This window comes from Bradyrhizobium sp. 76, assembly GCF_023073025.1.
In the GTDB taxonomy this organism is placed as follows: Bacteria; Pseudomonadota; Alphaproteobacteria; order Rhizobiales; family Xanthobacteraceae; genus Bradyrhizobium.
This window is the reverse complement of record NZ_JADPIS010000090.1, coordinates 1,076,137-1,131,211: the sequence shown is the minus strand read 5'-3', so window position 1 is coordinate 1,131,211 and position 55,075 is coordinate 1,076,137. Positions and strand designations below refer to the sequence as shown.

At 64.2% G+C, this 55,075-nt stretch carries 58 protein-coding genes and 2 pseudogenes (2 of these 60 running past the window's edge); 33 read left to right on the top strand and 27 right to left on the bottom strand.

Going from position 1 to position 55,075, the window contains the following annotated elements; genetic code table 11:
* The 5 genes in view from IVB48_RS22045 to IVB48_RS22025 are tightly spaced (at most 13 nt apart) and all read left to right on the top strand, a layout consistent with a single transcriptional unit that may run on beyond the window.
* Positions 1–890: the 3' portion of an ABC transporter permease gene (locus IVB48_RS22045; protein ID WP_247402836.1), read on the top strand. The gene continues 223 nt to the left of window position 1, outside the view; the window shows 890 of its 1,113 coding nt (coding positions 224–1,113); its start codon lies off the left edge, out of view; the stop codon is at positions 888–890.
* Position 891: 1 nt separating this feature from the next.
* Entirely contained in the window at positions 892–1,818 is a 927-nt protein-coding gene (locus IVB48_RS22040) for an ABC transporter permease (RefSeq protein ID WP_007612833.1), read from the top strand.
* Positions 1,819–1,829: 11 nt separating this feature from the next.
* Positions 1,830–2,513, top strand: a complete 684-nt coding sequence (locus IVB48_RS22035) for an isochorismatase family cysteine hydrolase (RefSeq protein ID WP_247290531.1) — start codon at positions 1,830–1,832, stop codon at positions 2,511–2,513.
* The gene (locus IVB48_RS22030) at positions 2,510–4,042 is read left to right on the top strand and encodes an ABC transporter ATP-binding protein (RefSeq protein ID WP_247402833.1); all 1,533 of its coding nucleotides are present in this window, start codon (positions 2,510–2,512) and stop codon (positions 4,040–4,042) included. The genes IVB48_RS22035 and IVB48_RS22030 overlap by 4 nt, the downstream gene beginning before the upstream one ends.
* A 13-nt stretch (positions 4,043–4,055) precedes the next feature.
* The gene (locus IVB48_RS22025) at positions 4,056–4,541 is read left to right on the top strand and encodes a nucleoside deaminase (RefSeq protein ID WP_247402830.1); all 486 of its coding nucleotides are present in this window, start codon (positions 4,056–4,058) and stop codon (positions 4,539–4,541) included.
* 134 nt (positions 4,542–4,675) lie between these two features.
* Here the strand turns inward: IVB48_RS22025 and IVB48_RS22020 are convergent, their stop codons facing one another.
* On the bottom strand, positions 4,676–5,785 hold the full coding sequence (locus tag IVB48_RS22020; protein ID WP_027566591.1) for a hypothetical protein: 1,110 nt from the start codon (positions 5,783–5,785) through the stop codon (positions 4,676–4,678).
* Between the two features lie 571 nt (positions 5,786–6,356).
* On the opposite strand from IVB48_RS22020, the gene IVB48_RS22015 reads away from it, so the two are divergent.
* From IVB48_RS22015 to IVB48_RS22000, 4 genes are all read left to right on the top strand, one after another.
* Complete coding sequence (locus IVB48_RS22015; protein ID WP_247402827.1) at positions 6,357–7,928, top strand: ABC transporter ATP-binding protein; 1,572 nt, start codon at positions 6,357–6,359, stop codon at positions 7,926–7,928.
* Positions 7,912–9,003, top strand: coding sequence for an ABC transporter permease (locus IVB48_RS22010; RefSeq protein WP_247402824.1), 1,092 nt, complete (start codon positions 7,912–7,914; stop codon positions 9,001–9,003). Before IVB48_RS22015 ends, IVB48_RS22010 begins: the two co-directional genes overlap by 17 nt.
* Positions 8,990–9,907, top strand: coding sequence for an ABC transporter permease (locus tag IVB48_RS22005; protein ID WP_247402821.1), 918 nt, complete (start codon positions 8,990–8,992; stop codon positions 9,905–9,907). The genes IVB48_RS22010 and IVB48_RS22005 overlap by 14 nt, the downstream gene beginning before the upstream one ends.
* Before the next feature lie 77 nt (positions 9,908–9,984).
* Entirely contained in the window at positions 9,985–11,061 is a 1,077-nt protein-coding gene (locus tag IVB48_RS22000; protein WP_247402818.1) for a BMP family ABC transporter substrate-binding protein, read from the top strand.
* 112 nt (positions 11,062–11,173) lie between these two features.
* Here IVB48_RS22000 and IVB48_RS21995 read toward each other — a convergent pair whose 3' ends face one another.
* Complete coding sequence (locus tag IVB48_RS21995; RefSeq protein WP_247402815.1) at positions 11,174–12,523, bottom strand: 8-oxoguanine deaminase; 1,350 nt, start codon at positions 12,521–12,523, stop codon at positions 11,174–11,176.
* 152 nt (positions 12,524–12,675) lie between these two features.
* Here IVB48_RS21995 and IVB48_RS21990 point away from each other — a divergent pair, with 152 nt between their 5' ends.
* The 3 genes and pseudogenes from IVB48_RS21990 (at position 12,676) to IVB48_RS21980 (ending at position 17,233) form a co-directional block, all read left to right on the top strand.
* Entirely contained in the window at positions 12,676–13,503 is an 828-nt protein-coding gene (locus IVB48_RS21990) for an FAD binding domain-containing protein (protein WP_247402811.1), read from the top strand.
* A complete protein-coding gene (locus IVB48_RS21985) occupies positions 13,500–16,223 on the top strand; it encodes a molybdopterin-dependent oxidoreductase (protein ID WP_247402808.1) in 2,724 nt (907 codons plus the stop codon). Before IVB48_RS21990 ends, IVB48_RS21985 begins: the two co-directional genes overlap by 4 nt.
* A gap of 22 nt (positions 16,224–16,245) precedes the next feature.
* Positions 16,246–17,233: pseudogene (locus IVB48_RS21980) on the top strand (solute carrier family 23 protein).
* Here the strand turns inward: IVB48_RS21980 and uraD are convergent.
* The 4 genes from uraD to IVB48_RS21960 all read right to left on the bottom strand — a co-directional run bounded on the left by uraD (position 17,230) and on the right by IVB48_RS21960 (position 19,851).
* Positions 17,230–18,117, bottom strand: coding sequence for a 2-oxo-4-hydroxy-4-carboxy-5-ureidoimidazoline decarboxylase (uraD, locus tag IVB48_RS21975; protein ID WP_247402805.1), 888 nt, complete (start codon positions 18,115–18,117; stop codon positions 17,230–17,232). The pseudogene IVB48_RS21980 and the gene uraD overlap by 4 nt on opposite strands.
* A gap of 5 nt (positions 18,118–18,122) precedes the next feature.
* The gene (gene puuE, locus IVB48_RS21970) at positions 18,123–19,058 is read right to left on the bottom strand and encodes an allantoinase PuuE (protein ID WP_247402802.1); all 936 of its coding nucleotides are present in this window, start codon (positions 19,056–19,058) and stop codon (positions 18,123–18,125) included.
* Positions 19,059–19,472, bottom strand: a complete 414-nt coding sequence (locus tag IVB48_RS21965) for a DUF3830 family protein (protein WP_027566580.1) — start codon at positions 19,470–19,472, stop codon at positions 19,059–19,061.
* A gap of 100 nt (positions 19,473–19,572) precedes the next feature.
* Positions 19,573–19,851: a hypothetical protein gene (locus tag IVB48_RS21960; protein WP_035961174.1), complete on the bottom strand. Its 279-nt coding sequence runs from the start codon at positions 19,849–19,851 to the stop codon at positions 19,573–19,575.
* Positions 19,852–20,079: 228 nt separating this feature from the next.
* On the opposite strand from IVB48_RS21960, the gene IVB48_RS21955 reads away from it, so the two are divergent.
* On the top strand, positions 20,080–20,298 hold the full coding sequence (locus tag IVB48_RS21955) for a hypothetical protein (RefSeq protein ID WP_027566578.1): 219 nt from the start codon (positions 20,080–20,082) through the stop codon (positions 20,296–20,298).
* A 925-nt stretch (positions 20,299–21,223) separates the two neighbouring features.
* Here IVB48_RS21955 and IVB48_RS21950 read toward each other — a convergent pair.
* Positions 21,224–21,613 (bottom strand): hypothetical protein, encoded by a 390-nt coding sequence (locus IVB48_RS21950; protein WP_247402800.1) that lies wholly within the window; start codon positions 21,611–21,613, stop codon positions 21,224–21,226.
* Positions 21,614–21,901: 288 nt separating this feature from the next.
* On the opposite strand from IVB48_RS21950, the gene IVB48_RS21945 reads away from it, so the two are divergent.
* Positions 21,902–22,156, top strand: coding sequence for a DUF2798 domain-containing protein (locus IVB48_RS21945; RefSeq protein WP_247402798.1), 255 nt, complete (start codon positions 21,902–21,904; stop codon positions 22,154–22,156).
* Between the two features lie 53 nt (positions 22,157–22,209).
* On the opposite strand, the gene IVB48_RS21940 is transcribed toward IVB48_RS21945, so the two are convergent.
* The 3 genes and pseudogenes from IVB48_RS21940 to IVB48_RS21930 form a co-directional block, all read right to left on the bottom strand.
* Complete coding sequence (locus tag IVB48_RS21940; protein WP_247290556.1) at positions 22,210–23,997, bottom strand: chloride channel protein; 1,788 nt, start codon at positions 23,995–23,997, stop codon at positions 22,210–22,212.
* A 12-nt stretch (positions 23,998–24,009) separates the two neighbouring features.
* On the bottom strand, positions 24,010–24,663 hold the full coding sequence (locus tag IVB48_RS21935) for an L-fuculose-phosphate aldolase (protein ID WP_247290558.1): 654 nt from the start codon (positions 24,661–24,663) through the stop codon (positions 24,010–24,012).
* 158 nt (positions 24,664–24,821) lie between these two features.
* A pseudogene (locus IVB48_RS21930) lies at positions 24,822–25,448 on the bottom strand (MarC family protein).
* An 89-nt stretch (positions 25,449–25,537) separates the two neighbouring features.
* On the opposite strand from IVB48_RS21930, the gene IVB48_RS21925 reads away from it, so the two are divergent.
* From IVB48_RS21925 to IVB48_RS21905, 5 genes are all read left to right on the top strand, one after another.
* Positions 25,538–25,744, top strand: coding sequence for a hypothetical protein (locus IVB48_RS21925; RefSeq protein WP_247402795.1), 207 nt, complete (start codon positions 25,538–25,540; stop codon positions 25,742–25,744).
* A 100-nt stretch (positions 25,745–25,844) separates the two neighbouring features.
* Entirely contained in the window at positions 25,845–26,411 is a 567-nt protein-coding gene (locus tag IVB48_RS21920; RefSeq protein WP_027566571.1) for a ferritin-like domain-containing protein, read from the top strand.
* Between the two features lie 156 nt (positions 26,412–26,567).
* Complete coding sequence (locus IVB48_RS21915) at positions 26,568–26,951, top strand: Hsp20/alpha crystallin family protein (RefSeq protein WP_007601432.1); 384 nt, start codon at positions 26,568–26,570, stop codon at positions 26,949–26,951.
* An 8-nt stretch (positions 26,952–26,959) separates the two neighbouring features.
* Complete coding sequence (gene lon / locus IVB48_RS21910) at positions 26,960–29,365, top strand: endopeptidase La (RefSeq protein WP_247402793.1); 2,406 nt, start codon at positions 26,960–26,962, stop codon at positions 29,363–29,365.
* 5 nt (positions 29,366–29,370) lie between these two features.
* Positions 29,371–29,526 (top strand): hypothetical protein, encoded by a 156-nt coding sequence (locus IVB48_RS21905; protein ID WP_167552295.1) that lies wholly within the window; start codon positions 29,371–29,373, stop codon positions 29,524–29,526.
* A 70-nt stretch (positions 29,527–29,596) separates the two neighbouring features.
* On the opposite strand, the gene IVB48_RS21900 is transcribed toward IVB48_RS21905, so the two are convergent.
* The 9 genes from IVB48_RS21900 to IVB48_RS21860 all read right to left on the bottom strand — a co-directional run bounded on the left by IVB48_RS21900 (position 29,597) and on the right by IVB48_RS21860 (position 39,305).
* The gene (locus tag IVB48_RS21900) at positions 29,597–29,899 is read right to left on the bottom strand and encodes an HU family DNA-binding protein (RefSeq protein ID WP_007601427.1); all 303 of its coding nucleotides are present in this window, start codon (positions 29,897–29,899) and stop codon (positions 29,597–29,599) included.
* Between the two features lie 356 nt (positions 29,900–30,255).
* Positions 30,256–31,488 carry an acetyl-CoA C-acetyltransferase gene (locus tag IVB48_RS21895; RefSeq protein WP_027566569.1) on the bottom strand — a complete coding sequence of 411 codons (1,233 nt, stop codon included), beginning with the start codon at positions 31,486–31,488 and terminating at the stop codon, positions 30,256–30,258.
* Between the two features lie 148 nt (positions 31,489–31,636).
* Complete coding sequence (locus IVB48_RS21890; protein WP_247402791.1) at positions 31,637–33,100, bottom strand: GH1 family beta-glucosidase; 1,464 nt, start codon at positions 33,098–33,100, stop codon at positions 31,637–31,639.
* Between the two features lie 702 nt (positions 33,101–33,802).
* Positions 33,803–34,210, bottom strand: a complete 408-nt coding sequence (locus IVB48_RS21885; RefSeq protein ID WP_027566567.1) for a hypothetical protein — start codon at positions 34,208–34,210, stop codon at positions 33,803–33,805.
* 59 nt (positions 34,211–34,269) lie between these two features.
* Positions 34,270–34,437: a hypothetical protein gene (locus IVB48_RS21880; protein ID WP_197031110.1), complete on the bottom strand. Its 168-nt coding sequence runs from the start codon at positions 34,435–34,437 to the stop codon at positions 34,270–34,272.
* 164 nt (positions 34,438–34,601) lie between these two features.
* A complete protein-coding gene (locus IVB48_RS21875) occupies positions 34,602–34,835 on the bottom strand; it encodes a hypothetical protein (RefSeq protein ID WP_027566566.1) in 234 nt (77 codons plus the stop codon).
* On the bottom strand, positions 34,832–35,131 hold the full coding sequence (locus tag IVB48_RS21870; protein ID WP_247359139.1) for a hypothetical protein: 300 nt from the start codon (positions 35,129–35,131) through the stop codon (positions 34,832–34,834). Before IVB48_RS21870 ends, IVB48_RS21875 begins: the two co-directional genes overlap by 4 nt.
* Positions 35,132–35,282: 151 nt before the next feature.
* Complete coding sequence (locus tag IVB48_RS21865) at positions 35,283–37,793, bottom strand: TonB-dependent receptor (RefSeq protein WP_247402789.1); 2,511 nt, start codon at positions 37,791–37,793, stop codon at positions 35,283–35,285.
* 153 nt (positions 37,794–37,946) lie between these two features.
* On the bottom strand, positions 37,947–39,305 hold the full coding sequence (locus IVB48_RS21860; protein WP_247290576.1) for a histidine kinase: 1,359 nt from the start codon (positions 39,303–39,305) through the stop codon (positions 37,947–37,949).
* Between the two features lie 145 nt (positions 39,306–39,450).
* Here IVB48_RS21860 and IVB48_RS21855 point away from each other — a divergent pair, with 145 nt between their 5' ends.
* On the top strand, positions 39,451–40,071 hold the full coding sequence (locus IVB48_RS21855) for a response regulator transcription factor (protein WP_007612921.1): 621 nt from the start codon (positions 39,451–39,453) through the stop codon (positions 40,069–40,071).
* 70 nt (positions 40,072–40,141) lie between these two features.
* Positions 40,142–40,987, top strand: coding sequence for an S-formylglutathione hydrolase (fghA, locus tag IVB48_RS21850; RefSeq protein WP_247402787.1), 846 nt, complete (start codon positions 40,142–40,144; stop codon positions 40,985–40,987).
* A gap of 24 nt (positions 40,988–41,011) precedes the next feature.
* On the opposite strand, the gene IVB48_RS21845 is transcribed toward fghA, so the two are convergent.
* Positions 41,012–41,584 (bottom strand): DUF3280 domain-containing protein, encoded by a 573-nt coding sequence (locus IVB48_RS21845; RefSeq protein ID WP_247402784.1) that lies wholly within the window; start codon positions 41,582–41,584, stop codon positions 41,012–41,014.
* Between the two features lie 58 nt (positions 41,585–41,642).
* Between IVB48_RS21845 and IVB48_RS21840 the strand changes: the two genes are divergently transcribed.
* From IVB48_RS21840 to IVB48_RS21815, 6 genes are all read left to right on the top strand, one after another.
* Complete coding sequence (locus IVB48_RS21840) at positions 41,643–42,824, top strand: ABC transporter substrate-binding protein (RefSeq protein ID WP_247402781.1); 1,182 nt, start codon at positions 41,643–41,645, stop codon at positions 42,822–42,824.
* Positions 42,825–42,834: 10 nt separating this feature from the next.
* Complete coding sequence (locus IVB48_RS21835; RefSeq protein ID WP_247402778.1) at positions 42,835–43,815, top strand: YVTN family beta-propeller repeat protein; 981 nt, start codon at positions 42,835–42,837, stop codon at positions 43,813–43,815.
* Entirely contained in the window at positions 43,812–44,618 is an 807-nt protein-coding gene (locus IVB48_RS21830) for an ABC transporter ATP-binding protein (RefSeq protein ID WP_027566558.1), read from the top strand. Before IVB48_RS21835 ends, IVB48_RS21830 begins: the two co-directional genes overlap by 4 nt.
* The gene (locus tag IVB48_RS21825) at positions 44,615–45,463 is read left to right on the top strand and encodes an ABC transporter permease (protein WP_247402775.1); all 849 of its coding nucleotides are present in this window, start codon (positions 44,615–44,617) and stop codon (positions 45,461–45,463) included. Before IVB48_RS21830 ends, IVB48_RS21825 begins: the two co-directional genes overlap by 4 nt.
* A complete protein-coding gene (locus tag IVB48_RS21820) occupies positions 45,460–46,074 on the top strand; it encodes a hypothetical protein (protein ID WP_247402773.1) in 615 nt (204 codons plus the stop codon). The genes IVB48_RS21825 and IVB48_RS21820 overlap by 4 nt, the downstream gene beginning before the upstream one ends.
* Before the next feature lie 137 nt (positions 46,075–46,211).
* Positions 46,212–46,511 (top strand): copper-binding protein, encoded by a 300-nt coding sequence (locus tag IVB48_RS21815; protein ID WP_247402771.1) that lies wholly within the window; start codon positions 46,212–46,214, stop codon positions 46,509–46,511.
* Positions 46,512–46,637: 126 nt separating this feature from the next.
* Here IVB48_RS21815 and IVB48_RS21810 read toward each other — a convergent pair whose 3' ends face one another.
* Together IVB48_RS21810 and IVB48_RS21805 are read right to left on the bottom strand one after the other, a co-directional pair.
* Entirely contained in the window at positions 46,638–47,195 is a 558-nt protein-coding gene (locus tag IVB48_RS21810; RefSeq protein WP_247402770.1) for a PQQ-dependent catabolism-associated CXXCW motif protein, read from the bottom strand.
* Positions 47,196–47,205: 10 nt separating this feature from the next.
* Entirely contained in the window at positions 47,206–48,087 is an 882-nt protein-coding gene (locus IVB48_RS21805; RefSeq protein ID WP_247290591.1) for a substrate-binding domain-containing protein, read from the bottom strand.
* A gap of 129 nt (positions 48,088–48,216) precedes the next feature.
* Between IVB48_RS21805 and IVB48_RS21800 the strand changes: the two genes are divergently transcribed.
* Positions 48,217–49,143 (top strand): quinoprotein relay system zinc metallohydrolase 2, encoded by a 927-nt coding sequence (locus tag IVB48_RS21800; RefSeq protein ID WP_247402768.1) that lies wholly within the window; start codon positions 48,217–48,219, stop codon positions 49,141–49,143.
* 50 nt (positions 49,144–49,193) lie between these two features.
* On the top strand, positions 49,194–50,012 hold the full coding sequence (locus tag IVB48_RS21795; RefSeq protein ID WP_247402766.1) for a quinoprotein dehydrogenase-associated SoxYZ-like carrier: 819 nt from the start codon (positions 49,194–49,196) through the stop codon (positions 50,010–50,012).
* Between the two features lie 67 nt (positions 50,013–50,079).
* On the opposite strand, the gene IVB48_RS21790 is transcribed toward IVB48_RS21795, so the two are convergent.
* Complete coding sequence (locus IVB48_RS21790; RefSeq protein WP_027566550.1) at positions 50,080–50,439, bottom strand: hypothetical protein; 360 nt, start codon at positions 50,437–50,439, stop codon at positions 50,080–50,082.
* An 87-nt stretch (positions 50,440–50,526) separates the two neighbouring features.
* Here IVB48_RS21790 and IVB48_RS21785 point away from each other — a divergent pair, with 87 nt between their 5' ends.
* From IVB48_RS21785 to IVB48_RS21770, 4 genes are read left to right on the top strand one after another with little or no spacing between them, the layout of a single operon-like run.
* Positions 50,527–51,507 (top strand): ABC transporter substrate-binding protein, encoded by a 981-nt coding sequence (locus IVB48_RS21785; protein ID WP_247290847.1) that lies wholly within the window; start codon positions 50,527–50,529, stop codon positions 51,505–51,507.
* 1 nt (position 51,508) lies between these two features.
* A complete protein-coding gene (locus IVB48_RS21780) occupies positions 51,509–52,246 on the top strand; it encodes an ABC transporter permease subunit (protein WP_027566548.1) in 738 nt (245 codons plus the stop codon).
* Positions 52,236–52,946 (top strand): ABC transporter ATP-binding protein, encoded by a 711-nt coding sequence (locus IVB48_RS21775; RefSeq protein ID WP_247290606.1) that lies wholly within the window; start codon positions 52,236–52,238, stop codon positions 52,944–52,946. The genes IVB48_RS21780 and IVB48_RS21775 overlap by 11 nt, the downstream gene beginning before the upstream one ends.
* A 46-nt stretch (positions 52,947–52,992) precedes the next feature.
* Positions 52,993–53,346, top strand: coding sequence for a hypothetical protein (locus IVB48_RS21770; protein WP_007601387.1), 354 nt, complete (start codon positions 52,993–52,995; stop codon positions 53,344–53,346).
* 169 nt (positions 53,347–53,515) lie between these two features.
* Here IVB48_RS21770 and IVB48_RS21765 read toward each other — a convergent pair whose 3' ends face one another.
* The 4 genes from IVB48_RS21765 to IVB48_RS21750 form a co-directional block, all read right to left on the bottom strand.
* Entirely contained in the window at positions 53,516–53,725 is a 210-nt protein-coding gene (locus IVB48_RS21765; protein WP_027566545.1) for a hypothetical protein, read from the bottom strand.
* A 132-nt stretch (positions 53,726–53,857) separates the two neighbouring features.
* Positions 53,858–54,763, bottom strand: coding sequence for a hypothetical protein (locus tag IVB48_RS21760; protein WP_247402764.1), 906 nt, complete (start codon positions 54,761–54,763; stop codon positions 53,858–53,860).
* 36 nt (positions 54,764–54,799) lie between these two features.
* Positions 54,800–54,880: a pyrroloquinoline quinone precursor peptide PqqA gene (pqqA, locus tag IVB48_RS21755; RefSeq protein ID WP_018460299.1), complete on the bottom strand. Its 81-nt coding sequence runs from the start codon at positions 54,878–54,880 to the stop codon at positions 54,800–54,802.
* Positions 54,881–55,051: 171 nt separating this feature from the next.
* Positions 55,052–55,075: the final stretch of an EF-hand domain-containing protein gene (locus tag IVB48_RS21750; protein ID WP_247402763.1), read on the bottom strand. 369 nt of this gene lie beyond the right edge of the window; the window shows 24 of its 393 coding nt (coding positions 370–393); its start codon lies beyond the right edge, outside the window; the stop codon is at positions 55,052–55,054.

Genomic DNA, 55,075 nt, shown 5'->3' with positions numbered 1-55,075 from the left:
TCTCGTGGCAGAACACGTTGACGCGCGCGGCGCCGCTGATCCTTACCGCACTCTGCACGGCGCTGCCCGCCCAACTCGGCATGGTCATCATCGGCGGCGAAGGCGCACTCCTGATCGGCGCGCTGTCGGCAACCAGCGCGGCACTGGTGCTTCAGGGCATGCCGCCGCTCGTCGTGCAGACCGCCATGGTCATCGCCGGCGTGATCGGCGGCGGCCTCTGGGTCATGCTCTCGGGCGCGCTGCGGCAATATCGCGGCGTCAACGAGACGATCTCGAGCCTGCTGCTCGTTTACATCGCGCTCGCGGTCCTCAACCATCTCGTCGAAGGCGTGATGCGCGACCCCGCGAGCCTCAACAAGCCGTCAACCCGCGAGATCGGCGCGGCCAACATGATCGGATCGATCCCCGGCACCGACGTGCATTGGGGTCTCGTGTTCGGCCTGATCGCCGCGATCGCCGCCTATATCCTGATCTATCACACCGTGTTCGGCTTCGCCGCGCGTGTTGCCGGCGGCAACATCCGCGCTGCGAAGATCGTCGGCCTCAATGTCAGCAAGCTGATCCTGACCATCTGCTTCCTCGCCGGCGGCGCCGCGGGCCTTGCCGGCATGGTCGAGGTCGCCGCCGTGCAGGGGCGCACCAACGCCAACCTCGCCGCGGGCTACGGCTTTACAGGGATTCTCGTCGCCTTCCTGGCGCGACAAAATCCGCTCGCCATTATCCCCGTCGCGATCCTGCTCGGTGGTATCAGCGCCAGCGGCGGGCTGTTGCAGCGCCGCCTCGGATTACCGGATGCATCCGTGCTGGTGCTGCAAGGCATCATCTTCGTCTTCGTGCTGGCCAGCGATGCGCTTTACGGCCGCATCGGGTTTCTGAAGGGAAAGTCCTGAGATGGCAGACGGCTCGATCGGACTCTGGACCGTCCCGCTCGCCGTGCTCGGCGGCGCCATTCGCGTCTCGACCCCGTTCCTGTTCGTGAGCCTGGGCGAATGCATCACCGAGCGCTCAGGCCGCATCAATCTCGGCCTCGAAGGCACGCTGGTGATGGGCGCGATGAGCGCATATGGCATTTCCTATCTCACGGGATCGCCGTGGCTGGGCGTGCTCGCCGCTGGCATCACCGGTGCGCTTCTGGGCGCGCTGCATGCCGGCATCTGCTCGCTGCCGCGCGTCAACGACGTCGCGGTCGGCATCGCGCTGATGTTGTTCGGCACCGGACTAGCTTTCTACCTCGGCAAGCCGTTGATCGAGCCGACGGCACCTCGACTGCCCGCAATCGATTTCGGCTGGTGGAGCGATATTCCGCAGGTGCGCGCGGCCCTACGGGTCAACGTGCTGTTCCTGATCGGCGTCGCGCTCGCCCCAATTCTCTACTGGGCCTTCCGGACTACGCGCTGGGGCCTCCTGATCCGCACCGCCGGCGAGAGTTCGGACGCCGCGCGTGCGATGGGCCACTCCGTGCTGCTGATCCGCCTGCGCGCAACCATGGTCGGCGGCTTCCTTGCCGGAATCGGCGGTTCCTTCCTGTCGCTGTTCTATCCCGGAAGCTGGAACGAGGGCCTGTCCTCGGGCCAGGGCATTACGGCGGTTGCACTCGTGATCTTCGCGCGCTGGGATCCCTTGCTCTGTCTGTGGGCCTCGCTCGCCTTTGGCGGTGCTGCAGCACTGGGCCCGGCGCTGCAATCGGTCGGCGTCACCTCCGGCTACCACCTCTTCAACGCCGCCCCCTACATCCTGACGCTGGCGATCATGATCATCACCTGCTCGCCGAAACGCACGCTGACCGGAGCCCCGGCCGAATTGTCGATCACCCGCTAGAGAGCCAAATTATGCCCGAGCGCACCATCAAGTCCGAGCCCTATGCCTGGCCCTATAGCGGCGATCTCCGTTCCGAGAATACCGCGCTCATCATCATCGACATGCAGACCGATTTCTGCGGCGTCGGCGGCTATGTCGACAAGATGGGCTACGACCTCTCACTGACGCGGGCGCCAATCGAGCCGATCAAGAGACTGCTGACGGCCATGCGGGGCCAAGGCTTTCACATCATCCACACCCGCGAAGGCCACCGTCCCGATCTCTCGGATTTGCCCGCCAACAAGCGCTGGCGGTCCCGGCAGATCGGCGCCGGCATTGGCGATCCCGGTCCCTGCGGCCGCATCCTGGTGCGCGGCGAGCCCGGCTGGGACATCATCCCGGAGCTCGCGCCGCTGCCCGGCGAACCCATCATCGACAAGCCTGGCAAGGGCTCGTTCTGCGCCACCGATCTGGAGCTGATCCTGCGCGTGCGCGGCATCGAGAACATCGTGCTCACTGGCATCACCACCGACGTTTGTGTTCACACCACCATGCGTGAGGCCAACGACCGCGGCTTCGAATGCGTGCTGCTGCACGATTGCTGCGGTGCCACCGACAAGAGCAACCACGACCACGCGCTGAAGATGATCAAGATGCAGGGCGGCGTGTTCGGCGCGGTCTCGACGTCCGACGCTTTCATCGGAGCGATTTCGTGATCGTCGGCGAAACGCCGCCGCCATCGGGCGCCTTCGGCGTCGATGCCATCGCCATGACCATGCGCTTCGGTGATTTCCTGGCGCTGAACAATGTCGCGCTGAAAGTGCGGCCGGGTTCGTTCCATGCGCTGCTCGGCGAGAACGGCGCCGGCAAGTCGACCCTGGTCAAATGCATCATGGGCTACTATCACGCCACCGAGGGCGACATTTTGGTCGGCGGGCGCGAGCACGCGATCGGCAATCCTAAGGACGCCCACGCCCTCGGCCTCGGCATGGTCTACCAGCATTTCACGCTGGTGCCGGCGATGACGGTCGCCGAAAATCTGGTGCTGGCGCGCGATGACGTGCCGGCTGTCGTGAACTGGCCGAAAGAGATGAAGGAGCTCGAGGCCTTTCTTGCGCGCATGCCATTCAAGGTCCCGCTCAGCTCAAAAGTCGCAGACATCTCCGCGGGCGAGCGGCAGAAATGCGAGATCCTCAAGCAGCTCTACCTGAAGCGCCGCTTCCTGATCCTGGACGAGCCGACTTCGGTGCTGACCCCGGCGGAAGCCGACGAGGTGCTCGGCATGCTCCGCGACATGGTCCTCAAGGGCGAGCTGACCATCCTGATGATCACGCACAAGTTCCGCGAGGTCATGGCCTTCGCCGACGACGTCACGATCCTGCGCCGCGGCAAGCTCGCCGGTGCCGGCAAGGTGTCCGAACTGACGCCGGATGCGATGGCGCGCACCATGATCGGCGCCGAGGAGCTGACGGTGCAGCCGCCCCGCACCGGAGAGGCCGGCAAGGCGAGGCTGGAGCTGGCGAAGATGCGCGCGCGCGACGACGCCGGCGCCATCGCCGTTCATGATGTCTCCCTCACGGTCCGCGCCGGCGAGATCGTCGGCATCGCCGGCGTCTCCGGCAACGGCCAACGCCAGCTCGTCGAGGTGCTGGCCGGCCAGCGCGAAGCCGAGAGTGGCGAGATCCGTGTCGCCGGCGATCCCTATCACGCCAGCCGCGAGGAGATGCGGCGGCACAACATGTCACTCCTGCCGGAGGAGCCGTTGAAGAACGCATGTGTCGGCGGCATGAGCGTCGCCGACAACATCGCCTTTCGCGAGTTCGACCGCGCGCCTTTCGCTAGCTTCGGCTGGTGGCTCAACCGCGGTGCCTTCCGCGTCGACGCCAGGAAGAAGATCGCCCAGTACAAGATCAAGACCCGCACGCCCGACACGCCGATCTCGGCACTGTCGGGCGGCAACGTCCAGCGCGCCGTGCTGGCGCGCGAACTCGGCGGCGACGTCGAGGTGCTGATCGCGGCCAATCCCTGCTTCGGGCTCGATTTCGCGGCGGTGGCGCAAATCCATGCGGAGATCATGGCCGCGCGCAACCGCGGCGCCGCGGTGCTGCTGGTCAGCGAGGACCTCGACGAACTCCTTGAACTCTCCGATCGGCTGGTGGTGATGTTCCACGGCGAATTCGTGTATGAAGCACGGACCAGCGAAGCCGATCTCACCGTGGTCGGCCGGCATATGGCGGGGCATTGACCAGGGAAGAGCGATGAGCGGCGGGTCCGAGCGCGACGAGCACTTCCTGCGCCTTTCCTTTGCGGTCGCCCGCCGTTCCCTCACCCACGGCAACCATCCCTTCGGTTGCATCGTCGTCGATGCCGAAGGCAAGGTCCTGATCGAAGCCGAGAACGGCTACATGCCCGATCACGACGGCACCGCGCATGCCGAGCGTCTCGCCGCGACGCAGGCCTGCCGCACGCTCGGCCGCGAGGTGTTGGCGAGGGCCACGCTCTATTCGTCCGCTGAGCCCTGCGCGATGTGCGCCGGCGCGATCTACTGGGCCGGCATCGGCCGTGTCGTCTATGGGCTCAGCGAGCACCGCCTGCGCGGCATCACCGGCGATCATCCGGAGAACCCGACCCTCGACCTGCCCTGCCGCGAAGTCTTTGCCAGCGGCCAGCGGCCGACAGAGGTTGTGGGGCCGTTGCTCGAAGACGAGGCCGAAGCGCTGCACGATGGCGTGTGGACGAAGTAGACGGCGCCGAGCGGGCCTTGCCCCGCGCTCATTGAAGGGCTGCCTGACGGTACCCAGCCCATCCCCCGAACGAAGATGACGCCGCGGAGGTTTGACGCGGCGTCATCGTCATTCACCTGAAGAGTGTCAGGTGGTTAGAACTTCACAGTGATACCGGAGTAGAGCGAGGACTCGGTGCAGGATCCGGTGCTCACCTTCGTACCACCGACGAAGGTGGTGCAAGCAAAGGCATTGTTGTGATCGAGGCCGAACTTGTTCTGCCAGTAGCGATAGGCGACCCAGACGTCGACGAAGTGCGAGTACTTGTCGCCCCAAATCGCCTTCGAGGCATCGAGGGTCAGGCGGATTGGCTCGGAGTTGAACTCGACCTTGGTGGGATAGACGCCGTTGGCGACGCTGGCGGGAAGCGGCTCAGTGTCGGTGCCCTTCTTGCCGTACCACGCCGCGCGGCCGCTGATCGAGAAATACTGCATGTTCTGCGGCAGGAAGCCGAGGTCCATATAGTAGTTGGTTTCGATCGCCCAGGTCGGCTTGAACGACGTGTTGCCGTCGGCAATACACGGAGCGGACCAACCGGCGCCGCACTGCGAGAAGGAGTTGTGGTTGGCGAACTCCCAGTACACCAGCGGCGCGACGTTGAAGTAGCCCTTATAGGGAAGATCGAAGGCGAACTGCAGACCCGCGACAACGTCGCGCTTGGCGGCGCCGAAATACCGGTTCTCCGTGTTGGCATCCATACCAACCTCGAACGAGATGTTGTGCAGGGGGCCTTGCGTGAAGGCCTTGGTGTTGAAGATCTCGTTCCAGCCGAAGGTTGAGCGGAAAAGGCCGTAGATTTCTGTCGCGCCGGCACAGCTCGTCGGCGTCGCAGCGAAGCCCGCAGCCGGCGAAACGACCACACCTGTGGCGGTGCAGGGGCCTGCCGGATCGTTGTGGTCCGACTTGAACATCGAGATGGTGAAGAAGTTGGTGCCGTAAGTCCAGGCATCGAAGTGGGTGAAGGAGTAGACCTGCTTCGTCGTCTTGGCGTTGATCACACCGTTGGTGTTGGTGAACGCACCGGGCTGCGAGGCATTGAAGATGTAGGAGAAGGTGACGCGGTCGTCGATCACCAGGAAGAACGGAAGGTCGGCCGCCTTCTTGGCAGCCTTGACCGGCAAGTCGGCTGCCTGAGCCATGCCACCGGTAGCGAGCGTAGCAAGTGACAGCGCCGCGGCCGCAACTGCCTTCATACGAAACGACATCGAATACCCCCAAGTTTGGACACGTAAAAATGAACGTCCCTTGGGTGCGACACTTGCGCCGATCTCCCGGAGTGAGAAGCCTCAACTTGTTTCAAGGCATGCCGCTTGTTTGCACAGGGTGCTGCGTTTCACTGGCGGATTTGGAAGGCCAAGCCTCACCGCCACACGTCAGGCGAGAGCGGCCATTGCCGGATATTCCCGTTTGATTTCGCTCGCCTTTTCATGTCGAGCGGACGAGGCAGACAAGATGGGCGGGAGCTACTGTCGCGGTGTTCGCAAATGCATACGCGTGATGGCGCGTCTCTGCTTAACTTCACGCCAAGCCTGCATAGCGGGTTCCGATTTGGCTTGAGCCGTCACAAATTTGCAACACGCGTCGCACGCAAGTCGGGACTGCAAAGGCTGCTCGGCAGGCATTTGAGGACGATCGCCTCCCGGCGACAGCCGCGACTCGCCGACACCACTTGCCTGCCGAAGCGTTGAGCAAGGGATGACGCTTTTTCACACCTTACGCGGCGGTTCAAACTAGCCCAGTATTGAGGCACTTCACCCCATGCAAGCGCATCAGCGAATGTTGGATCCCACGGCTAAGAGCCTGCATTCCGGCGAGTCCCCGCTCCTCAGGACGGTCGGGCTCACCAAGCGCTATGGCGATTTCCTCGCCAACGATGCCATCGACATCGATATCTGGCCAACGGAAATCCACGCGCTGCTGGGCGAGAACGGCGCCGGCAAGTCGACGCTGGTCAAGGCGATCTACGGGCTGATCCAGCCCAGCGCTGGCCAGATTTTCTGGCAGGGCCAGCCGATCGTGCTGTCCGGCCCCTCGGAAGCGCGCAGCCGCGGCATCGGCATGGTGTTCCAGCACTTCTCGTTGTTTGACAATCTCACCGTCGCCGAGAACGTCGCGCTCGGCCTCGACGGAAAAGAATCCTTCAAGGACATGTCGGCGCGGCTTGAGCAGGTGTCGAAGACTTATGGATTGCCGCTCGATCCCAAACGCGAGGTCTGGCAATTGTCGGTCGGCGAACGCCAGCGCATCGAGATCGTTCGCGCGCTCATGCAGGATCCACAATTCCTGATCCTTGACGAGCCCACCGCGGTGCTGACGCCACAGGAATCCGACCAGCTCTTCATCGTGCTGGAGCGGCTCAAGGCCGAAGGCCGCGCGATCCTCTATATCAGTCACAAGCTCGAAGAGGTGAAGCGCCTGTGCGACACGGCAACGATCCTGCGCGGCGGCAAGAAGGTGGAGACCTGCAATCCCAGGCTTGAGACCGCCGCTTCGCTCGCGCGCATGATGGTCGGCGGCGAGATCAAGGAAGTGAAGGCGGCCGCCGGCCGGCAGACCACGGTGCCGCGCCTCGTCGTCAACGATCTCTCGCTCGCCCCCGGCGAGGCGCATGGCGTGCGGCTCGAGCACATCTCGTTCGAGCTGAAAGGCGGCGAGATCCTCGGCATCGCCGGGGTTGCCGGCAACGGCCAAGACGAATTGTTCGCCGCGCTCTCCGGCGAACGCCTGTCGAAAGATCCCGGCACGATCGTGATCGAAGGCCTTGCTGCCGGCCATCTCTCGATCACGCAGCGCCGCAAGCTCGGCGCGGCCTTCGTTCCCGAGGAGCGGCTCGGCCACGGCACCGCGCCCCGCATGAAGCTTTCGGAGAATGCCCTTCTCACCGGGCATGCCGCCAGCGGCATGGTCCATCACGGCTTCATCGATACTGCGGCCACTCTGAAGACGGTCGACCGCGCAACCGAGACGTTCGACGTCCGCAAGGCCAAGCGCGATCCGGAAGCAGCATCCCTCTCCGGCGGCAATTTGCAGAAGTTCATTGTGGGACGCGAGATCCTGCGCCATCCCGCGGTGCTGGTGGTGAGCCAGCCGACCTGGGGCGTCGACGCCGGCGCTGCCGCCGTCATCCGCCAGGCGCTGCTTGATCTCGCAACCGCAGGCGCCGCCGTGCTCGTCACCAGCCAGGACCTCGACGAGCTCGCGGAAATCGCCGACCGCATCGCCGTGATGTTCCATGGCCATCTGTCTGCACCGCTCGCCACCAGCGAGGCGACGCGCGAAAAACTCGGCCTGTTGATGGGCGGCAGCACGCTGGAGCCGAAGGAGGCCGCGCATGCAGTTGGTGCTTGAGAAGCGCGCCGAGCGCTCCAACACGATCGCGCTGATCTCTCCGCTGATCGCGATCGGCCTCACGATCGTGACCATGGTCATCCTGTTCGCGATCCTCGGCAAGAATCCGCTGCTCGCCCTGCACGCCTATTTCATCGCGCCTTTGACCGACAGCTATTCGCTCCAAGAAATCGCGGTGAAGGCAACTCCGCTGGTGATGATCGCGATCGGACTATCGCTCTGCTATCTCGCCAATGCCTGGAACATCGGCGCCGAAGGGCAGTTCCTGATTGGTGCAGTCGCCGGAAGCTGGATTGCGGTGAAGACGCAGGGCACCGACGCCGGCGTCTGGGTGCTGCCGGTCATGCTCGTGCTCGCCGCCGCGGCGGGCGCGCTCTACGCACTGATCCCGGCAATCTGCAAGGTGAAGTTCGGCGCCAGCGAAATCCTGACCAGCCTGATGCTGGTCTATGTCGCCGATCTCTTCCTCGACTATCTCGTGCGCGGCCCCTGGCGCGATCCACACGGTTTCAACTTCCCGACCACCGCCGAGTTCGATCCGGTCGCAACGGTGCCGCTGCTGATCGAAGGCGGCCGGCTGCATCTCGGCTCCATCATCGCCCTTCTCGTCGTCGCGGCGGTGGCGATCCTGCTCGGGCGCACCATCAAGGGATTCGAGATTCGCGTGGTCGGTGCGGCGCCTCGCGCCGCGCGGTTCGGCGGCTTCAATTCCAACCAGTTGATCATCCTGACCTTCGCCGTCTCGGGCGCGCTGGCCGGCCTCGCCGGCATCATCGAGGTCGCGGGTCCGGTCGGACATCTCCAGCCCGGCATCTCGCCGGGTTACGGTTTTACGGCGATCATCGTGGCCTTTCTCGGCCGGTTGAACCCCCTTGGAATATTAATTGCAGGCCTTTTTCTCGCGTTGACCTTTATCGGCGGCGAGCAGGCGCAGATCGCGATGAAGATCCCGTTGGACGTCACCAAGGTTTTTCAAGGCATCCTGCTGTTCTACGTGCTCGCCTGCGATTCCCTCATTCTCTACCGCTTCAAGCTGGTCTTCCCGAACCGACAGGTGGCTCGTGGAACTCATTGAAGCCATCATTCTCGCAGTGCTCGCCGCTTCGACGCCGCTCCTGATCGCGGCGACCGGCGAGCTCGTGACCGAGCGCTCCGGAGTACTCAATCTCGGCGTCGAGGGCATGATGATCGTCGGTGCCGCGTGTGGCTTTGCAGGTGCGTGGCTGACCGGCTCGATCTTCATTGGCGCACTGTTTGGCATCGTCGCCGGCACGCTGATGTCACTGGTCTTCGCACTGATGGCGCTCGGACTTGCGGTCAACCAGGTTGCAACGGGTCTTGCGCTGACCATCCTGGGCGTCGGACTCTCCGGCCTGATCGGCGCCGGTTTCGTCGGCGAGCGCATCACCCCGGCGCGACATCTCAATATTCCCGGTCTCACGGATATTCCGCTGGTCGGCCGCGTGTTGTTCGGCGAGGACGCCTTTGTCTATTTCTCGCTGGCGCTGGTCGTCGGCGTCTGGTGGTTCCTGTACCGCACGCGGCCAGGATTGATCCTGCGCGCCTGCGGCGACAACCATGTCTCCGCGCATGCGCTCGGCTATCCCGTGCTGCGCATCCGCACCTTAGCGGTGATGTTCGGCGGCGCCTGCGCCGGACTTGCCGGTGCCTATCTGCCGCTCGCCTATACGCCGTTCTTCATTCCGGGCATGACCGCGGGACGCGGCTGGATCGCGCTGGCGCTGGTGGTGTTCTCGTCCTGGCGGCCGGGCCGCCTCGTGGTCGGCGCCTATCTGTTCGGCGCGGTGACGATCCTGCAGCTGCACGCGCAGGGCTGGGGCGTCGGCATTCCCTCGCAGTTGATGTCGGCGCTGCCTTACCTTGCGACTGTCGTCGTCCTGGTCCTGCTCTCCCGCGCGCGCACGGGTGGATCGACCGCACCGGCTGCGCTTGGCACCGTGTTCGTGCCTGACCGCTGAGTTTCATTTCCACACCGTGCGCGATGGGGCGCGCACGTTGCGGATCGTGGCTTTCCCCTGACATTTGGAGATTGATGATGAGGAAATCACTTCTTGCGCTGGCTGCCGGGCTCTTGCTTGCCGGGAGCGTCAGTGCAGCCTCCGCAGCCGACAAGCTGAAAGTCGGATTTATCTACCTCGGCCCGGTCGGTGACCTCGGCTGGACCTATCAGCATGAGCTGGCACGCCAGGCGCTAGTGAAGGAGCTCGGCGACAAGATCGAGACCACCTTTCTCGAAAACGTGCCTGAAGGCCCCGACGCCGAGCGCTCCATCGAGCAGCTCGTCCGCGCCGGCAACAAGCTGATCTTCACCACCTCGTTCGGCTACATGGATCCGACGCTGAAGGTCGCGAAGAAATATCCGAACGTCCATTTCGAGCACGCGACCGGCTACAAGCACAACCCGAACATGTCGACCTATTCGGCTAAATGGTATCAGGGCCGCTACATCCAGGGCCTGATCGCGGCCAAGATGTCGAAGTCCGGCGTGCTCGGCTATATCGGCTCGTTCCCGATTCCCGAGGTCGTCTCCGGCATCAACGCGACGATCCTCGCCGCGCAGACCATCAACCCGAACATCAAGGTCAAGATCATTTGGGCCAACACCTGGTTCGACCCGGGCAAGGAGGCCGACGCCGCCAAGGCGCTGATCGACCAGGGTGCCGACGTCATCATGCAGCACACGGATTCGCCGGCGGCAATGCAGATCGCCAGCGAACGCGGCAAGCTCGCCTTCGGCCAGGATTCCGAGATGATCAAGTTCGGACCGAAGACCCAGCTGACCTCGATCCTAGATACCTGGGGTCCGTACTACATCGCCCGCGTCAAGGCCGAGCTCGACGGAACCTGGAAATCCGAGGACAGCTGGGGCGGCCTCGACAGCCACATGTTCGCGATGGCGCCCTACACCAATATGCCTGACGACGTGAAGAAGATCGCCGAGGATGCCCAGGCCGCGATCACCGCGGGCAAGTTGCATCCGTTCAAGTGCCCGGTCCTTGGGCAGGACGGCAAGCCCGTCGAGTGCAAGGGCGGCGCCAATCTCGACGACGGCCAGATCCTCGGCATGAATTTTTACGTCAAGGGCATCGACGACAAGCTGCCGGGCAAGTAGCACGCTTCTTGCATCGCCTAAATCACCTGCTCCTCCCGGAGGAGGTTCGGAGGGGGTGGCCAGAAGCACCCGGCACTTGTGGTCGCCCCCTCTTTCTATCTTCGCCTGGATACTATCCCGCCTGCATGGCCCGCGCCGCCGAACTGTGACGGTGGATGAGGTCTGCCACATCTAGGCCGGGGACCGCGCCGTCGATCACGACCCATTTTCCTGCCACCATCACCCTATCGGCCCGATGCGCCCCGCACAGCACCAGTGCCGCCAGGGGATCGCCATGGCCGGAGAAGCGTAGCTCGTCGAGCCTGAACAGCGCGAGATCGGCCGCCTTGCCGACGGCGATCTCGCCGAGTTCCGGCCGGCCGACGCAGGCTGCCGAGCCCTTGGTGGCCCAGCGCAGCGCATCCTTGTGACTGACCTTCGTCACCCCGTAGCGCGCCCGTTGCAGCAGGAACGCGGCCCGCACCTCCTGCATCAGGTTCGATCCGTCGTTCGAGGCCGATCCGTCGACACCAAGCCCGATGCCAACGCCGGCCTCCTCCATCTCGCAGACGGGACAGCAGCCGGAGGCCAGGAGTTGATTGCTGCAGGCGCAATGACTGATGGTCGTCTTCGCCTTGCCGAGCCGCTTCATCTCGTCTGCGTTGAAGAAGATGCCATGGGCGAGCCACGTCCGCGCATTGAGCCAGCCGCATTGTTCGAGATAGTCGAGCGGACGGCAGCCATACATCTCCTGGCAGAATTTGTTCTCGTCCTCGGTCTCGGCGAGATGGGTGTGCAGGCGTACGTCGAGCTTGTCGGCCAGATCGGCGGTGGCGCGCATCAAGGACGTCGTCACCGAGAACGGCGAGCAAGGCGCGAGCGCGATCTGCACCATGGCATCCGCGCCGCGCTGGTGGTGGCTGGCGACCACGCGCGCGCTGTCCGCGAGGATGGTGTCCTCGTCCTGCACGACACTGTCAGGGGGCAGGCCGCCATCGCGCTGCGACAGGTTCATCGAGCCGCGTGTGAGCAGCACGCGCACGCCGAGCCGCCTGGCCACCCCCACCTCGATATCGACGGCGTCTTCGAGCCCTGCCGGAAATACGTAGTGATGATCCGTCGTGGTGGTGCAGCCCGACAGCAGCAGTTCGGACATCGCCACGGTGACGCCGAGTTCGAGCGCATCCGGCGTCAGCTTCGCCCACACCGGATAGAGCGCCTGGAGCCAGGGAAACAGCTCGCGGTCCATCGCCGCGGGTAGCGCCCGTGTCAGCGTCTGGTAGAAGTGATGATGGGTGTTGATGAGGCCGGGCAGCACGACATGCTCGCTTGCGTCGAACACCGCGACGTCAGCGGTTGCGGGCGCAGCGCCGGCCGGCACCAGCTCGACGATCCGGCCGCCTTTCACCACGATCCCGCGCTCGGCGCCATCGGCGAGGATAGCCAGGGGATCCCTGATCCAGATCGGCTTTGCGTCGCTCATGAATCTGCTCCTCGTAACATCCGCTGACGACAGGCCTGCAAGGCAGAAGCCGGCCCGATTGCACTTTTGCTGCGACTTGTTGTTGCGACTTGGCGCTCGTCTTGCAAGACTTTCTCCTGGTTCGATTCACTCGTTGGAAGCCTGGCGTCGCCATGGACTTGAATACCATCACAGCGGTCACCCATCCGCAAACGCGCGCGCAGCTGCCCGTTTGGACGCCAGGTGATGCTTGGCTCGCGGGCGGCACCTGGCTGTTCTCGGAGCCGCAAGTTCACCTGACTCGGCTCATCGATCTCACCGACCTCAAATGGCCGGCGCTGACGGTCACCGAGAGCCATTTCAGCATCGCGGCCACCTGTACCGTTGCGCAGCTCGATGGATTCGTCTGCCCACCCGACTGGTTCGCGGCGCCGCTGATCAACCAGTGCTGCCGCGCCTTCCTTGCTTCGTTCAAGATCTGGAAGACGGCGACCGTCGGCGGCAACCTCTGCATGTCGCTGCCGGCGGGACCGATGATCTCGCTCACCGCGGCGCTCGACGGTGTTTGCACCATCTGGAAGGCCGGCGGCGGCGAACAGATGATGCCTGTCGTCGACTTCGTCACCGGCAACCAGCGCAACCTTCTGGCGCCGGGGGACCTGCTCCGGCAGATCGATATCCCGATTGCCGCCTTGAAGCGTCGTACGGTCTTTCGCCAGATCTCGCTGGCGCCGGTCGGCCGCTCGGCGGCGCTGGTGATCGGCAGTCTGGATGCCGATGGCACGCTGACGCTCACGGTCACCGCCTCGACGGTGCGGCCGATCCGGTTGTCCGTTCGCGAGGCCCCCGACGTGACAGCGCTCCGCGACGCCATCGCGCAGCAGATCACGGACGATCTGTACCACACCGACATCCACGGCAAGCCGCTCTGGCGCAAGCACATGACACTGCGGCTTGCCGAAGAGATCCGCGACGAACTCCTCGGAGCACCGTCGTCATGAGCTTCGAGGTCAACGGCACGACGTTTGCGCAGGAGCCACGCGCCGGCCAGTGCCTGCGCACGTTCCTGCGCGAGCTCGGCCATTTCGGCGTGAAGAAGGGCTGCGACGCCGGCGATTGCGGCGCCTGCACCGTGCTGCTGGACGGCGAGCCGGTGCATAGCTGCCTGATCCCGGCCTTCCGTGCCGAGGGGCGCGCCGTCACCACGATCGAAGGTCTCGGCGGAGACGGCGGCGCGCACCCGATGCAGCAGGCTTTCCTCGATGCGCAGGGCTTTCAATGCGGCTTCTGCACCGCCGGCATGATCCTGACCTGCGCCTCGCTGAACCAGGCGCAGCGCACCGATCTCGGCGTCGCGCTGAAGGGCAATATCTGCCGCTGCACCGGGTATCGTTCGATCGAGGATGCGTTGCTCGGCAAGACCAATATCGAGGCGAACGTCGAGGCCGGCGCCGCATTCGGCCGCAGCCTGCCGGCGCCAGCTGGCCCCGATGTCGTGCGCGGCAAGGCGCGCTACACGTTCGACACGCAGATTGATGGCTTGCTGCATATCAAGCTGCTCCGGTCACCGCACGCGCACGCGAGAATCGTCGCGATCGACAAGTCGGAAGCCCTGAGCGTTCCCGGCGTGCACGCGGTGCTGACGCATGAGGATGCGCCAACCACTCTGATGTCGACCGCGCGGCATGAGAAGGACTGGATGGATCCCGAGGACACTCGTGTTCTCGACGACATCGTCCGCTTCATCGGCCAGAAGGTCGCCGCCGTGGTCGCAGACAGCGAAGCCGCCGCCGAGGACGCATGCCGCCGGCTGAAGGTTGATTACGAGGTCCTCCCCGCGCTGATCGACCCTGAAATAGCGATGGCGCCCGGTGCACCCATCGTTCATCCCGATCGCACCACCGCGAACCGCGTTGCCGACGCCCAGCGCAACCTCGCCGCGGAGACGCATGGCGAGTTCGGCGACGTGGCGGCTGCGCTCGCGACATCCGCCGTCACGTTCGAGGGCACCTTCCATAGTCACCGTGTGCAGCATGCCGCTTTGGAAACCCACGGCGGCCTCGCCTGGCTCGACGCTTCCGGCGTGCTCAATGTCCGCACCTCGACGCAGGTGCCGTTCCTGACCAGGCGCGCGCTGTCTGATATCTTCGAGCTTCCCATGGACAAGGTCCGCGTCCTCTGCGAGCGCGTCGGCGGCGGCTTTGGCGGCAAACAGGAGATGTTCGTCGAGGACATTCTGGCGCTCGCCTCGCTCAAGACCGGCCGGCCGGTGAAGCTGGAGCTCACCCGCGAGGAGCAGTTCGTCGCGACGTCGACGCGGCATCCGATGCGGGTCCACGTCAAGGCCGGTGCAGACGCGGACGGCAAGCTCACCGCGCTCCAGCTCGACGTGCTCTCCAATACCGGCGCCTACGGCAATCACGCCGGCCCCGTGATGTTCCACTCGCTGGCCGAATCCATCAGCGTCTACAATTGCCCGAACAAGCGGGTCGACGGCTACGCGGTCTACACCAATACGGTGCCGGCCGGCGCGTTTCGCGGTTATGGCTTGCCGCAAACACTGATCGCGGTCGAGGCCGCGATCGACGAACTGGCCAAGCAGCTCGGCATCAGCCCTTACGAGATGCGCCGGCGCAACGTCGTCAAGCGCGGCGACCCCATGCTGTCGCCGCCGCCGTCGGAATTTCACGACGTGCAATACGGCTCCTACGGGCTCGACCAGTGTCTCGACCTCGTCGAGCGCGCGATGCAGGCTGATGGTCCGCAGCCGGACCTGTCGCCGGAGTGGCTGATCGGCGACGGCATCGCGCTGACCATGATCGACACGGTGCCTCCGGCAGGCCATCTCGCGGATGCGAGGATCGCACTCAACGACGACGCCGGCTTCGATCTCACCGTCGGCACCGCCGAATTCGGCAATGGCACCAGCACCGTGCACCGGCAGATCGCGGCGACGACGCTTGCGACCACCGTCGACCGGATCCGCCTGCGCCAGTCCGACACCGCCCATGGCGGCCACGACACCGGCGCCTATGGCAGCGCGGGCATGTTCGTGGCAGGCAAGGCGACGCATGCAGCAGCCATACAGCTTGCGACCGAGCTGAAGGCGGCCGCCGCGGGCGCATGGCTCTGCGACATCGGCAGCTGCACGCTCGAGAGCGAAGCCGTCGTCAGTGGCGTGCGGCGGATGTCCTTTGTGGAGTTGGCAAAGCTCGCGCGCGAACGCGGACAGCCGTTCGCAGGCGCCGGCAATTCCGACGGCACGCCGCGTTCGGTCGGCTTCAACGTGCAAGGCTTTCGCGTCGCCGTGAGCAAGGGCACCGGCGAGCTCCGGATTCTCAGGAGCGTGCATGCGGCGGACGCCGGCGTCGTCGCCAATCCCATGCAGTGCCGTGGTCAGGTCGAAGGCGGTGTCGCGCAGGCGCTCGGTGCCGCGCTTTACGAGGAGATGGTGATCGACGCAGACGGCCGCGTCGTCAACCCAAAATTTCGCGACTACCATCTTCCCTCCTTCGCCGACGTGCCCCGCACCGAGGTCTTCTTCGCCGAGACCTCCGACACGATCGGCCCGCTGGGGGCTAAGTCGATGAGCGAGAGTCCGTACAATCCGGTCGCCGCCGCCGTCGGCAACGCGATTGCCGATGCCACGGGCATCCGCTTCACGGCGCCGCCCTTCAAGCCGGACAGGCTGTTTCCGGCGCTGCACGATAAGTTTGGGTAGGCCTATTTCGGGGGATTGATCCATGAGCAGCGAAGTCCATCCCGTCGACGAGGTCTTGCCGGTCCCGCGCCTGCTGGCGCTCGGGTTGCAGCATGTGCTGGTGATGTATGCCGGCGCGGTCGCGGTGCCCCTGATCATCGGGCGCGCGCTGAAACTGCCGCCGGAGGATGTCGCTTTCTTGATCAGTGCCGACCTGTTCGCCTGCGGACTCGCGACGCTGGTGCAATGCCTTGGTTTTCCCGGCGTCGGCATCCGCCTGCCCGTGATGATGGGCGTGACCTTCGCATCCGTCGGTCCGATGCTGTCGATGGCGGCTTCACCTGACATCTGCCTGCTCGCCATCTACGGTTCGGTGATCGCCGCCGGCCTGTTTGGCGTTGTCGCAGCGCCGTTCGTCAGCCGGCTGTTGCCGCTATTTCCGCCCGTCGTCACCGGCAGCATCGCTCGGCGACATCACCGGCAAGACGGTCGATCGCGATGCCCTGAGCCGAGGCCTGCGCGCCGACGGCGTCGGCACGTTGCTCGGCGGCATCTTCAACACCTTCCCGTACACGTCGTTCTCGCAGAATGTCGGCCTCGTCTCGGTTACCGGCGTGCGTTCGCGCTGGGTGACGGTCACGGGCGGCTGCATCATGCTCGTGCTCGGCCTGTTGCCGAAGCTCGCCGCACTGGTCGAGGCCGTGCCGCTGGTCGTTCTCGGCGGCGCCGGCCTCGTGATGTTCGGCATGGTCGCGGCGACGGGCGCACGCATCCTGACCTCGGTCGACTTTCGCAACAATCGCTACAATCTCTTCATCGTCGCGATCTCGATCGGCTTCGGCCTGATCCCGCTCGCCGCACCCGGATTCTTCAGGAATTTGCCGCATGATCTCCAGCCGCTGCTGGAGTCCGGCATTCTGCTCTGTGCGATCGTCTCCGTGCTGCTCAATGCCTTCTTCAACGGATTGAGCGGTGGTGCAGCGGCGGAAGCAGACGCCGCGTCAGTCGCATCGACCGCACAACACGTCTAGCTGCCGCGATAGGTCGAATAGCTCCAGGGCGTGACGAGCAGCGGCACGTGGTAGTGGCTTTCCGGCTCGCTGATCGCGAAACGCAGCGGGATCTCGTCGAGGAAGGGCGGGTCGGTGAGCTGCACGTTGCGCTCGGCGTAATATTTGGCGACGCTAAACCGGAGCTCGTAGCGGCCGATGGGCAGCGGGCGGCCGCCTATCAGCGACTGGTCGGTGCGGCCGTCTGCGTTCGTCACGGTGCGCGCGATCACACGGCTCTCACCAAGATTCGCGAGTTCGACCAGCTCGACCGGAATGCCCGGCGCCGGCTTGCCGACGTGGTTGTCCAGCACATGGGTCGAGAGCCGGCCGTGGACCTTGAGCTTGTCATCGGCTGCGACGAGTTGATCGAGCCGCAAAGCCGAGATGCGGCCAATCTCCTCGATCGCACGCCGCGTCTCGGTCTTGGCGATATTGCGCAACCGCGTCTCGAAATCGCGCAGCACGGAATCTTTGGTGTGACGGCGCACGCAGACGATATAGGGGATGTCGAACTTCTCGCGATAGGCATTGTTGACGCGCTCGAACGCCGCGTATTCGGCATCCGACAGCCGGTCGAGGCCGGCGCTGTTCTGCTCGTCGGTCGATTCCGCGGTGAGCCCCGCCGCGCGTTGGGCCTTGTTGGCGATATCCGGATGCGCCCGGATCAGCGCCAATTGCACCTCGGGTTCGGCACTCTGGATCGCCGCCATCAGCGCGGCGTGCAACTGGTTGATGCCGGCGAACGGTCGCTTCGCGGCCAGTTGCCCGGCGATCCACGGCGAATATTCAACGACGTTGGCGAGCGCGGCAACGAAATCGGCTTCCTCGGCGGCATTGAGATCAGACAGCGATATCTGCGACATCGTCCTCACCCGATCTCGAATGCATCGGCCGCAAGGTGCGCGAGCTTGTCGTGCCAATGCTGGGCGATCTGCAACCGTGTCGGCACCCAGACGCGGTCGTGCTTGCCGATGTAGTCGAGGAAGCGGATCAGCCCCGCCGCACGGCCGGGGCGACCGGCGAGACGACAGTGCAGGCCGACCGACATCATCTTCGGCGCGCTCTCGCCTTCGGCATAGAGCACGTCGAAGGCATCCTTCAGATAGGTGAAGAACTGCTCGCCTTCGGCAAATCCTTGCGGGTTGATGAAGCGCATGTCGTTGGCGTCGAGCGTATAGGGAATGACGAGCTGCTTGCCGCTCGCGCCCTTGATCCAATAGGGCAGATCATCGGCATAGGAATCGCTGAGATAGAGGAAGCCGCCCTCCTCCAGCAACAGACGGTTGGTGTTGATCGAGGAGCGTCCGGTATACCAGCCGAGCGGACGCGAGCCTGTCGCGGCGGTGTGGACGCGGATCGCCTCCGCGATCTCCGCGCGCTCCTGCGCCTCGGTCATGTCCTTGTGCTCGATCCACTTCAGGCTGTGGCTGGCGATGTCCCAGCCCGCCTCCTTCATGGCAGCAACGATGTCCGGATTGCGCTTCAGCGCTGTGGCGACACCGAACACGGTGGTCGGCCACTTCCGCTCACTGAACAACCGCCACAGCCGCCAGAACCCTGCGCGCGAGCCATATTCGAACATCGATTCGATATTGGCGTGGCGCTGGCCGGGCCAAGGCTGAGCGCCGAGCACGTCGGACAGGAATGCTTCCGAGGCCGGGTCGCCATGCAGGATGTTGTTTTCGCTGCCCTCCTCGAAATTGACGACGAACTGCACCGCGACCCGCGCGTTGCCGGGCCATTGCGGATGCGGCGGGTTGCGGCCGTAACCGCGGAGATCGCGCGGGTAGCGGGTACCAGTCACTCAGACTTCCTCGAAGCGGATCGGCAGCGCGCCCTTCCACAGCACGCTCTTGCCGAGCGTCGCCAAATTCTCCAGGCCGGAGGTCAGCGTGATGAAATGGTTGCCGGCGAGCTGCCCCATCTTGCTCGCGAAGTGCACGCCGCCATAGGCCATCAGGATCTCGGTCTCGCTGATGCCGCCGGGATAGAGGATGATCTGGCCGGGCGCGGGATAGCTGGTGTGGTTCTCGTAGCCGACACCGAAATCGAGGTCGCCGAGCGGCATCCACACGCCCTCGCCGCTCCAGCGCACGTGGATGATGTGGCTTTCGAACGGCAGCGCCTTGCGGAACGCGGCGACAGTCTTGGGCGCCGCTTGCTCCTCGAAACGGGCATCGAAGGTGAAGTCGCCGGCACGGATAACGAGTTTGCTCATCTCATCTCTCTGGATCGGGGGGCGGTGGCCCCACGGGGAATTTTCAGGCAAAGAGCATTCCATCGGGCTTCGCGCAAGGGGCGCGGCAAGTCACCTCAAGTTACCTGCGGTCGTAGGACCAGCCGAAAACGCCACTCCGCCGCGTCTCGGGCTCCGGCTCGGCGGCGGGCTGCGGCGCCTCCCTCAGTTCCGCCTGCGGCGGCGGAGGCGGCACCGGCAAATTCTCGCATTTCATGGAATAGACCAGCTTGCCGTCCGCGGTATGCCCGATCGGCGCGCAGGGGTCCGGATGCGCCACCGATTTTTTTGGGGTCAGCTTGACCTGCGCCACCGCTGGCGCAGCGATCAGCAGAAGGACCAGCAGATATTTCGACATCATTGTCGCCTGAAAACTAGATCTGGCCCATTGAACCGGATTGGAGGGAGCAAGTCCACCGGTGCAACGGGCGCGATTGCCGAATATTTAGCCGAGGCTAGAAAATTGGCTCGCCCCAATGTGATGTCGCGAGCGCTGATATCGGCTGGGCGCGTCGCCATGTCAGCCGCGACGGCGAGCACACAAACACACAATCTCACAGCCGGGCTGTCGTCACGGGAGAAAGAAACAATGCAAAAGACTTTCATCATTCTCGGCGCGACGCTGATTGCCGCCGCCACGATCCAAATCGCCGCGGCGAACGACCGCCGTCATGTCCGCAAGGCGCAGCCCCATCCCATCACCCAGTCGGTGCGCGACTCCAACGCCGCGCTCTGGCCATCACAACGGACCGAGCCCGACTGGTCGCGCTATTCCAACGGCGCGATGTCTGCACCAGCGGGACGGTGATGCGGGGAGCCTAGCGCGATCAAGCGAAACTGCCTCCACGTCGCCATTGCGAGGAGCTCTTGCGACGAAGCAATCCAGACATTCTCCACGGATGCATTTCTGGATTGCTTCGCTGCGCTCGCAATGACGAAGTATGAGGCGGCAGCGCCACGCTTCCAGCTCGCATTTTTGAAGCAGACACAGCTTCGCAGCCTCGCGGCTGATTTCGCCCGAGCTTTGCTTCGTCGCTTCACCCTCTTGTCCAAGAGGGCGCAGGGAAGGCCGGGTGCCGGCTGGCACCCGCGGTCCGCTGCGCGAAAAGCACACGCAGGAAAACCGCACAGCAGCATACAGGTGTAGCCAATCACTCGGCCTTCCCTGCGCGATGATTGGACGGCTTATGCCGTGCTCTCCCGGGAGCCGAGTTCCTTTTGGCCTCCCTCACCCTCGCGAAATTCACCGACACCACGCCGGTTGACGCAGATGCCGCATTCGCCAGAGCTTGACCGTAGCAACGACGGCCAGGACCACACGGTTTTGCCGTACGCACGGCCCGCCATTTCGTCACCGGTTTCGACGACGTTGTGCACGTTGCCGCCGACCTGATGACGAGACGAAGCCTAGCAGCGCCGCTCGTCGGAACGAAGCCTTGGGCTCACGGAGAGCAATCCGCCCTGCCCACACCTCTCGCACCCGAACGCTGCCGCGTCCACCGCAAGCCCGGCTCGCGAACGTGACGACCACAAGATCGCCCCTCAAGGATGAGCCGGGATGGACGACAGATACGCTATTTCCGAAATTCGGTAAAGTGGAATATTTTTCCCGAAGGGGATTGACGCGCCCGCGACACAGGCCGCGCAATGACACGCCTCGCGCAGAAGCAACAAGGGGCGGTGCAAAACACCGCCCCTTTGGCGCGAATCCAGACTGAGGCGAAGACAGGCGCCTAATACTGCTGATAATAGCCACGCGGACCATAGTAGGGGCCGCCGCCGTAATATCCCTGGCCGCCGTAGTAAGGACGGGGTCCGTAATTATAGCGGTCCTCGTAGTACTCTTGGCGTCTGCTCTCTGCGATCGCGCCGCCGATCAGACCTGCCGCCACGCCCATGAAGGCGAGACCTGCAGCGTTCGGACCTCGTCGATAATAACGGTGGCGGCGAGCGGCGCTGAAATCGGTGGCAGCCGGAGCGGCCGGGCCCGCGGCAGCGGCCTTGGTGGGCGCGGGCGAGTCGGCAGCCGAAGGCGTGATAGAGGCCGTAATCAGAGCGAGACTTGCGAAAACCGCCAACACAACGTTGCGGCCGGCTGCAGAAATCATCGGTCCTTTATTCATCGTGACCTTCCCTGTTCTCGCTCAAAGCGACATAATCAAACAAGACTTAATGCACAAACCACTGAAATGGTTTCGTGATCGCGGCAATCTGCCACGCTTTGAACGATTGTAAACCGAACGTCCAGATCCAGCTTGAACCATCCAACATGAGCGGATAATGAACGGACGCACCGTTTTTCGGTCGCCGTAAGCGTTTTACGTGAACCAACGCATCAACCGACGTCGTCGGGATCGATGCCATTTTTGGGTTCACCGTGACTGACGCGTCCTATTCCAAAGAGAAATCAGATGATTGCGGTTCGCAAACTGCCGGCGCGCTATGCGCCGATCGTGATGCCATTCGTGCTGTCCATCCTCATGACGGCCGTGGTGTCGGTCATTTCCACGCTTCGAAGCCTCGGCGCAACGCCGGCGTTTCTCGCGACCTGGCCGGGCGCCTGGGCGCTGTCATGGCTCGTCGCGTTTCCGACGCTGCTGATGGTGCTGCCGCTGGTCCGCCGGATCGTGGCTAGCGTCGTTGCCGTTCCCTCCCAATCGGGCTGATAGCGGGCGCGGACGGCGGCGCATGATGCACGCCGTCCCGCTTCCGCATGACCTTACGACAGCGCCCCGAGCACGCCGCGCGTCGCCTTGTCGATCTCCTCGACATAGCGGCGCCGGACGAAGGTCTCAGTGAGGAAGCCGACCACCTTGCGGCTGTCGGTGGAATCGACCACCGCCAGCATCTCGGCCTCCGCCTCGTCGAACACCGCCATCGCCGACTTCACGTTCATTTCCGGGATCAGCACGATCTCGGTCAGGCGCGCGAGCTCGATCACCTGGATCTCGTCGGCGATGCTGTCGAGGTCGCCGGAGAACAGGTCGGGCAGCAGGACGAGGCCGACATATTCGTCCGCATTGTTGACGATGACGATCCCGGGGCGCGAGCCCAGCGCGAATTCGCGGCGGACCGCGGCGATCGTCGTGGTCGACGGCACCTTGCCGACATCGGAGCGCATCAGCCGCTCGACGGTGAGGTTACGCAGCCAGCCGACGTCGTTGGCGCTACGGATGGTCTCGCCGCGCAGATGCAGGCGCCAGGTCGAGAAGGAGTGTCCGAACATGAAGCGGACGCAGATCGAGGTGACGATGCAGCCGGCGAGCACCACGGCGGTGACGTCGACGTTGCGGGTCATCTCGAGCACGAGGAACGACATGGTCAAGGGACCGCCGACGATGGCGACGCCGAGCGTCGCCATGCCCGTCAGCATCGCGACCAGCGGATCGATCACGAAGTTCGGGCTGATCAAGACCAGCACCGCGGCAAAGAACTTTCCGATCAGGCTCCCAACGAACAGCGAGGCAAAGAACAGCCCGCCGCGGAAGCCGGAGGCGAGCGAGATCAGGCAGGCCGTCACCTTCAAGGCGATGATCAGCGCGATCAGGCCGATCGTCATGTCGTGAAAGAGATCGAGCACCATCGCGCCGTGGCCGGCCGCCAGCACCTGCGGCGTGACAATCGCAAAGCCGCCGACGATGAGACCGCCGATCACCGGGCGCAGCCAGACCGGCAGCCATTTGAACAGGCGCTCGAACATCGAGGACGAGCGCATCACGGCGATGCCGACGCCGCTGGTGACGAGCGCGAGCCCGATCAGCGCCAGATATTGCTCGACGCCGACGGCGCTGACCTTGGGTATTTCGAGCGAGTATGGCGCGCCGCCGAGCCATTGCGCGGTCAGCGCACCGGCGAGCGAGGCTGCGAGGATCGGCGCGGCGCTGCCGACAGAATAGACGCCGACGATGAGTTCGCAGGCGTAGAAGGCCCCGGTGATCGGCGCACCGAAGGCCGCCGCGATCGCCGCAGCGGCGCCGCAGCCGACGATCAGGCGCAGATCGTTGCGTCGCAGATTGAAGAACTTGCCGAGCAGCGAGGCGATGCCCGAGCCGATCTGGGTATAGCCGGCCTCGAGGCCGACTGAGGCGCCGCAACCGTTCGAGATCAAGGTCTGGCTCGACACCACCACGCTGTCGCGCATCGACAGATTGCCGCCACGCAGCGCGTTCGCCTCGATCGGATCGACCGCACTGGAGAGCTTGAGCCGTCGCCGCCACCACTCCATGATACCGAGCGCCAATCCACCCAGCGCGGGCGCAATCAGCGCGGCCCAGGGACTGACGCTGGTATTGGCGGACAGGCGGACGTCGATGGGAATGCCGTAGATCACCATATGGGCAATCTGCGCAATCTCGGCCATCAGCGTCACGATGGCGCCGGCAAGCGTGCCGATCACCAGCGCCAGCGGGATCAGATAGAATTCGTTGCTGCGCAGCAGCGCCCGCAGCCGAACCATGACGCGGTTCGTCCCCTTGCGGTCGGCGAGATGTCTGATCCGCAGGAACACTTTCTGTCCGCCCTACCCTTCCGACATGCCGTAGCCGGACATGCGTTGGCGGACCCGCTCGATCTCGGCGCTCGACAGCAGCGGCGGCTCTCCGATCTGGAGACAGCCGTGATATTGCCGCGCCAGCGTCTCGACCTCGACGGCGAGCCACATCGCCTTGTCCAGCGACTTCCCGATCGCGATCATGCCGTGATGGTCGAGCAGGCAGGCAAGGCGGCCTTCCAGGGCCCGAACGGCATGCTCGGACAGCTCCATCGTTCCGAAGGTGGCATAGGGCGCGCAGCGGATGCTGTCGCCGCCGGCGGCCGCGATCATGTAGTGCACGGGCGGGATCTCCAGGCCCATGATCGCCAGGATGGTGCAATAGGTCGGATGGGCGTGGACGACGGCGTTGACGTCTGGCCGGGCTTTCAGGATGTCGAGGTGGAAGCGCCACTCGCTGGACGGCTTCTGAGCGGGCGCGTGCGAGCCATCCATCGTCATGAACACGATCTGGTCCGGCGTCATGGCGTCGTAGGGCACGCTGGTCGGGGTCACCAGAAGCCCGTCCACATGCCGGACGCTGATATTGCCCGAGGTGCCCTGGTTGATGCCGAGCGCGTTCATGCGGCGGCAGGCGCCGATGATGGCCTGTCTCTTGTCGAGCTCGTCCGCTGTCATCGACATCTCGATTTCCTGACGATGGGCGCCTGTCAGACGGGGAGTACGTCAAGCAATATGGCAGCGCAAGAGAAAGCGGGCCGGATCGCGCGCGAGCCCGCCAGCCGCCGCGTGGCATCATGAAATAAACATGAAAATCAACGCATTAACAGATTGTCGCAGCTCTACGGCAAGCTCGCCCGGACCGCTGCGATCCCATTGATCACGAACTGCACCGAATAGGCCGCGAGCAGCATCCCGAGCACGCGCGAGAGGACGGCGTTGCCGGTGCGTCCAAGGCTCCGCGCGATCATGTTCGCGAAGATAAAACAGAGCGTGCAGAGCAGGCACACCGAGAGCACGACCGCGATGATGATCGCGAGCCTCGGACCGTAGCCGGCATCGCCCGTCAGGAGCAGCGTGGTCGCGATCGCGCCGGGACCGGCCATCATCGGGATCGCCAGCGGGAATACCGCGACGTCGGAGGCATGTTCGGAGCTTGCCTTGTCGGCCTCGCGAGCCTCGCGATGCGGACGGTCGCCGAAGATCATCTGGTAGGACACGCCGAACAGCAGCAGTCCGCCGGCGATCTGGAAGGCGGGGATGCCGATCCCGAGCTGGCGCAGCAGCTAGTTTCCGATCAGGGCGATCACCACCAGGATCGACGCCGCAATCAGCGGCGCGCGTAGCGCGATGGTGCGCTTGGTCTTGTCGGGCATACCTCCGGTCGCGGCAAGGAAGGCCGGCGCAAGGCCCACGGGATCGACCACGAGCAGCAGCGTCACGAACGCAGATAAGGTGAAGTCGATCATGTCTCGGTGGGCTCCCTGGACGCAGGAACGATGGCTGGCGGAGTGACTTAGCCCGACAGAACCGCTTTGAAAATCACCGGAGATGCACAATGAGCGACAGTGGAATTGGAATGTTGCTGGGCCAGCTTTCGGGCAACCTGCTCTGGCTCTGGTTCATCGGAGCCTTCGTGCTCGGTGCGGTCCTCGTCTACGGCGTGGCGAAGGCGGGGCGCCTGCGGCGCCGCGAGCGCGCGCAGCTCGACCGCAACACCGAGGCGCGGCAGCGGCAGGAAGATCCCTACAAGCGTCCGACCTGAGCGCAGGTTGCCGTTTGGAACTTTCGTTCTCCGAAAGCTTTTGATCGCCTGAGGATTGCGGAAGGCGATGCCTTCGCGTGTCACCTCAAGAGGAGGATGTATGGCCAAGAAAGCAAAGAAGCGCACAACCAAGAAATCGTCGACGGGCCGCGCCCGTCAGGCGCCGAAGATGTTGAGCGACCTATTCCTGGAAACGCTCAAGGACATCTATTTCGCCGAGAACAAGATCATCAAGACCTTGCCCAAGATGGCCAAGGCTGCCAACTCGAAGGAGCTCGCGGCGGCTTTCAACAAGCATCTGCGCGAGACCCAGGGCCAGGTCAAACGTCTGGACCAGATCTTCAAAATGCTAGGCAAGCCGGCCCGCGGCAAGCCTTGCGAAGCGATCAACGGCATCACCGACGAAGGCGCCGAGATCATGAAGGAGTTCAAGAACGCGCCTGCGCTCGACGCCGGCCTGCTCGCAGCGGCGCAGGCGGTTGAGCACTACGAGATCTCCCGCTACGGCACCTTGCGCACTTGGGCCGAGGAACTCGGCATGCAAGACGCCGCAAGGCTGCTGCAGGCGACTCTGGACGAAGAAGAGGCTACCGATCACGCGCTGACCGAGCTCGCCACCTCCGTGATCAACCTGGAGGCGGAAGAGGAATACCGCCAGGCGGCCTGAGCCGCACATCGCGTGACAACGGAGCGCCGCGGTCCGGAAGGCCGCGGCGCTTGTCTTTTTCGGATCGCACGATCCGCATGGCACCTCCGCGCCGCCGGGCTGGAATTCTTGGGAACCGGCCCCATATTCAGCGTTCCCCACCGCCGAGCCTGCATCATGCAACCCAAAAATCCCCTCGACTGGATGCTGTCCGAAGCCCTGGACTCGCTGACCCGCGCCGAACGGCTGCGCCAGCAGTTCGGCCGCCAGGAAGCCTGCTGGGAGCCTCCGATCGACGTGCTCGAAACCGAGCATGAGCTCCTGATCCTGGTCGCGCTTCCCGGCGTCAATCCCGACAATGTCGAGACTGTCATCCATGACGGCGTGCTCGTCATCTCCGGCCAGCGCACCCTTCCGCCGGAGCTTCGCAACGCCCGCATCCACCGGCTTGAGCTGCCGCAGGGGCGTTTTGAGCGCCGCATTGCACTGCCCGTTGGTCGCTACGCCATCAGCCGCTTCGTGATGGACGGCTGCGTCGCGCTGCGCCTCGCCAAATCCTGAGGTCGATCATGGCCACCGAACCAATGAATACCGCACCGACCAATCCCCAGAGCAATTCCGACGTGAAGATTCCCGAAGACGCGCTGATCATCATTCCCGTGCGCGAGATGGTGCTGTTCCCCGGCGCCATCGCGCCGATCGCGATCGCGCGGCCGAAGTCGGTCGCCGCCGCGCAACAGGCGCTGCGCGAGCAGCGGCCGGTCGGCATCGTCCTGCAACGCAGCCCCGAGACCGAGGAGCCCGGACCGGACGACCTCTATCGGGTCGCGACCATCGCTAACATCGTGCGCTACATCACCGCGCCCGACGGCACCCATCACATCGTCTGCCAGGGCGTGCAGCGCGCGCGCATTCTCGACTTTCTGCCCGGGACGCCGTTCCCGGCCGCGCGCATCCAGCAGATTCCGGAGCCGACCACGAGCACGCCCGAGATCGAGGCCCGCGGGCTGAACCTGCAGCGCCAAGCCATCGAGGCGATCGAGCTGCTGCCGCAGGCGCCGCCCGAGCTGATCGCGATGTTCCAGGGCACCACCGCGCCCGGCGCGCTCGCGGACCTGGCGACCTCGTTCATGGACATCAAGCCGCAGGACAAGCAGGAGGTGCTGGAGACCATCGACCTCGCGCTGCGTGTCGAGAAGGTGTCGAAGCATCTGGCCGAACGGCTGGAGGTGCTGCGCATCAGCAACGAGATCGGCCAGCAGACCCGCGCCAGCTTCGACGAGCGGCAGCGCGAAGCGATCCTGCGCGAGCAGATGGCGACCATCCAGCGCCAGCTCGGCGAAGGCGACGGCAAGGCGGCCGAGGTCGCAGAGCTGACCGCTGCCATCGCCAAGGCCAACATGCCGCCCGAGGCCGACGCGCATGCGAAGAAGGAGCTGCGCCGCTACGAGCGCATGCCGGAGGCCGCTGGGGAAGCTGGCATGGTCCGCACTTACCTGGACTGGCTGATCGAGCTGCCGTGGGCGCTGCCCGCGGAGAAGCCGATCGACATCAAGGAAGCGCGCCGCATCCTCGATGCCGATCACTTTGGCCTGGAGAAGATCAAGAGCCGGATCATCGAATATCTGGCGGTGCGCAAGCTGGCGCCGCAGGGCAAGGCGCCGATCCTGTGCTTCGTCGGACCGCCCGGCGTCGGCAAGACCTCGCTCGGCCAATCCATCGCACGCGCGATGGATCGTCCCTTCGTGCGTGTCAGCCTCGGCGGCGTGCATGACGAGGCCGAGATCCGCGGCCATCGGCGCACCTATATTGGCGCGCTGCCCGGCAACATCATCCAGGGCATCAAGAAGGCCGGCACCCGGAACTGCGTCATGATGCTGGACGAGATCGACAAGATGGGCCGCGGCGTGCAGGGCGATCCTTCCGCAGCGATGCTGGAGGTGCTCGACCCCGAGCAGAACGGGACGTTCCGGGACAATTACCTGGGCGTGCCCTTCGACCTGTCGCGCGTGGTGTTCATCGCGACCGCCAACATGCTGGACCAGATCCCGGGTCCGTTGCTGGATCGCATGGAGCTGATCAGCCTCACCGGCTACACCCAGGAAGAGAAGCTGGAGATCGCGAAGCGCTATCTGGTGCGGCGGCAGCTCGAGGCCAATGGCTTGACGCCGGAGCAAGCGGAGATCGAGCCGGAGGCGCTGCAGCTGGTGGTCAAGGGCTACACCCGCGAAGCCGGCGTGCGTAACCTCGAGCGCGAGATCGGCAAGCTGTTCCGCCATGCTGCCGTGCAGGTCGCCGAAGGCACGGCTGCCAAGGTCGTCGTGGCGCCGAAGGATATCGGCACCGTGCTCGGCCAGCCGCGCTTCGAAGGCGAGATCGCGCAGCGCACCAGCATCCCAGGCGTGGCCACCGGCCTTGCCTGGACGCCGGTCGGTGGCGACATCCTGTTCATCGAGGCCTCGCGGGTATCCGGTCGCGGCGGGATGATCCTGACCGGCCAGCTCGGCGAGGTCATGCGCGAGAGCGTGCAGGCTGCGATGACGCTGGTGAAGAGCAAGGCCACGCAGCTCGGCATCGATCCGCAGCTGTTCGAAAAGAGCGACATCCACGTTCACGTGCCCGCAGGCGCGACCCCGAAGGACGGGCCGAGCGCGGGCGTTGCGATGTTCACGGCGCTGACGTCCCTGCTCACCAACCGCACGGTGCGCAGCGACACCGCCATGACCGGCGAGATCTCGCTGCGCGGCCTGGTGCTGCCGGTCGGTGGCATCAAGGAGAAGGTGGTGGCGGCCGCGGCCGCGGGCCTGAAGCGGGTGATGCTGCCGGCGCGCAACAAGCGGGACTACGACGACATCCCAAAGAGCGCGCGGGACAACCTCGAATTCATCTGGCTGGAGCGCGTCGACGAAGCCATCGCCGCGGCGCTTGAGCCGGCCGAGGCCAAGATCGAGGCCAAGGTCGAAGCGGCGGAGTGAATGCGATGAAAAAACTGCTGGAAAGAGCGAAGCGATCGCGGACAACGCAACGGCTGCGCCAGTTGCTTGATCGCGCCATCGACGGGGTTCGCGATGCGCTGGCGGCATCAGGACCGCGGCTTCAGCCGATCCCGGTCCGCGCGAAGCGCCGCAAGGGTTGAGCCCTCCGTCTCAAGCCCTCGCGACAGCCCCAAACAAAAGGCCCCCTCGCTCGAGGGGGCCTTTGCGTTGTTAGCCGACGGCGTCCTTGGCGGCCTTGACCGGGCGGGCGCGAACGATCTTCCGGGCCGGCTTGGCCTTGAACATCATCTCTTCGCCCGTGAACGGGTTGGTGCCCTTGCGCGCCTTGGTCGCGGGCTTCTTGATGACCACGAACTTGGCGAAGCCCGGCACCAGGAACAGGCCGTTCTTCTTGAGCTCCTTGTGACCGACGTCGGTCAGCGTCTCCATGACGCTCTTGACGTCACGCTTGGAAAGCTCGGTGGTGGTCGCGATCTTTTCGATCAGCTGCGATTTCGACATTTGGGTGGCCATCGTGTCTCCTCTGATTCGTTGACGGCTGCATATTAGACCAACCGGTGAAGGCCTATAGCCTTCTGCACAGTTTTGTCGGGGTTTTACGGGCTTTTTTGGCCCTCTGTGGCAAAAACCCTGCTTTTTAGCCACTTCCGGAGCGGGAGAAGCCTCAGGCAGCGGATTTTACCTTGTTTCAAAGGCCCGCACGCAGCCTTGCTAAAGCTGATTCGATGCTTTCGACAAGCGACGACCGGCCTCTTTGTGAAAGGCCGGTCGCGATTCACCCTGGAAAATAAGGCTAGACCGTCGTGATGCGGCGATCGCGGGTACTTTCTTTCCCTTATTTCTAAGGAGCCCGACGAGCTTCGCTCGCGCTAGATACGTTCGATGATGACGGCCGGGGCCATGCCACCGGCCGCGCACATGGTGACGAGACCGCGCTTCAAGTCGCGCCGTTCGAGCTCGTCGAGCACGGTGCCGATCAGGATCGAGCCGGTGGCGCCGATGGGATGGCCGAGTGCGATCGAGCCGCCATTGACGTTGACCCTGGCGCGGTCGAGCTTGAGGTCGCGGATGTATTTTTCCGCAACCACGGCAAAGGCCTCGTTGATCTCGAACAGGTCGATGTCGTCCACGGTCAGCCCCGCCTTCGCCAGCACCTTGCGCGTCGCCGGCACCGGCGCGTTCAGCATCAAGGTCGGCGAGTCCCCCATGTTGGCCATCGCGACCACGCGCGCGCGCGGCTTCAGGCCATGCGCCTTGGCATAAGCTGGCGACGCCAGCAGGATCGCAGCCGCGCCGTCGACCACGCCGGACGAGTTGCCGGCGTGGTGCATGAAGTCGATCTCGAGCTCGGGGTACTTCTGCAGGATCAGGCCGCGATAGGTCGTGCCCTTGTCGTCGAGCGCATAGTCGGCGACCGCGGGGAATGCGGGCTTCAACGCGCTCAACCCTTCCATCGTGGTCTGCGGCCGCGGATATTCTTCATGGTCGAGCGCGAGGCTGCCGTCCTCGCGATGCACCGGCACGAGACTCTTCTTGAAGTGGCCGTTCGCGATCGCAAAGGCTGCGCGCTTCTGGCTTTCGAGGCCGAGCGCGTCCACGTCCCTTCGCGTGATGCCTTCCATGGTCGCGATCGCGTCGGCGCAGACGCCCTGATGCGACTGCGGATGCCGCGCACGCAGGCGCAGATTGCCGTTGTCCATCATCATCGGGCCGCCGCCGCGACGTCCTTCCATCGACATCATCTCGCAGCCGCCGGCGACGACGAGATCTTCCGCGCCCGCCATGATCGAGCTTGCGGCCATGTTGACGCTGGTGATGCCGGAGCCGCAGAAGCGGTCGAGCGTCACGGCACTCGCGCGCACGTCGTAGCCGGCGTCCAGCGCCGACATGCGGCCGAGATCGCCGCCTTGCGTTGCGACCTGCGCGCTGCAGCCCCAGATGATGTCGTCGACATCGGCGGTGTCGATGCCGGTGCGCGTCGCGAGCGCGCGCAGCACGGTTGCTCCCAGCTGCTGTGGATGAATGCCCGAGAGTGCGCCCTTGCCGGCCTTGCCGACGCCCCGTGGGGTCCGGCAGGCATCGATGATGAGTGCGTCGGTCATTGGCGTTATCCTCTTTTTGAATTCTTGGAGGCGTTTTGAATCAAGGTGCGAAGGGAGTCAATGCGCGTCGGCGGAACCGCCTCACCCCACCCTCTCAGCGCAAGCCAAGCTCGTCGCGCCTCCGCAAGAACGGGGGGAGGGAGAGCAATCACGCCCCCGCCGCGTTCTTCGCGATCACGTTGCGATAGAAGCTGGCACTGAGTTTTGGCGTACGCACCTGCGTGTCGAAATTGACGTGGTAGAGCCCAAAGCGCTTGTTGAGCCCGAACACCCATTCAAAATTGTCCATCAGGCTCCAGAGGAAGTAGCCGCGCACCGGCACGCCTTCGGCGGTGGCGCGCTGGAGCTGAGCGAGGTAGTTGCGCAGATACATGATGCGGTCGGTGTCGTAGATCTTGCCATCGGGCGTCACGACGTCGTCGCCGGAGGTGCCGTTCTCGCTGATATAGATCGCGTCCGTCTTCCATATCTTCGCCGCCAGCTTCGGCACCCAGTAGATCGTCTCGGGTCCGACGCGCAGCCAGTCCGAACTCATGTGCGGGAACGATTTCGGGATCGGCAGCGGCATGAAGCCCGCGCCCTGGTCGGACGCCACCACATAGTTCTGCGGCGCGTAGATGTTGAGGCCGAGGAAATCGACGGGCGAAGAGATGATCTTCAGCTCCGCATCGGTGTATTTCGGCGCGTCGCGCCCGGCGAACTTCAGGAAGGCGTCGGTGTACTGGCCCGTCATGATGACGTTGAGATAGCCGGCGTTCATCTCGCGCAGCGCGATCTCGGCGGCACGGACGTTCTCCGGCGTGTCGATCGCGGGGGCGCATGCATCGATGTTCTCGGCCGGCCCTACCCTGGTGCCGCGGCGGCCATGGGCGCGCACCGCCTGCACCGCGAGCCCGTGCGCGAGCGCGCTGTTGTGCCTGATCTGGTTGACCTCGGCTTGCGGCAGCGTCACCCCGGGCGCGTCGATGCCGATACCGTAGCCGAAATGGACGAAGCGACCGCTCTCGTTCAGTGTGAACACGTTCTTGACGCGATCAGTCAGATGCTCGGCGACATAGGCCGCGTAATCACCGAAAATCTTGCAGGTCTCCGTCGAGCGCCAGCCGCCAAACCGGTCCTGGAGCGATTGCGGCAGGTCCCAATGATAGAGCGTCAGCCACGGCTCGATGCCGTTCTTGAGGAGTTCGTCGACCAGGCGGTTGTAGAAGTCGAGCCCCTTCGGGTTGGGTTTGCCATCGCCGTCCGGAAACAGCCGCGGCCAGGCCACCGAGAAGCGATAGGCCTTGCAGCCGAGCTCCCTGATGAGCGCGATGTCTTCCTTGTAGCGGTGATAGTGCTCGTTGGCGCGGTCGCCGGTGCTGCCGTCCTCGATCTTGCCGGGGATGCGGACGAACTTGTCCCAGATCGAGGCCCCTCGCCCGTCCTCGTTGACCGCGCCCTCGACCTGATAGGACGAGGTCGCCGTGCCCCAGACAAAGCCCGCCGGAAAGCCGTCCACGCTCCGCGGCGGCGATGCGGGCTTGGCGTCCGCGACTTCAAGAGGATTGGCGATTCCGGCTGCGGACAATCCCGCCAGCGTGGCGAACTGGCGGCGCGAGACCTTGTCCGACATTGATAGTGCTCCGGGTGATGCTCTTTCGGCGGCACCATGGCGAATCGCGGGTCGTTTGAGAAGCGGGCGAGCCGAGGGCCGAGGATGCAGGATTGCGGAATGCGACAAAGTTGTCCGAAAGGGACTAGGGCGATTGTCGGCAGAGCTACCCCAAAGCTGAAATACCAGCTCAATCCGGCGAGGAAGTTGTCAGTTCCCCTCGATAAGAGGGCCCGTAGGCTCACAGAATGCCCTAAACCGCTCGGAAATTACGACCAAAGTTCGAAAATATGGCGTATGGTGCAACCATCGCCGCTCCGCTCTGGGCGATTGTCTGTCTGCACCGGTCAAGCAAGAGAACGACTGACTTAGGACGCGGTTTGACCGCATGAAACTGTGGTCACCTCTTCCGCTTGACCAAGCGCCTGTCCCGCCAGGGATACACCGACTGACCCCGCGTCAGAGCCACTGTGAATTCGAGGTAGATATATGTCGTATGCGTACAAGCTGAATGAAGACGTTCGCCACCAGCCCCAAGGCCCACAAGGACGTGCCGCAACTGACCCGCCGATGATTTACACCATCGTCCAGCATATGCCCATCGAGTCCGATGGACGTCTCCGATACCGCATCAAGTGCAAGTCGGAGAAAATCGAGCGAGTCGTCACGGAAGATCAGCTTTCGTATTCGCAGTGAACTGCTTGACGACGGCGGCTTCCGCGATCAGCGTGAGCGCTTCGGCAATTTTGGCATCTTGTCGGGATTGAACGGCGGTATCTGCCGGGCTCGTTCGGGTGCGGGGGTCTGCTGTTCCGTCAGAATCAGCGTCCCCTGGAGGACCATTCCCGGCACCTGCGCTGCCGTCGCCGTGTAAGTCGCGACCTTGCCCGGGCAGTTTCCCTCGATATCCAGCGTGAGCTCATCGTCGACGCCGAACACCGTTGCGCGTCCGTCGGTATGGCGCCTCGTCGACACGGTGGCGGTGAAGCGATCGCCATCGACCTTGCAAGAGCCGTGATAGGTCATCAGGCTATCGCAGCCCCAAATCTGTCCGTCTGCGACATGGACGATCCCGGTCCCCTGATCGAGCGGCGTCTTGTACCAGGCGGCGTAGGTGCCGTCCTTCAACATGGGAGCAGTCTCCCGGTATTCCCTCGCGCATCATCGACACGATCAGCGCTAACAAAGCGTTAATCGCGCGGCCTGTGCCAATCCGGGCTATCCCTGCGCAGTTCGGCCTCCAGGTCTTCAATGATGCTGTGAAGCAGGCAGGCGGCAAGTGGATCGGTCACTTCGCGCTCCAAATGCCGGTAACGCGCGATTTGGAATTCCTGCTCTCTCAACTGGTGCTCTGTCATCGGACGGGCCCTCCGACGAAACGACGCAGAGACAGCCGAACAGTTTCGTTACAATTTTAGGATCATTCGCTATGGTTTCTGATCGGTAAAACAACGCAGGCCAGGCTTTGCCGACGCGCGGACCATGGGGCGTCAAAAGGTCGATACGCTGACACGTACCGCTGTCACGGCACCTCGCCGTTGTTGCGACTTCCGCCGATGCTGTGCGGCTTGTTGAGGAAGAACTCCCGGTTGCCGAGAGCCGCCTCCGCGTACTGGTCGATCGCGACCTGGATGGCCTCGATGTGCATGCGGCACCAGCCCTCGAGGCAGGACAGGCGCCGCGCATGATGGAGAGCCTTCAGAAATTCCGGGGGCTCCGGCATGTCGGAGAAGTAGGTCGGCCTCTCCCCCTTCATGCCCGTGCCATCTCTCGCGGCGGAACAAGGCGGCGCTTCTCAACGCCGACGCGCGATGGCATCGGTCGCCGGCGGGGAACGAAGAGGCTGGCGACAACGATCGGGTCGGTGTCTCCGAGCGCGGCCCGCTCCTGGACGAGGCCGCTCATCACCGTGCGCATTTTCATGACTTCGCCCGCAACGAAGCCGCAGTCCTCGTCCCTGTTGATCTGCTCATGCATGATGGCCTCGGCCTCACGCATGCTGACGCGTAACGCCCTGATGATCCTGCGGATTTCGTTGATGCGGTTGTCCATTGCTCGCTCCCTTGGCTGGACGAGCAGCATAAGAACAAAACATGAACAATGAGTCAATCGGCCTTAGGTAGAACACACCCGTGGCGGCACGCCGCGCCGGCGCAAACCGGCCTCCTCGTCATCCCACATGGGCCGGGGCTTGCGAGCCAGATCAGAACGTCACCCGCATCCCCGCATAGAATGCACGCGGCCTTGCCGGGCTGAGCGAGCGCGGGTCGTTGAAGTCGGCGGCGCCGTTGGTGAAGTTTGGCAAGGCTCCTGTGTCGAAGAACTGTCCATAGGTCGCGTAGCGCTTGTCGAAGATGTTGTCGATCTTGCCGTAGAGCTGGAAGTTCTTGGTCACCTGGTAGGACGTGTGCAGGTTGAACACGGTGTACGACGGCAGCTTCGCATATTGGTTGGACTCGTCGCCGACCAGATATTGGCTGGAGACGAACAGCGCGTTGCCGCCGACCTTCCAGACGTCGGTGACGGCATAGTCGACACCGACCTTGACGCGATGGCGCGGGATCGCGGGGAGCTGGTTGCCGGGCAGCACCTGAATCGTCTCGGTGGCAATATCCCTGAACGGGCTTTCGGAACCGAGCGCGAAAGCGTCGAGATAGCGTGCGTCGACGAACGCGTAGCTCGCCTGAAACTGAAGCGTGGGCGACTTGATGTTGACCTCGGCTTCGAGCCCCTGACGCCTGGTCCGGCCCACGTTGGAGAAATAGCCGAAGCCGGTGCGGCCGACTGCGGGAACGGCGACGATGTCGTCGTAATTGGTCGCGCGGAATCCGCCGAGCTTCCATCCGAGCGTGCCGATGTTGAGCTCCCTGCTGCCGCGCAGGCCCGCTTCCACGGTCTTGGACACGACCTGTTTCAGCGGTGGATCGGAGACGAGAAACGCGGCAATGAGACAGGGACGGGCGGGATCGGAGCAGCCGAGCTCGAGCGGCGTCGGAACGCGGTTGGCCTCGGAATAGCCGGCATAGGCCGTCAGCTCCGGTGTAATTTTGTATGTGCCGCCGATCACCGGATTGAAGCGGGTGAAGGTGTGATCGCCGTTAAGATCGGTCCCGAGCTGATCCGCCAGCGTGATGCGCGCCACGTTGAAACGGCCGCCGCCGGTGACGGCGAAGGCGTCCGTGATATTGAACGTGTCCATTGCGTAGAGGCCGTTATACTGGTTGACGGTCCGCAGCGAGACAGGGCCGGCAACGGTTTCAGGTACGCCGGTCGGCCCCAGGAAGAGACTGCTGCCGCTGACGACGTAGTTTTCTCCGATCGTGCCGATTTCGGCGGTGGCGTTGTAGCGCGTGACGCTGGCATCATAGGTCGTGCCCATCACGAAGCGGTTGTCGTGGCCGAACAGTTGATCGGTGTTGGTGGCCTGCCCCGACACGCCGAAGGTGGTCGAACGTATCGAACTGCGGTCGATCTCGCCGAGGATGGTCCCGGACGCGAAAGGATTGGCAAGCGGCAGGCCGTTCACGCCGTTTGCCGGTGTGGCGCCGTCGCCGAAGCAAAGAAGGCCGGTGAGCCCCGGATCGGTGCATTCCTGCGCGTCGGTCGGATTGCCGTCGACGAGCTTCTGCTCGTAGCGGCGCACATGGGCGGTGCCTTCGAGCGTCCAGGTCGGCGTCGCATCGACCTTGCCGGTCAGGTTGAGATAGCCGACGCGATTGGAGGTGGTCTGCGGTGTCGTGTAGGTCGCACCCCAATATTTGTCGAGCAGCTCGGCGGGAACGGTGGCGCTGGCGCCGAAATCGTTCTTGGCGACGCCCATGTTGGCGTGGAATTCGCTGTCGCCGGCCTTGTAGCCGACATCGCCGTAGAAGCGCCGCACGTCCGATTGGGAGAAATTGCGGAAGCCGCTGTCGTGCAGGCCTTCGAGCGCGGCATAGACGCCGTAGTTCTTGTCGACCGTCTTCCCCCATTGCGCCGAGCCCTGGATGCGGCCGAACGAGCCGCCCATGAGATCAAGCTCCGCACCCTGATAGGTGAAACCATCCTTCATTTGCAAATTGATCGCGCCACCCAGCGCGTTGAGGCCGAAGGCTGGGTTGTTGGTCACGAGCGTGACCGACCGGATCGCCGCGGTCGGGATCAGGTCCCAATTGACGGCGTCGGAGAAGGCTTCGTTGATGCGGACGCCGTTCTGATACACGGCGAGGCCTTGCGGCGTGCCCGTCACGGGCGAGGCAACGAAGCCGCGGAATTCGACATCCGGCTGAAACGGATTGCCGGTGACCTCGCTGATGTTGACGCCGGCGATGTTGTCGCGAAGCGCATCGGTGATGCTCATCGAGCCGGTGCGCTTGATCTGGCTGGCATCGACGGCGTTGATCGCCGACGGGACCTTGTCGACGTCGAGACCTCTGCCGGTACCCGGCGCGGTCGGATAGACGTAGAGGCGCGTCCTGGAGCTGGCGGATGACGGTGCCCCGACGTGCGCGACCGGACGCGACGACGCGGTGCGCCGCGCCGTCGACGGCGGTGGCGCCGTCACCTCGACCGGCGGCAGGTTCTGGACGTTGGTTTCCTCGTCCTGCGCGGCCCCCGCGGGGATCGCGAAGATCAACCCTGACACCAGCCCGGTCGAAACCGAGGCCATCACCAAACGACGCTTGAACCCAAGAGGCTTGAACCCAAAACGCTTGAACCGAACACGATCGCCCATCCCAGCCTTCCCATCCGTGACCGCCGGCTGTTTTGATTTTCGCCGGTTGGTCGAGACGAAGTGTAATCGGCAGAGATGCGTGCGCCACCCACAAAAGATCGGGCGTATTCGCACCAACTTTCCCGACAAAATCGGGAATTTTTCCCGACCCGATCAGGCCGCCGCCGTCGGAACCAGTGCTTCGACGGTCAGACCGCCATCACCGGAAACGACGTTGAGCGTGCCGCCCAGCGCCAGGATCCGCTCGCGCATGCCGACGAGCCCGAAGCCGAGCTTCTGGCCTGGCTCCATGCCGCGGCCGTTGTCGCTGACCCGTACCCGGGCACAGCCGCGGCCATCGCTTGCCGCCTGCGCCACCGGCTCGATGACGACATTGACCGAGGTCGCGCCGGCGTGGCGGAACACGTTGGTGAGCGCCTCCTGCACGATGCGGTAGATGGTGAGGTCGGCGGTCTCCCCGGTGACGCCAAGCGCCGGCGAGATCGCGGTCTCGATGGTGACATCGGGATGCGACTCCCGCCACAGCCGCGACAGCGATTCCAGCGCTTGGCGCAGGCCGAGCTCGGCAAGGCCGACGGGCCGGAGGCGTTCCAGCACCCGGCGATTGAACTGCTGAAGCGCGTTGATCTGCTCCAGCATGGCGCTGCCGTGTTTTCGTACGGCCTCCGCACTGGGGGCGCGTCCGTCCGCCTGCTTCGCCAGCGCGCTGGCATGCGCACGCAGCGAGAACAGGTATGGCCCGAACTCGTCATGGAGCTCGCGCGCGATCTCCTTGCGCTCGACGTCCTGGAGCGACACCGTTCGCTCGGCGAGGCGCCGCTTGTCCTCGATCGCCTCGCTGAGCGTTGCCGCAAGATGGTTGAGCTTGGTGCAGATCGCGGCGAGCTCCGGTGCGCCGCCCGGCGCGACGCGCGCCTGATAGCGCCCGTCTTCGAGCTCGGCCATCACATCCGCAAGGGACTGGAGCGGCGCCAGTGCCCGGCCGATCACATTCATCATCACCAGAAACAGCGCCAGCGCGATCACCGAGCCGACCTCGAGCTGGGTCACGATGGCGTCCCAGATCTCGGCGATCTCGTCATCGGGATGGGAGGTGATCAGCAGCGAACCCGGCTTGCCATGGATCGAGACGGGTACGCTCACCGCGGTCTGCTCGGGATGGACCAGGCTGACGAACCAGGCCGGCGGCGCGCGGGTGTCGTCGTCGGCGTCGGTCCGGGGCTGCGTCAGCGGACTGCCCGCTTCGTCCCGAAGCGCAATGCTGACATGGCGCAGGCGGCTGAGGTCGCGTGCGATCTGGTTCAGCCTGGCGTCCGGATCGGGCGCCTCGTTGAGATCCGCCACGATCATTTCGATGAATTCGCGCGCGAGCCGGATCACGCTCTGGTCCTCGGCCTGCACGCGCGGCCCGGCTTCCGCGACCTGGCGGCCGATATTGACGGCGAGCCCCAGCGCCAGCAGCAGCGCCAGCAGCAGGTTGATGCGCCCACGCAAGGATAGATTTTGCCACATTGGTATCGCCCGTGCCCCCGCGAAGGATTGGCCTGCGCCTGTCCGATAACGTTGACAGAGGCGAAGCGCCCGATATCTAATCGAAAGCGTACAGCAATCCCGGCCGGGCGCGAAACAGGCCAAGACGCTGTCGCGAGGAACGCCTATGCGCATTTTGATCGTCGACGATCATCCCATCGTCGCCTCCGGCTGCCGTGCCGTGCTGGCCGACGAGGGCGAGATCGAGATTTTGGAGGCCGCCGACGCCGAAGACGGCGAGTGCGTCTTCATCGTCGAGCGCCCTGACCTCTCGATCATCGACATCAACCTGCCGACCGTGTCCGGCTTCGAGCTGGCGCGCCGCATTCTGGAGCGCGCGCCCGAGGCCCGAATCATCATGTTCAGCATGAACGACGACCCTGCGTTTGCCGCGCGTGCGATCGAGTGCGGCGCCAAGGGCTACGTCTCAAAGACCGGCGACCCCGACGATCTCGTCGAGGCGATCCGCACCGTCGGCAGCGGCGGTACCTATTTGCCGAGCGCGATCGCGCGCAGCATCGCCTTTGCAGGACCCGCGCTGGCGCAAAGCCCGCTGTCGAAGCTGAACGCGCGCGAGATGGAGATCTTGCGGCTGCTCAGCGCGGGAAAGAGCCTTTCCGAGATCGCCTGGCTGGTGCAGTCGTCCTACAAGACTGTCGCCAACACCTCGTCCATCATGCGCCAGAAGCTCGGGGTGAAAACCTCTGTCGAGCTGGTGCGGCTCGCGATCGACAGCGGCGTGGCCTGAAGCCCGCCACGAATTCGGTCACATAAGCGTTGCAATCCTGATGTGGCTTGATGCCACGGAGCATAACGGCATGACGATCCAGACTGTCTCGACCAATACATCCTATGGCGGCGTGCAGGGCGTGTATCGCCATGCCAGCCAGGCGACCGGAACCGACATGACGTTCTCGGTCTATGTTCCCCCGCACGCGCAGGGCGCCAAGCTGCCCGTGGTCTGGTATCTCTCCGGCCTCACCTGCACGCACGCCAACGTGACCGAGAAGGGTGAATTCCGCAAAGCCTGCGCCGAGCTCGGCTTGATCTTCGTCGCGCCCGACACCAGCCCGCGCGGCCCCGACGTGCCGGGCGATGCGAACAATGCCTATGATTTCGGCCTCGGCGCCGGCTTCTATGTCGACGCGACGGAAGCGCCGTTTTCACGCAATTATCGGATGTGGAGCTACGTCACCGACGAACTGCCGAAACTCGTGGCGGAGAATTTTCCGGTCGACGCGAAGCGCCAATCGGTGATGGGCCATTCGATGGGCGGCCACGGCGCACTGACGGTCGCGCTGCGCAACCCGCACCGTTTTCGCGCGGCCAGCGCTTTTGCGCCGATCGTGGCACCGTCGCTCGTGCCTTGGGGTATCAAGGCGCTGACCGGCTACCTCGGGCCGAACAAGGACAATTGGCGCAGCCACGACACGGTGGCGCTGATCGAGGACGGCGCGAAATTTTCAGGCTTTCTGGTCGATGTCGGCGAGGCCGATAATTTCCTGAAGGAGCAGCTTCGTCCTGAACTGCTGCAAGCCGCCTGCACCACAGCCAACATTCCGCTGACGCTGCGGCGGCAGGCGGCCTACGACCACAGCTATTATTTCATCTCGACCTTCATGGGCGACCATCTGCACTGGCATGCGGAGAGATTGAAAGGGTGAAGGCTTCTTCTCTCTTGGAAGAACCTACTCCGGCTTGCCGTAGTTCGGCGCCAGCAACCGGTTGCGGATCAGATAGCTCATCGTGCGCGTCCAGGATTCATCCGTGTTGCCGCGCATGTCGGCGCTGGCGGCTGTGATCATATTGCCGGTCTTCACGTCGCGCAGGTAGATGTTCAGATTGATGATCAGGTTCGAAACCTTCTGCACCATGCCGGTGATTTCCAAATCGGCACCCAACTGCCCGGCAAGCTTGAGGTCGCAATTGCCGCAGGCCTGCAAATTGCTGTGACGCGCCGCATCCCGGATCGGCGCGATATCGAGCAGCTGGAACCTGCCTGACTCGACCAGTGCCCTGCGCAACTGCTCGCTGATAAGGTCGAGCCTCGCCTCCTCCCGCTTGGAGCCGTAGAACTCGCCGGGCAGGCTGGTGTCGATCAGTTCGAAATCGAACACCGCGAGTTTCGGCGGATCGGCGAGCGCGACCGAGCCCGTCAACAGCAAAGCCGCGAAACCTATCAGCGCTCGCATGATCGTGATTCCCGGCCTCACGCGCGCGAGGACGAAATGCGGGGTTGCATGGCCTGACAAATCGGTCATGCTTTAGCAGAGACAATTCTCCATCGGCGGTCAAGCCGGGGAGTTGTACGGAGGAAACATGATCCGATGGTTGGTCGGCCTGATCGGCCTGGGACTTGCTGCGACGAGCGCGCTCGCGGCCGATCCCGTCATGATCGGCGTCGGCTATCTCGGAATCGCCGGCACCAAATCGACGCTGTCGCTGGTCGAGCAGCCCGCGGAGAATGACGGCGTCGCCGGCGCACGCCTCGCCATCGAGGACAACAACACCACCGGCAAGTTCCTCAACCAGCGTTTTGCGCTGGAGGAGCGGCGCATCAAGGAGGGCGAGGATGCCGTGCAGGCCGCGACCGACCTCGCCTCACGCAACGGCTTCATCATCGCCGACCTGCCGGCCGACGCGCTGCTGAAAGTGGCCGACGCCCTGCGCGAGCGCGGCACGCTGCTGTTCAACGCCGGCGCGATCGACGAGCGGCTGCGCGAGGCCGATTGCCGTGCCAACGTCATCCACACCGCGCCGACGCGCGCAATGCTGGCCGATGCGCTCGGCCAATATCTGGTGTGGAAGCAGTGGAAGCGCTGGCTGCTCGTGGTCGGCTCGCATGACGAGGACAAACTGTTCGCCGATGCGCTCCGGCGCACCGCGACGCGGTTCGGCGCCAAGATCGTGCAGGAGCGCAGCTTCGAAGACAAAGGCGGCGCGCGCCGCACCGACTCGGGCGTGACGCTGATCCAGCGCCAGATGCCGGTGTTCACGCAACAGGCTCCGGCCTACGACGTGCTGCTCGCGGCCGACGAGAGCGAGGTATTCGGCGCTTACCTGCCCTATCGCACCTGGGATCCGCGGCCTGTCGCGGGCTCTGCCGGCCTCGTGCCGCGGAGCTGGGACGCCGCGCAGGACCAGTGGGGCGCGATCCAGATGCAGAACCGCTTCGTCAAGCTGAACGCGCGGCGGATGACCGCGCTCGACATGCAGGCCTGGACGGCCGTGCGCATGATCGGAGAGGCCACCTCGCGCACCAATTCCGGCGACATCAAGAAGGTCACCGATTTCATCAAGGGTCCGGAGTTCTCGGTCGCCGCCTTCAAGGGAACGAAGCTGACCCTGCGCGACTGGAACCTACAGCTGCGCCAGCCGATCCTGCTGGTCGACGGCCGCATGGTGGTGTCTGTGTCGCCGCAGGAAGGTTTCCTGCACCAGGTCTCCGAGCTCGACACGCTCGGCTATGACCGCCCGGAGAGCAAATGCAAGCTGAAATGAGGACATTAAAGTGAGCACTTGGACGTTGCGCTTGTGGCGTGTGGGACTGCTGTCCGGGCTGGCGCTGACGGCAGCGCCCGCGCATGCGTTCATCGCCTATGTCTCGAACGAGAAGAGCAACACGGTGTCGGTGATCGATACCGACAGCTGGACGGTGACCAAGACCATCAAGGTCGGCCAGCGCCCGCGCGGCATCGACTTCACGCGCGACGGCAAGTTCGTGATGGTCGCGGTCGGCGACGACGACACCATCCAGATGATCGACGTCAAGACGCAAACCGTGGTGGACAGCCTGCCCTCCGGGCCCGACCCTGAATTGTTCGCCCAGGATGCCGCCGGCAAGGTCCTCTATGTCGCCAACGAGAACGACAACACAGTGACGGTGATCGACCTCGAGAAGCGCGCCCGCCTTGGCGACATCCAGGTCGGCGTCGAGCCCGAGGGCATGACCATCAGCCCGGACGGCAAGACGCTGATCAACACGTCCGAGACCACCAACATGGCGCATTTCATCGACACGTCGTCGCGCCAGATCGTCGCCAACGTGCTGGTCGATGCGCGGCCGCGCTTTGCCGAATTCAAGCACGACGCGTCCGAATTATGGGTGTCCTCGGAGATCGGCGGCACCGTCTCGATCATCGACCCCGGAAAGCACGAGGTGACCGGCAAGATCAATTTCGAGATTCCGGGGTTGAGGAAGGAGGCCATCCAGCCCGTCGGCATCGGCATGACCCGGGACGACAAGACCGCCTTCATCGCGCTCGGGCCCGCCAACCGCATCGCCGTGGTCGATACCGCCACGCGCAAGGTGACGAAATATCTGCTGGTGGGACAACGGGTCTGGCACATGGCCTTCACGCCGGACGAAAAATACCTGCTCACCACCAATGGCGTCTCGAACGACGTCTCCGTCATCGACGTCGCCGCGCAAAAGGTGATCAAGACCATTCAGGTGGGCGAACTGCCCTGGGGTATCACGATCGCGCCATGACCAACCCTGCTCCCATCGCCGAACAACGCGAAACACCAAGGCCCGATCCGACGGCGGTACCCGCGCTCTCGATCGACGGCGTCAGCCACGCCTATGGACCGCGCCGCGCGCTGATGGACGTGTCCTTCAACGTGCAGCCCGCGAGCTTTACGGCCCTGCTCGGCCTCAACGGTGCGGGCAAGAGCACGCTATTCTCGCTGATCACACGGCTGTTCGGCATCCAATCCGGCCGCGTCGGCATTTTCGGCCATGACGTCGGCAAAAGCCCCGGCGAAGCGCTGCGGTTGCTCGGCGTTGTGTTCCAGCCGCGCACGCTCGATCTCGATCTGTCGCTGACGCAGAACCTGCTCTATCACGCCGCACTCCACGGCATCAGCCGCCGCGAGGCCCGCGCGCGAGCCGCCGAGCTGCTCGGCCGCATCGGGCTTACAGAGCGCGCCGGCAGCAAGGTGCGCGATCTCTCGGGCGGGCAGATGCGGCGGCTGGAGATCGCCCGCGCCCTGCTGCACCGGCCGCGCCTGCTCTTGCTGGACGAGCCGACCGTCGGTCTCGACGTCAAGGCGCGCGCGGACATCATCAGCCATGTGCGCCAGCTCGTGAGCGAGCAAGGCATCGGCGTGCTCTGGGCCACGCATCTGTTCGACGAGATCATGGCCGGTGACAATCTCGTGGTGCTGCACCAGGGCAAGGTGCTGGCGCAGGGGCCGATGAGCCGCGTCGTCGCGGAAGCCGGCGCGCAGGACGTCAACACCGCCTTCATGCGTCTGACCGGCGCGCAGACCCTGCCGGGAGGCGGCGCATGAGCAGCATCGCCACCCGCGATGCCCCACGCGGCTTCTCGTTCCAGGAATACATGACCTGCCTCACGGGCATCGTCTGGCGCGAAGGCCTGCGCTTCCTGCACCAGCGCGAGCGTTTCGTCTCTGCGCTGGTGCGGCCGCTGGTGTGGTTGTTCATCTTCGCCGCCGGTTTCCGCCAGGTGCTCGGCATCTCCATCATCCCGCCCTACGAAACCTACATCCTCTACGAGGTCTTCATCGCGCCGGGGCTGATGGCCATGATCCAGCTCTTCAACGGCATGCAATCCTCGCTCTCGATGGTCTACGACCGCGAGATGGGGAACATGCGCACGCTGCTGGTAAGCCCACTGCCGCGCGGCTACCTGTTGTTCTGCAAGCTGCTCGCGGGCACCGCGGTTTCGCTGCTCCAGGTCTATGCGTTCCTGCTGATCGCCTGGTTCTGGGACATCACCCCTCCTTTAGCCGGCTATCTCACCGTGCTGCCGGCACTGATCCTGTCCGGACTGATGCTGGGCTCGCTCGGCATGCTGATCTCTTCCGGCATCAAGCAGCTCGAGAACTTCGCCGGCGTGATGAACTTTGTCATTTTCCCGATGTTCTTCGCTTCATCGGCGCTCTACCCGCTCTGGCGGGTGCAGGAGGGCAGCCCATATCTCTACTACGTTTGCGAGGCCAATCCGTTCACCCATGCGGTCGAGCTGATACGTTTTGCATTCTACGGGCAAATCAACTGGATCTCGCTAGCGGTGGTCGCCACCTGCACAATCGTCTTCATGATCGGCGCGATCTATGCCTATGATCCCTCGCGCGGGCTGGCGCGACGGGGCCCTGCGGGAGGCGAAGGATGACGGTTCGGGTTCTGGCCATCGCCGCTCTGACGCTCGCAGCCGCGAGCACGGCGGCACGCGCGGCCGATCCGCGCTATCCGGATTGGCCCTGCACGCAGGCCAAAGTGCCGGAAATTTCGCTCGCGGCCGTTTGGGCCGGTCCTTCGCTCGACGACGTGCAGAACAAGTGGAAGGACGACGCCAAAGTCAGCGCGCTGGTCGCGAAACTGTCGGCACGCAAGACGCCGCTGGACGAAGCCGAGAAGTTGGTGAGGGAGTTTTTGGCGGGCTCCGCGGCCGACAAGACCGCGAATGCGAAACTGCTGTTCGCAGGCTTGTTCGACACGCTCAACGCTCAGCGCTCGCAGGTCATGAGCGGACTGGAACGCGTCAGCCGCAAGCAGCGCGAAGCCGCCGACAAGATCCGTGAGGAGAGTGTGCAGCTCCAGGCGCTCCAGGGCGCCACGCCGCGCGACGAGGCCAAGGTCGATGCGCTCAGCAACGAGCTGATCTGGAAGACCCGCATTTTCGAGGACCGCTATAAGGTGGTACGGTTCGTCTGCGAGGTTCCCACCACAATCGACCAGCGCCTGTTTGCGCTCGGACGCGTGATCCAACAGGAAATGGAATAGCGTCAGCCTCATTGACCGCTTGCGGCAGGTTCCCGCGCCCCCATAGCGATGATTAACCTGTCGCCGCGCTATATGCCGGAACCAAATCGATCTAGGATGTCTTGTCGATGGGTAATCCAAGGCATCGGGAGGCCTCGATGGGAACCACAAAATTCATCCTCGCAGGCGCTGCGGCCATCAGCATGCTCGCAAGCAGCGCATTCGCTGACGATTTGACCGGAATGGTCACCCGGATAGATCGGCTCAACAGCACGATTTCGATCCAGCAGACACAGAGGGGCACAGTCGGCGGCAGCGCAGGCGGCGCCGGCGCGCTCCAGGAGTACAAGGCCAAGGATGCCGCGATGCTTGACGCCGTCCACGCCGGCGACAAGGTGAGCTACTCTGCGACCGACAATAACGGCACGGGCACGCTGACGAAATTGCAGAAGCAGTAGGCTTTCCTCGCCTCTTCCACGTGCGACAGGGCGTCATGGCCGGGCTTGTGCCGGCCCTCCACGCATAGCCACGCGGCACCAAGAATGTGGATGCCCGGGACAAGGCCGGGCATGATGATCTCTTGCCTATTGCTCCGGCCGCGGCTCCGGCTGCGCCTCCTCGGTCGGAAGTTTGGCGCGCTCCCAGCCGTCGGTACCATCGGGATACCAGGCGATGTTGGAGTAGCCGTACGCGAGCGCTCGCTTGGCGGCGTTCCAGGACATCCAGCAATCGGCCAGGCAATAGATCACGAGCAGCGCGGTCTTGTCGCCGTGTGATGCACGCGCGAGGCCACGCTGGAAATAATCGTCCATGGCGGGCGGCAGCGTGCCGTAACCGGTATCCGGCAGCCAGATGCTGCCCGGAATGTTTTTGCGCGGCGCCTCGCGCCAGACGGTACCCGCTGGAAGGTTCTTCGGCTTCGGCGCGCGCGGCAGCACGTCGATGAAGGCGCCGCTCTTCGCGTGCCAGATCGCCTCGGCCTCTGACGTCGACAGCACGCGCGCGCCGCCCAGCGTCTCCGGCACAGGCGCGCGGTAATTGTCGGTGCGATAGCCCTCGGGCTCGAACGGCTCCTGCTGCTGCGCAACGCCCGGCGCCGCCAGCATGGCGGCGACCAGCGCAACGGCAAGGTGCCGCCTCATGGCGTCTGCCTCATGGCGTCTTTTTGGCCGTCTCCGCGCCGAGCGGCCGATCGTTCTCGTCCAGCAGCGGAACGCCGAAGTCGAGCAGGATCTTGTTGATCTCGCCCTGGTTCTCCTGGATCAGCTTGTTGAGCTGCCGCTTCCAGTTCTGGTCGGCGCCACGCACGCCCATGCCGATGCGATAGACCAGTTTTGGCCCGGTGGTTTCCTTGACCAGCGGGGTGACATGAAGCGAGCCCGCCTTCTTCGCGTAGAACCCCGCCATCGGTCCCCACAGCACGCCGGCGTCAATCTTGCCCGCCGTGAGATCATTGATCATTGCCTGCGCTGAATTGTCGTAACGCGTGTCGATCATCAGCGGATAGGGTTTTGCATCACCCATCAGTCCCGCGATGGCCATGTTGGTGGCAGGCGGCGTGCCGGCGACGATGCCGACATGCTTGCCCTTCAGCCTGGCATCCTCGAGCGTGTCGACCTCCTCCAGCCCGCTGCCTGCTTTCGCGACTAGGGCATAGCTCGTGCGGTAATAGGGATTGGTGCCTTGCACGAGGTCATCGCCTTGGGGGAAGCCCATGATGACGTCGCAGCGATGCGAGCCGAGCGTCATGCGCACGAAGCCGGTGGCTTGCGGAAAAAAGACATAGTCGAGCTTCTTCTGGAGCTTGTCCGCAAACAGCTCGGCAAGCTTGTTCTCGAACCCCTCGCCCTTCTCATTTGAGAACGGCAGATTGCGTGGGTCGGAACAGACGCGCAACACCTTGGGATCGACCAGCTCGAACGAGAGGTCACCCGTCTCGTTGGTCTGCGCGATGGCGACGTCACCGAACGCGCAAGACGCAACCAGGATACTCAGTGAAAACAACCAGCGACGATGTCGTCCGGCCTCCGTCATCGCGCTTCCTCCTGGGCTTGTTTGAATGCTAGCCATGCAACGCATGACGCGCCATGTTTTGCCAGATTGTGTGCTGGCTTTTCTTTATTGCAGTGCAATGCGCGCAACCCTTTGAACTGAGGCGGAAAAGTGTCTCGCATCGCTCTCGTGATCGCAGCCTTGTCCCTGCTGGTGACCGCGACGCTAGCATGCGCCGCAGCGGCCGAATTGCCTGTGAGCGAAGTCGCACCGGGAATATTCGTACACTCCGGGACCATCGCCCTGATGACCCGCGAGAACGAGGGTGACATCGCCAATGTCGGCTTCATCGTGGGCGAGGATGCGGTGGCCGTGATTGATACCGGCGGTAGCCTTCGCGAGGGCGAGGCGCTGCTGGCGGCGGTGCGGGCCCGAACCAGCAAGCCGATCCGCTACGTCATCAATACCCACGGCCATCCCGACCATGTTTTCGGGAATGCGGCCTTCGCAGTCGGGGACACCGTTTTCGTCGGTCACAGCAGGCTGCCGCGGGCGCTGGCTGCGCGCGGCCCGTACTATCTCGATAATTTTAGACGGATCATGGGCGACGAATTGATCTCTCCTGTGAAAATCGTGCCGCCCACAATGCTCGTCACGGACACAATGACGCTCGATCTCGGCGCACGCCGCCTGACCTTGCGGGCCTGGCCGGCCGGGCACAGCGACAATGACCTGACCGTGTTCGATGAGATGACGAAGACGCTGTTCACTGGCGACCTCGTCTTCCTCCGCCATATTCCGGTGATGGACGGCAGCATTCGCGGCTGGCTCGGCACCCTCGGGGAACTCCAGAGCATTCCGGCGCAGCGCGTCGTTCCCGGTCACGGGCCCGTGAGCGAATGGCCTGCGGCGCTGACCGATGAGCGGCGCTATTTGACGGCACTGTTGGCGGACGTCCGGGCGTCGAACAAGAAGGGCGAGCCGATCCGGACCGCCGCAGACAAGGCCGCCGCCTCCGAACGGCCGCACTGGGAGCTGTTCGACGACTACAATGCCCGCAACGCAACCGCAGCATTTTCGGAAATTGAATGGGAGTAGCGGACGCGCTACGATGTCCGTAACGTTGCTTCGTCCGCGAGACCATGACCATGACGGGATGCACGCGCCGCCTGCCTCTGATCGCCCTGCTCCTCGGCATTGCATTCGCCGTGCCGGCGCAGGCGGAAGACGCTTACGATCCCTGGCCGGGCCTGGTGCAGGACATCTTCAGCAACCGCCCGATGAATGACGGCGGCAATGTCATTGGCATCGAGATGCCGTATCGTGCCGAGGACGCGGCCATCGTGCCGGTCACTCTGCGCAGCAAGCTTTCGCCTGGCGATGCCCGCCGCATCCGTTCGATCACGCTGGTGATCGATCGTAATCCCGCGCCGATGGCGGCGAAGTTCGAACTCGGACCGGATGCCAACGTCACCGAAATCTCGACGCGCGTGCGCGTCAACAATTACACCGACGTCCATGCGGTGGCCGAGCTCAGCGACGGCCAGCTCTATGTCTCGAAGGTCTATGTAAAGGCTTCCGGCGGTTGCTCGGCCCCGGCAGGAAAGAATGCGGAGGAAGCCCAGAACCGGCTCGGGCAGATGCGTTACCGGCAATTCGCGCGCCAGGAGGCACCGGCGAGCCGCATGCGGGAGGCTCAGATCATGATCGGCCATCCCAATAATTCCGGGCTGCAGATGGACCAGGTCACGCAGCTCTATATTCCCGCCTTCTTCGTCAACCAGCTCAAGCTGACGCAGGACGACAGCCCCGTACTCTCGATGGAAGGCGGCATCTCGATCTCGGAAGATCCCAATCTGCGCTTCACCTATGTGTCCAACGGCGCCAGGCGTTTTCGCGCGGAAGCCAAGGACACGGACGGACACGTGTTCCGCAACGAGTGGGATGTGGAGAAGCCGGGGACGTAGGTCTCCTGGTCGTCATGGCCGGACTTGTCCCGACCGCATGACGACCACTACAGGCGCCGCGAAGCGGTCAGAAACACCTCACCTCGGCTTCCGCCTGCGCTCGCCTCAAATCATTCACGGCCGAGTTCGCCTGCTCCGAGGTGCGGAACTGGACGCCGAGATTGCCGCGGACCTGGGACATGCTGAGCGCGGTTTCTGCGGTAACGTAGCGCTCATAGGATACGATCGAGGCCACCACGTCGATCGAACAGGAACATTGCTCGATCGCTTGCCGGCTCTCGCCATTGGCCTTCATGCAGCCATAGACATACTCGGCACGCGCCGACGTCGGATAATCATTGGCCTCTTCAGCCTGCGCGGCGAGCGCGGTCGCAGCCCACACCGCCAATGCGGCGACAATCGGTCGTAGCTGTCCGGCCAGATTCATGCGCGTCCTCCCGCTGGTTGCGACGGAAGTTATGCTATGCCTATTGTCCTGAAAAGCACTCTGTCTGAGGAAACGGCTCACAAGGTGATGAGAGCAATTGGTCGATCATTGGCACTTGCGGTGACGCTGGCGCTGACACTAGCCGGGCCCGGCCGCGCCGCGGATACAATCCGCCTTGCGGTGCAGAAGACCGGAACATTCTCTTGGGAGCTGGCCGCGATCCGCGCCGGCGGCCTCGACAAGGAGGCTGACCTGTCGCTCGACGTCACCGAGCTTGCGAGCCCCGAGGCCGGTAAGATCGCGTTGCGTGCGGGTAACGCCGACATCATCCTGTCCGACTGGCTGTGGGTGTCTCGCGAGCGCACGCTGGGCGCCAAGCTCACCTTCTATCCCTATTCCAGCGCGCTCGGCGCGGTGATGGTGCCGGCTTCCTCGCCGATCAGGTCGCTCGCCGATTTGAAGGGCCGCAAGCTCGCGGTCGGCGGTGGTCCCATCGACAAGAGCTGGCTGCTGCTCCAGGCGCGCTTGAAGCAGGACGGCATCGACCTGAAATCGGAGGCAACTATCGTCTATGGGGCTCCGCCCCTGATCGCCGCCAAGGCGCTCGACGGCGAGATGGATGCAAGCCTCAACTTCTGGAATTTCTGCGCACAGCTGGAGGCGAAGGGCTTTAGACGCCTCGCCGGCATCGAGGACATTTTGCCGAAGCTCGGCGCCAAGGGCGCCGTCTCCGCAGTCGGCTATGTCTTCGACGAGAGCTGGGCGGCGAGCCATCGGGACGCTGTGGCGCGCTTCATCGCGATGACTCGCAGGGCCAAGCAGCTGCTGGTGACCTCGGATGCTGCCTGGGACAAGATCGCACCGCTCACCGGCACGAACGATGCCACCCTGCTCAAGACCTATCGCGAGCGCTATCGCGACGGCATTCCGCGCCGGAGCATCGATGACGAAGAAAAGGACGCGCGCGTGCTCTACCGCGTGCTGGCCGAGACCGGCGGACGCGACCTCGTTGGCTCGGCCGCTGAACTCGAGCCAGGCACGTTCTATCACGCAGTTCCCGGAGACTGAGGTGCTGCGTCTTCTGTCGTTTGCCCTGTTGCTCGCGATCTGGTGGACAGCCGCGCTGTTCGTCGGCGCCGCAAAGCTGCCCTCCCCGCCCGCCGTGCTCGACGTCGTCATCGCGGAAGCATCGAGCGGCGCGCTGTTCCTGCATCTCGGCGCCACGCTTGCCCGCGTAAGCCTCGCCTTCGTGCTGGCGATGTCGCTCGGCAGCGCCATCGGCTATCTGATGGGACGAGTGAAGCTCGCCGACCGGCTCGGCGATCCCTGGCTGATCCTGCTCCTGAACTTGCCCGCCCTGGTCGTGATCGTGCTCGCCTATATCTGGGCCGGGCTCACCGAGGCCGCAGCGATCGCGGCGATCGCCATCAACAAGCTGCCGACCGCCATCGTTACCCTACGCGAGGGCGCGCGCGCGCTCGACCGCTCGCTCGACGAGATGGCGAGCGTGTTCGCGATGCGGCGCTTGCGCGCCTTCCGCCACGTCGTGCTGCCGCAACTGGCGCCCTATATCGCAGCCTCAGCCCGCTCCGGATTGTCGCTGGTGTGGAAGATCGTACTGGTCGCCGAACTCCTGGGCCGGCCGAACGGCGTCGGCTTCGAGATCGGCGTCGCTTTCCAGCTGTTCGACACGCCGCGGCTGCTGGCCTATTCACTGACCTTCGCCGCCGTCGTGCTCGTGATCGAGACCGCGCTGGTGCAACCGTTCGAAGCTCGTGCGACACGGTGGCGACCCCGTGCGGCTTGAGGTCGATATCACAGGCAAGACGTTCAGAAGTGCGGCCGGCGGAACGCAGGAGGTGCTCGCGCCGGTCCACTTCGCGCTTCAATCCGGCGAGGTCGGTGTGCTGATCGGCCCGTCCGGCTGCGGCAAGAGCACGATGCTGCGCATCATCCTCGGGCTCGACCGCGATTTCGAGGGACGCGTCTCGCGCCCGCCGGAAGCGCGGATCGGCATGGTTTTCCAGGAGCCGCGGCTGCTGCCATGGCGCTCGGTCGAGCAGAATGTGCGGCTTGCGGCACCCGATGTCACTGATGCCAAGCTCGCCGAGCTGTTCAGGATCCTGGAGCTGGAGGCGCATCGCAGCCATTTTCCCGGCGAATTGTCACTCGGCCTCGCCCGGCGCGTCGCGCTCGCCCGGGCCTTTGCGGTGGAGCCCGACCTGCTCGTGCTCGACGAACCCCTCGCCTCGCTCGACGATGCACTCGCCGGCCGTTTGCGCGACGAGATCGCGACGCTGATGGCGCGCCGTCCGGTGATGACGTTGCTCGTCACCCACAGCCTGGATGACGCGATCCGGCTCGGCGACCGCCTGCTCTTGCTGTCGCCGCGACCGGCGCGCATCGTGCGCGAGGTGCCGATTGCCATCCCGCGCGCGGAGCGCAGCGAGGCCGAGCTCGGCAGGATCAGAGCCGAGCTCGCGGCGCTGCAGCTTGAATCAAAATGAGAACTCATGGTCAACTGGACCAACGAAATCTTCGCGGGAGGTCACCATGCGACGTACGCTGATTGCGATCGGCATCCTGTTGGTTGCGATGCCGGGCGCGGCGCTCGCGCAGGCCAAGGGCAAAGGTATCCGGCTCTGGAATCTGACGACGGAGACGATCTCCGGCTTCCAGCTCTCGCCGGCCGGGAAGACCGAGTGGGGGCCGAACCAGTGCCTGAACGACAAGGACAAGGAGGTCGACCACGACGAGCGGCTGCGCATCACCGGCGTCGAGCCCGGCCGCTACGACGCCAGGGTCAGCTATCCCAATGCACGGCAGTGCATCGTGCGCGACATCGAGATCAAGGCGGATGCGGTGTTCTCGATCGCCGACAAGGATCTGAAGGATTGCAGCAAGTAACGCGGGCTGCGTTACGAGTGTTTTCCTCTCATGGTGAGGAGCGCGGAACGCGCGTCTCGAACCATGCAGGCCCGTCTGTCGCCTGCGGCCATCCTTCGAGACGCTTGCTTCGCAAGCTCCTCAGGATGAGGACCTAAGCCAGTCGCGACCGGCAACGCAGCTCAGGGCTTCACGCCTTGTCGTTCGGGTGCGGATATTCGCAGCGCCACCGGACCGCCTGCCACTTCGGATGATCGCCAACCCATTGCGCGATATAGGGCGGCGCAGCCATCGCGCATTGCGTCGGCGACCCCGCGTAGTTGAACACCAGATGCTGCTCCTCGCAGGTCGCAGGCGAGAGCACCGCACACACAGTCACCACCAGGTCGATCGGGTTCATGCCGGGATCCTCGCAGAAGCGATGAAGATTAGCACAAGAGATTACGTCCCGAGGAGCGGGAAGTTTCAATCCGGCCGCGCGAAATCCAGCGGGAATTGCCCGTCGCCTGCCCCCGCAACCGGTGCGCGAGCGCTAGAAATTGACCCCAAACACCAGCCTCGCCTGATGGCGCTCAAAATTGACGAGGTCAAGATTGCCGCCCGATCCGGCCGGACGGCCCCAGGCCTGCATGCTCCAGCTCATGGTCAGGCGCGAGCGCTCCGAAAGCTGGAAATAGGCGGTCGGACCGACGAAGAGGGCCTGGCCTGCGAACTCGCCGAGGCCGATGCCTTCGTACTGCCGGAAGTAGCGCACCTCACCGCCGAGCAGCACATCGGGCCGCACGCGCACGAGGCCGGCGAACGCCGCGCCGATGGTCGAGCTCTTTTCGGACAGCCCCGTCATCTCGAAGCGCGCCCATTCCGGCTGATAGATCAGGTTGAGCGCCCCGATAGCAAAGTTCGGGATCAGCTCGCGATCGAAAGCGAGCGTGAAATCGGTACCGTACATCCGCCCTTTTGCGCCGGAGGTCTCGTCGATGCGGTCGCCATGGAGTTCGGCGGCGACAGTCAACCCGAATGGCGCGCGCTCGCGATCGAGCAGGCGGTATCGCAGGTCGAGCGAAGCGCCCTGGAAATTGAACTGGCGACGGTCGCCGATATCGGGGACGCCGGTGATGTCGTGCAGGGTGGCAGTGCCGCCGACCTCGACGCGGAAGTTCGGCAGCGGCACCGCCTCGATCTCGACCTCCTGCGACAGCGCGCGATAGGTCCCGCCGCCTTTGCCGAATCGACCTGTCGTCTGGGTCTGGAATTCGCGCTCGCCGGGATTGCCGACATCGGTGCCGATCATGAAGCCGAAAATGTGCTCGGTATCGAAGCCCTCTTCGGCGCTGACGCATGCCGGCGCGAGCGCGACGGTGCAGGCGGCTATGGTCCAGAATGTATGGGCTCTCGCGCGCATCCCCGACACTACCACGGCTTCGACGGTGTTTGCCATCGAAGCCGCGGCAGGTCGTCAGTCTTACTTGCAGTCTTACTTGCGCAAAGCGCAGGCGTACATGTTGATTTCCATGCCGACCGGCACTTCCACGATCTTCGGAGCTTTCCAGGCCATTCAGGGACTCCCAAGGGATTGAGCGCGACATCGCGCCGGCCAAAACCTAGGGCTGCGTCAGGCACAGCGCAAGTCTGGAATCGCGCCGTTGACACAGCGAACTGTCGCATCGCGCTTGCAGATTTCTCTCTCGGGCAACTCGCCTTCGCTCTCAGTCAAGCGGCGCGGTTCTCACCGCAACAAGCGCAGCAGCGC

Coding starts and splice junctions, on each gene's coding strand:
- IVB48_RS22040 (WP_007612833.1), top strand. CDS start 892: ATGGCAGACGGCTCGATCGGACTCTGGACCGTCCCGCTCGCCGTGCTC.
- IVB48_RS22035 (WP_247290531.1), top strand. CDS start 1,830: ATGCCCGAGCGCACCATCAAGTCCGAGCCCTATGCCTGGCCCTATAGC.
- IVB48_RS22025 (WP_247402830.1), top strand. CDS start 4,056: ATGAGCGGCGGGTCCGAGCGCGACGAGCACTTCCTGCGCCTTTCCTTT.
- IVB48_RS22020 (WP_027566591.1), bottom strand. CDS start 5,785: ATGTCGTTTCGTATGAAGGCAGTTGCGGCCGCGGCGCTGTCACTTGCT.
- IVB48_RS22015 (WP_247402827.1), top strand. CDS start 6,357: ATGTTGGATCCCACGGCTAAGAGCCTGCATTCCGGCGAGTCCCCGCTC.
- IVB48_RS22010 (WP_247402824.1), top strand. CDS start 7,912: ATGCAGTTGGTGCTTGAGAAGCGCGCCGAGCGCTCCAACACGATCGCG.
- IVB48_RS22000 (WP_247402818.1), top strand. CDS start 9,985: ATGAGGAAATCACTTCTTGCGCTGGCTGCCGGGCTCTTGCTTGCCGGG.
- IVB48_RS21995 (WP_247402815.1), bottom strand. CDS start 12,523: ATGAGCGACGCAAAGCCGATCTGGATCAGGGATCCCCTGGCTATCCTC.
- IVB48_RS21990 (WP_247402811.1), top strand. CDS start 12,676: ATGGACTTGAATACCATCACAGCGGTCACCCATCCGCAAACGCGCGCG.
- IVB48_RS21985 (WP_247402808.1), top strand. CDS start 13,500: ATGAGCTTCGAGGTCAACGGCACGACGTTTGCGCAGGAGCCACGCGCC.
- uraD (WP_247402805.1), bottom strand. CDS start 18,117: ATGTCGCAGATATCGCTGTCTGATCTCAATGCCGCCGAGGAAGCCGAT.
- IVB48_RS21965 (WP_027566580.1), bottom strand. CDS start 19,472: ATGAGCAAACTCGTTATCCGTGCCGGCGACTTCACCTTCGATGCCCGT.
- IVB48_RS21960 (WP_035961174.1), bottom strand. CDS start 19,851: ATGATGTCGAAATATCTGCTGGTCCTTCTGCTGATCGCTGCGCCAGCG.
- IVB48_RS21955 (WP_027566578.1), top strand. CDS start 20,080: ATGCAAAAGACTTTCATCATTCTCGGCGCGACGCTGATTGCCGCCGCC.
- IVB48_RS21950 (WP_247402800.1), bottom strand. CDS start 21,613: ATGAATAAAGGACCGATGATTTCTGCAGCCGGCCGCAACGTTGTGTTG.
- IVB48_RS21945 (WP_247402798.1), top strand. CDS start 21,902: ATGATTGCGGTTCGCAAACTGCCGGCGCGCTATGCGCCGATCGTGATG.
- IVB48_RS21935 (WP_247290558.1), bottom strand. CDS start 24,663: ATGTCGATGACAGCGGACGAGCTCGACAAGAGACAGGCCATCATCGGC.
- IVB48_RS21925 (WP_247402795.1), top strand. CDS start 25,538: ATGAGCGACAGTGGAATTGGAATGTTGCTGGGCCAGCTTTCGGGCAAC.
- IVB48_RS21920 (WP_027566571.1), top strand. CDS start 25,845: ATGGCCAAGAAAGCAAAGAAGCGCACAACCAAGAAATCGTCGACGGGC.
- IVB48_RS21915 (WP_007601432.1), top strand. CDS start 26,568: ATGCAACCCAAAAATCCCCTCGACTGGATGCTGTCCGAAGCCCTGGAC.
- lon (WP_247402793.1), top strand. CDS start 26,960: ATGGCCACCGAACCAATGAATACCGCACCGACCAATCCCCAGAGCAAT.
- IVB48_RS21905 (WP_167552295.1), top strand. CDS start 29,371: ATGAAAAAACTGCTGGAAAGAGCGAAGCGATCGCGGACAACGCAACGG.
- IVB48_RS21900 (WP_007601427.1), bottom strand. CDS start 29,899: ATGGCCACCCAAATGTCGAAATCGCAGCTGATCGAAAAGATCGCGACC.
- IVB48_RS21895 (WP_027566569.1), bottom strand. CDS start 31,488: ATGACCGACGCACTCATCATCGATGCCTGCCGGACCCCACGGGGCGTC.
- IVB48_RS21890 (WP_247402791.1), bottom strand. CDS start 33,100: ATGTCGGACAAGGTCTCGCGCCGCCAGTTCGCCACGCTGGCGGGATTG.
- IVB48_RS21885 (WP_027566567.1), bottom strand. CDS start 34,210: ATGTTGAAGGACGGCACCTACGCCGCCTGGTACAAGACGCCGCTCGAT.
- IVB48_RS21880 (WP_197031110.1), bottom strand. CDS start 34,437: ATGACAGAGCACCAGTTGAGAGAGCAGGAATTCCAAATCGCGCGTTAC.
- IVB48_RS21875 (WP_027566566.1), bottom strand. CDS start 34,835: ATGAAGGGGGAGAGGCCGACCTACTTCTCCGACATGCCGGAGCCCCCG.
- IVB48_RS21870 (WP_247359139.1), bottom strand. CDS start 35,131: ATGGACAACCGCATCAACGAAATCCGCAGGATCATCAGGGCGTTACGC.
- IVB48_RS21865 (WP_247402789.1), bottom strand. CDS start 37,793: ATGGGCGATCGTGTTCGGTTCAAGCGTTTTGGGTTCAAGCCTCTTGGG.
- IVB48_RS21860 (WP_247290576.1), bottom strand. CDS start 39,305: ATGTGGCAAAATCTATCCTTGCGTGGGCGCATCAACCTGCTGCTGGCG.
- IVB48_RS21855 (WP_007612921.1), top strand. CDS start 39,451: ATGCGCATTTTGATCGTCGACGATCATCCCATCGTCGCCTCCGGCTGC.
- fghA (WP_247402787.1), top strand. CDS start 40,142: ATGACGATCCAGACTGTCTCGACCAATACATCCTATGGCGGCGTGCAG.
- IVB48_RS21845 (WP_247402784.1), bottom strand. CDS start 41,584: ATGACCGATTTGTCAGGCCATGCAACCCCGCATTTCGTCCTCGCGCGC.
- IVB48_RS21840 (WP_247402781.1), top strand. CDS start 41,643: ATGATCCGATGGTTGGTCGGCCTGATCGGCCTGGGACTTGCTGCGACG.
- IVB48_RS21830 (WP_027566558.1), top strand. CDS start 43,812: ATGACCAACCCTGCTCCCATCGCCGAACAACGCGAAACACCAAGGCCC.
- IVB48_RS21825 (WP_247402775.1), top strand. CDS start 44,615: ATGAGCAGCATCGCCACCCGCGATGCCCCACGCGGCTTCTCGTTCCAG.
- IVB48_RS21820 (WP_247402773.1), top strand. CDS start 45,460: ATGACGGTTCGGGTTCTGGCCATCGCCGCTCTGACGCTCGCAGCCGCG.
- IVB48_RS21815 (WP_247402771.1), top strand. CDS start 46,212: ATGGGAACCACAAAATTCATCCTCGCAGGCGCTGCGGCCATCAGCATG.
- IVB48_RS21810 (WP_247402770.1), bottom strand. CDS start 47,195: ATGAGGCGGCACCTTGCCGTTGCGCTGGTCGCCGCCATGCTGGCGGCG.
- IVB48_RS21805 (WP_247290591.1), bottom strand. CDS start 48,087: ATGACGGAGGCCGGACGACATCGTCGCTGGTTGTTTTCACTGAGTATC.
- IVB48_RS21795 (WP_247402766.1), top strand. CDS start 49,194: ATGACGGGATGCACGCGCCGCCTGCCTCTGATCGCCCTGCTCCTCGGC.
- IVB48_RS21790 (WP_027566550.1), bottom strand. CDS start 50,439: ATGAATCTGGCCGGACAGCTACGACCGATTGTCGCCGCATTGGCGGTG.
- IVB48_RS21785 (WP_247290847.1), top strand. CDS start 50,527: ATGAGAGCAATTGGTCGATCATTGGCACTTGCGGTGACGCTGGCGCTG.
- IVB48_RS21770 (WP_007601387.1), top strand. CDS start 52,993: ATGCGACGTACGCTGATTGCGATCGGCATCCTGTTGGTTGCGATGCCG.
- IVB48_RS21765 (WP_027566545.1), bottom strand. CDS start 53,725: ATGAACCCGATCGACCTGGTGGTGACTGTGTGTGCGGTGCTCTCGCCT.
- IVB48_RS21760 (WP_247402764.1), bottom strand. CDS start 54,763: ATGGCAAACACCGTCGAAGCCGTGGTAGTGTCGGGGATGCGCGCGAGA.
- pqqA (WP_018460299.1), bottom strand. CDS start 54,880: ATGGCCTGGAAAGCTCCGAAGATCGTGGAAGTGCCGGTCGGCATGGAA.